Source organism: Haemophilus sp. THUN1692 (assembly GCF_059704395.1).
The window spans coordinates 804,466-862,136 of sequence record NZ_AP046579.1 but is presented as its reverse complement, the minus strand read 5'-3'; the positions used below and the strand labels follow the sequence as shown (position 1 = coordinate 862,136).

Below are 57,671 nucleotides of genomic sequence, written 5' to 3'. Positions count from 1 at the left end.
CGTTGTGAAATCCAACTTTCTTATGCAATTGGTGTGGCTGATCCAACATCTATTATGGTCGAAACCTTTGGAACTGGAAAAGTTGCGAATGAATTATTAGTGTCATTAGTTCGTGAATTCTTTGATTTACGTCCTTATGGCTTGATTAAAATGTTAGATTTAATTCAACCAATCTATCGTGAAACGGCAGCTTATGGTCATTTCGGTCGTGAGCAATTCCCTTGGGAAAAAGTGGATCGTGCAGCAGAATTACGTGTTGCAGCAGGATTAAAATAATCTTATTTTTTAATTTAGTAAATTATATAAAAGCCGCTTATCTAGCGGTTTTTTCTTTTCAATCATGACATCAATAGAGCAAATTCCATTTCGTCATTTAAAAATGCAAGTGCAACGTAAATTGAATCAATCTTTGCAGCTTGCTGAGGCTTATTTTAAGCGAAAATTTACAATGCCTGAGGTAAATTATGAGTTGCGTGGAATAAAAGCAGGCGTGGCTTACCTACAAAAAAATGAAATAAAATTTAACCGCACTTTGTTATTAGAAAATTCGGATGAATTTATTCGACAAGTCGTGCCACATGAGCTTGCGCATTTGATTGTGTATCAAATGTTTGGTCGTGTAAAACCTCATGGGAAAGAGTGGCAGCTTGTAATGAATGAAATTTTTAAGCTTCCTGCGGATACTTGCCATCAATTTGATATAAAAAATGTGCAGGGTAAAACCTTTGAATATCGTTGTGCGTGCCAACCACATTTTCTAAGTATTCGCCGACATAATAGAATAGTAAGAGAAAAGATTGAATATTTATGTAGAAAATGTAAGGGAAAATTAGTTTTTGTCGATGAAACAGAATAATTTTTGTGATATATTTTCCCAGTTTATTCAATAAATAAAGGAGTTATCCAATGAAAAAATCTTTATTAGCAGTTATTGTTGGTGCATTTGCCTTTGCTTCTGTTGCAAATGCGAATATCTATGCTGAAGGCGATATCGGTTTATCTCAAACTAAAGCAAACGGTAGTAATAATACTCGAATTGAACCTCGTGTAGCGGTTGGTTATAAATTAGGAAATACGCGTGTTGCGGGTGATTATACTCATCATGGAAAAGTTGATGGTGCGACAATTCACGGTTTAGGTGCATCAGTATTATATGATTTTGATACAAATTCTAAAGTTGAACCTTATGTAGGTGCTCGTGTTGCAGCTAACCAATTCAAATATGATAATAGAGCTAACCAAGTATATAAAAGTTCTTCTGAAACTAAAATTGGCTATGGTGTTGTAGCGGGTGCTAAATATAAATTAGATGGTAACTGGTATGCAAATGGCGGTGTTGAATACAATCGTCTAGGTAGTTTTGATAATACCAAAGTTAATAACTATGGTGCGAAAGTTGGTGTGGGTTACGGATTCTAATTTTTACAATACGTAAAATCCTTTTATTAAACACTTTAATTTAACGGTGATCGTCTAAGGCGATCACCGTTATTCGTTTTAGGGCGGAGTAGAAAATAGTTGACCAAAAGTGCGGTTAAAAATTCTCGAGAAATCTTATTTTTCAATAGTTGTTTGAGAAAACTATCACATTAAAATATAAAAAATCCCAACCTAGGTTGGGATTTAAAAATGACTAAAGATTTTACCGCACTTTATGCTTTTCTTACTTCAAAACGTTCAAATGCCAACACTTTTTTCTCTAATTTACGTAGCAATAAAGTTGCAATACCCGTAATAATTAAATAGATACCGCCCGTAATGCCGTAAATTGTCAGTGCATCATATTCTGTGCCATAAAGTTGGCGAGCGTAACCCATAATATCCATAATCGTAATAGTAGATGCTAATGCCGTGCCTTTAAATACCAAAATGATTTCGTTACTGTAAGACGGCAATGCACGTTTTAAGGCATAAGGAATTAAAACTTTTAAAGTTTGTATGCGGTTTAGTCCTAATGCGACACAACTTTCCCATTGTCCTTTTGGAATAGCTTTCACAGCACCATGAAATAATTGGGTAGAGTAGGCTGCACTGTTTAGCGCTAAAGCTAATGCAGCACAGAACCAGGCATTGGATAAGACATACCATAATGGGCTGTCAATAATCCATTGGAATTGGCCTGGTCCTGCATAAATTAAAAAGAACTGTACTAACAGTGGCGTACCAGTGAATAAAGTAAGGTATAAATTAACCGCTATTTTTACCCATTTGTTTTCCATTGAAAGCAAAAAGGTGAGAAATAATGCCAAACAGAAGGCAATCAGCAACGATACGACTGTCAGCAACAAACTCGTTGGAATCCCTTGTGCGATCACGCTTAAATATTCTTGAAACATTATTTCACACCCCTTTCAAAACGAGTAAAACGTAGCTCTAATTTTCGAATACCAACTTGGCTAATTAATGTTACCGCTAAATAAATTAACGCAGCAATACTGTACCAAGTAAAAGGCTGATGAGTGTTGGTATTAATCAGATCCGCTTGGCGCATTAAATCATCTACGCCAATTAATGAAACCAATGCCGTATCTTTTAGTAATACAAGCCATTGATTGCTTAAACCCGGTAAAGCGTGACGCCATACTTGTGGCATAACAATGTGAATAAAGGTATAGCTTTTGCTTAACCCTAGGGCTGCACCTGATTCCCATTGACCTTTCGGGATAGCTTGAATTGCACCACGTAATGTTTGTGAAGCATAAGCTGCAAAAATAAGAGAAAGTGCAAATACACCGCAGCCAAATGCCTCAAATTCAATGTATTCTCCTGTTAGCATTTCTACTAATTCAGTAGAACCAAAATACACGAGTAAGACAACGAGAATTTCAGGTAAGCCACGCAACAAGGCAATGAGTACTGCCGTTGGTTTACCAACAAAACGATTTGCTTCAAGTACGGCAAAAATTAGGCTTAAAAATAATCCTAGGATTAATGAACAGACCGCAAGCCCTAAAGTCATTAGGGCTGCGGTAAGCATCAAAGAAAGAAAATCATAACTCATAGATTATTTTGTCATCCATTTATCATAGATTTTTTGGTATTCACCATTTGCTTTAATTGCAGCTAAACCTTTGTTTAATTGCTCTGCTAATTCTTTATTTGATTTATGCATCGCAATGCCTAAACCATTACCAAAATATTTTTTATTTGCTACTTTTTCGCCAATAAATTGCATTTCTGGTTCTTTGCTAATCATATCTGCAAGTACTGCGGTATCACCAAAAATCATATCAATTCTACCGCTCTTTAAGTCTAAAATTGCGCTTTGTAAACTTGCATAGGATTTTGGACTATATTGCTTGGTTTCCGCTACGGTATATTGTTGGAATGTGGTGCCATTTTGAACACCTACATTTTTTGCACTTTTTAATGTCGCTTTGCCTTTAAGAGCAACATAGCTTGCTGTGCTGTCGTAATACGCATCAGAGAATAAAACCTGTTTTGCACGAGCATCAGTAATATCAATAGCGGAAATTGAAGCATCAAAACGTTTTGCTTTTAAATTTGGAATTAACGCATCAAAGGCTTCCCCTTTGAATTTACAGGTTGCTTGAATTTCTTGACAAATTGCATTCGCCACATCAACATCAAACCCGATAATTTCGCCTTGTTCATTTGTGGTTTCAAATGGTGGATAGCTAGGTTCCATCGCAAAAGTAAGCTCTTGTGCGCTTGCAGCAATAGATGATCCCAATAAAATGGTAGTTAATAATGTTTTTTTCATCGTAAGCTCCTTATTTTCTAGTGAGAAAGATAGTGTTTAAATTGTTCCGTTTTTGGATTTTCAAAGCAATCTGCCGAGCCCATTTCGACGATTTTACCTTGTTCCATATAGACGACTTTTGTCGCCACTTTTTGCGCCACATTGACTTCGTGGGTTACAATCACTTGCGTAATGCCAGTTTCTTGTAATTCTTTAATAATATCTACAACTTGCGCCGTAATTTCTGGATCTAATGCAGCCGTTGGTTCATCAAATAACAGAACTTGTGGTTTCATCATCAGTGCGCGGGCTATTGCAACACGTTGTTGCTGACCGCCTGATAAATGTAATGGAAAGCGATCGGCAAGTTGTTCTAAACGTAAACGTTTTAACAATTCCATTGCATCGGCTTTAGCTTCATTTTCACTCACACCACGTACTTTCATTGGTGCTTCAATTAAGTTTTCAATTACCGTTAAGTGCGGCCAAAGATGATATTGTTGAAACACCATTCCTACATCTTGACGTAGTTGTCTGATTGCTTTGGGATTTGCCATTGCGTTAGATAAATTAAATTCATTGTTTGCAATGCTTAATTCGCCAGATTTTGGCACTTCTAACAAATTTAATGTACGAATTAATGTACTTTTGCCTGCGCCACTTGGACCCAGCAACACAACGGTATCGCCTTCTTCTGCTTCAAGGTTAATATCAAATAACGCTTGTGATGAACCGTAAAAGAAATTGAGATTTTTAACACGAATAGCCATTTTTCTTCTCTATGCTTTATAAGATGAAAAAATATTACATTTTTATGCATAATTATGCAAGTGCAATTAATAAAAAATCCCAAAAAATTTTGGGATTTTAAAAACTCGCTTGAAATCAACCGCACTTTAGGCTTGTTTTGCCATTTCAAACTCAATTAACATCATTAAAATATGAATAACTTTGATATGGATTTCTTGAATACGATCTGCATAACTGAAATGGGGTACGCGAATTTCAACATCTGCTAATCCTGCCATTTTTCCGCCATCTTTGCCTGTCATTGCAATGACTTTCATGCCTTTTGCTTTTGCCGCTTCAATGGCGTTTAAAATGTTTTTTGAATTGCCAGAGGTTGATAAACCGAATAACACGTCACCTTTTTGACCTACTGCTTCAACATAGCGTGAAAAGACATATTCATAGCCAAAGTCATTACTTACACAGCTTAAATGACTTACATCTGAAATTGCAATGGCAGGGTAGCCAGGACGATTTTCACGATAACGACCTGTTAATTCTTCTGCAAAATGCATCGCATCACAGTGCGAACCGCCATTACCACAAGAAAGCACTTTGCCTCCTTGTTTGAAGCTGTTGGAAATTAATAATGCTGCTTCTTGAATTAATTTAATGTTATTTTCGTCAGAAATAAATTTGTTTAATACATCTTGTGCTTCCACAAGTTCCGCTTTTATTTGCTCTAAATACATTGATTGCTCCTTATTGGGAATAAAATCGCGATGGCATTGTATAGCAGATAAACATTCTTCGCTAGCGTAAATAAAAATTCATCTTTTTCCGATGAAGTAATGATTTTTTGCGATTTAGATCGTAATAATGAATTTACGTGCTTTGGGATTATTCCTGATAAACGTATTCTGAGAAAAATGACCAGCACTTAAATTTACAAAAACGTCATGAAATTTTACTGCACTTTGTTACTTTTCTTCGTGAGCTCTTTCGCTTTGGCTAACACAGATTTAATGCTTCTTCATACCTACGATAATCAATCAATAGAAGGTTGGGTGATGTCTGAAAAGTTAGATGGTGTACGCGGTTATTGGGATGGAAAGCAATTATTAACTCGACAAGGGCAACGTTTATCACCGCCAGCCTATTTCACTAAGGATTTTCCGCCTTTTGCGATTGATGGTGAATTATTTAGTGAGCGAAATCATTTTGAGGAAATTTCATCAATCACAAAATCTTTTAAAGGCGATAGTTGGGAAAAACTGAAATTGTATGTTTTTGATGTGCCTGATGCAGAAGGCAATTTATTTGATCGTTTGGCTAAATTGAAAGCGTATTTACTTGAACATTCTACGACTTATATTGAAATTATTGAACAAATTCCAGTAAGAGATAAAGCGCATTTATATGAGTTTCTTAATCAAATCGAATCTTTGAAGGGGGAAGGCGTCGTTGTTCGAGATCCTCATGCACCTTATGAACGAAAACGTACCCATCGGATTTTAAAATTGAAAACAACTCAAGATGAAGAATGTACGGTTATTGCATACCATAAAAGCAAAGGACAATTTGAAAATGTGATGGGCGCTTTAACTTGTAAAAATCATCGGGGAGAATTTAAAATCGGTTCGGGTTTTAATTTAAACGAACGAGAAAATCCCCCTCCGATAGGATCCTTGATTACTTATAAATATCGAGGCCTTACGAATAGTGGAAAACCTCGATTTGCAACCTATTGGCGAGAGAAAAAATGAACCTATTTGTAAATCTGACAAAATGAATTTAATCAATATGGAAACAAGCGATTAATTTTCCATCAGTATGTTGTTCCAAGTGTGGTTGATTTTCACGACATTTTTCTGTCGCTTTCCAACAACGAGGATTAAATGCACAGCCTTTTGGCGGATTAATCGGGCTTGGTAATTCGCCTGTCAGCTTAATACGCTCACGGCGCAAGTTTGGTGACAAACGTGGTGTTGCTGAAAGTAACGCTTTGGTATAAGGATGTTGAGGATTAGAGAAGATTTGCTCTGTTGTCCCTTTTTCGACACAACGACCTAGATACATCACCATCACTTCATCGGCGATATGCTCTACCACAGAAAGATCGTGTGAAATGAACACGTAAGACAAGCCTAATTCATCTTGTAAATCCATCATTAAATTCAGTACTTGCGCACGCACGGAAACATCCAATGCAGAAACAGGCTCATCGGCAACGACAACATCAGGATCTAACATTAAACCACGAGCGATGGCAATACGCTGGCGTTGTCCGCCTGAGAACATGTGAGGATAACGATCATAAAATTCAGCGCGTAATCCTACTTTTTCCATCATTGATAAGACTTTTTCTCGACGTTCTTTGGCAGAAAGTTTTGTATTGATGATCAATGGTTCTTCCAAAATTGAACCAATTTTTTTGCGTGGATTTAATGACGCATAAGGATTTTGGAAAACAATTTGAATTTTTTTACGACGCAGCGCCTTTGTTTCAGGAGCATTTTCTAAAAAATTGTGCCCTTTGTAATACAATTTGCCTTCCGTTGGTTGTTCAATCATGGTTAGCAAACGCCCTAGCGTTGATTTTCCACAACCTGATTCCCCCACGACAGCTAAAGTTTTACCTCGTTCAAGCTGAAAAGAGACACCATCTAACGCTTTTACTTGCTGTGGTTTTGCAAATAAGCCTTTTTTTACAGGGTAATATTTTTTTAAGCCAATCGCATTTAATAATGGCGCATTTTCTTTTACTTCATTCGTCATTATTAAGCTCCTTGATATTCAACGGGATTGCCTTGCTCGTTCAGCGGAGTATGGCATTTTACTTTACGCGAACCGATATGATGCAATTGAGGTTCGACTTGTCGACAGTATTCGGTTGCATAAGGGCAGCGAGGATTTAATAAGCAGCCTGTTGGGCGATCGTATTTTCCAGGTACTACACCTTGTAATGACGCTAAGCGAGATTTTCCTTCTGCAAATTCAGGTAATGAACGTAACAAGGCCTGAGTGTAAGGATGTTTTGGCTCGCGGAAAATATCTTTTGCAGTGCCTTCTTCAACGATTTGTCCTGCATACATTACGATAATTCGATCTGTAGCTTCAGAAACAAGCGCAAGATCATGGGTAATCAAAATCAGCGACATGCATTCTTTTTTCTGCAATTCGAGTAAGAGTTCCATAATTTGTGCTTGAATAGTGACATCTAGCGCAGTAGTTGGCTCGTCAGCAATCAATAATTTAGGTTTACAAGCAATTGCCATCGCAATCATCACACGCTGACTCATTCCGCCAGAAAGCTGATGAGGATAAACATCAATTCGAGATTCAGGATCTGGGATACCGACCAATCTTAAAAGCTCTAAAGTGCGGTCTTTTCTTGCCTTTTTTGTACCGCCTTCATGAGTTTTTAACGCCTCCATAATTTGGAAACCGACGGTATAAGCAGGATTCAAGCTTGTCATCGGATCTTGGAAAATCATCGCAACATCAGCACCAATAAGCTGGCGTTTAGCTTTACTCTCTAAAGTGAGTAAATTGGTATTTTCAAATTGCAAGGATTCTGCCGATACACGTCCTGGATGATCAATTAGCCCCATAATTGCGAGAGAACTCACAGATTTCCCTGACCCCGATTCTCCCACAATGCCAAGCACTTCGCCTTGTGCGACTTGATAGCTGATGCGATCCACTGCTTTAAATAGCGTATTTTTATCGCCAAAGTGAACAGAAAGTTCTTTTACGTCTAATAATGCCATTCTGTTTTCCTATTGTTTGAGTTTTGGATCTAGTGCATCCCGCAAGCCATCACCCATTAAGTTAAAGGCGAGCACTAAAGATAAAATAACTAAGCCAGGAATTGTAACCAACCAGTTTGCTGCTTGCATAAAACCACGTGCTTCTGAAAGCATTGTGCCAAGCTCAGGTGTTGGTGGTTTTGCACCAATGCCTAAGAAACCAAGTGTCGCGAGTTCTAAGATCGCATTGGAAATTCCCATTGTCATTTGCACAATCAAGGGTGCCAAACAGTTTGGTAAAATCACAATAAACATGAGGCGAAGAACACCTGCGCCAGCGACTTTAGACGAGGTGACATAATCACGATTTTTTTCATTCATCACGGCTGCTCGAGTCAAACGCACATAGCTAGGAATCGATACAACGGCGATCGCTAAAGTGGCATTGGCGAGTGATGGCTCTAAAATAGAGACGACCACAATCGTCAAGAGCAAGTTTGGAATCGCGAGCATAATATCAATTAGGCGAATGATAATTGTATCTAGCACGCCGCCATAATAGCCAGAAATCAAGCCAAGGCTGGTACCAAAGGCACAAGATAGTAATACAATGACAAATCCCGCAAAGACGGAAATTCGCGTTCCGTAAATGATGCGAGAAAGGATATCTCGCCCAATATCATCTGTTCCGAGTAAATAGGCTGGATTGCCGCCTTCATACCAAGCGGGAGGCAGTAAAAGTGCGGTACGATTTTGTTCTGTTGGATCAAAAGGCGCAATATAAGGCGCGAGAATGCTGATTAAGGCAACAATCACAATAAAGGTTAAACCGATTAGCGCGTCTCGGTTTTGTTTGAAGTAAAACCAAAATTCTTGCAAGGGCGTTTTTGGCGCGAAAGTTGAAGGCGTGTCAGACATAATTTCTCCTACAATTAATGACGGATACGCGGATTGACCACGCCGTAAAGTAAATCGACGGTTAAATTCACCACAATAATAATCGTCGCAATAATCAGTACAGAACCCTGTAATACTGGATAATCGCGCGCTTGAATCGCATCAATAATCCATTTTCCAATTCCCGGCCATGAGAAAATGGTTTCTGTCAGTACGGCACCGGAAAGCAATTGACCAACGATTAATCCGACCACAGTGACAACAGGAATTAACGCATTACGCAATGCATGAACAATGACGATTCGAGTATAACTTAGGCCTTTTGCTTTTGCTGTGCGAATGTAATCTTCGCCTAATACTTCCAACATCGCAGATCGTGTCATACGAGTAATAATGGCGAGAGGAACAGTGCCTAGGACGATTGCAGGAAGAATTAACGATTTAATCGCATTTTCGAAGGCACCGGGCATACCAGAAAGCCAGCTATCAATGAGCATAAATCCTGTTGGTGTATCGATCCAAAATCCATTATCTAAACGTCCACCTTGCGGTAAACCGAGTTGTGGTGAAACGTATAAAATTAAAATCAATCCCCACCAGAAAATTGGCATAGAATAACCTGTGAGTGATGCAGCTGTAACTGTGTGAGAAATCCAACTGTCTTTTTTTACTGCAGCAATCGTGCCTAAAATTACTCCGCCTAATAACGACCAAAATAACGCAAAAAATGCTAATTCAGCTGTGGCAGGGAAAAGTGTAAAGAATTCAGTAAGAACTGGTTGTTGAGTGCGGAATGATGCCCCAAAATCACCTTGTAGCACTTTAGCAATATAATGAAAATATTGTTCATGCAAAGGAAGATTTAATCCTAATTGATGCATCATTTGTTGATGTATTTCAGGTGTTAAGCCACGTTCTCCCATCATTATTTCAACTGGATCGCCAGGAATAAAATGCACAAGGGCAAAAGTGATAAAAGTAATGGCAATAAAAGTTGGAATTACCATTAAGATACGTTTGAAGAAAAATTTAAACATTCAATCACTCAAATACAAAAAAGTGCAGTTAAAATTCACCGCACTTTTCAAAGAAATTAATCGGTAGAAGTAAAACTCTCTTGGATTCTACCGCACTTTTTCCAGTTTTGCCAAATGTGCAATGAGCCATTTAATGCCTTGCGCTTGGAAGGCAATTTGGAGGCGAGTATTGTTATCTGATCCTTCGACATTAATGACTGTGCCAAAACCGAATTTTTCATGTTTGACTTTTTGACCCATTTTCCATTCATTTTCGCCCGCACTTGTATTAGACAATGAACCGACTTTTGCTAGATTCATTGCGCGCATGACAGTTCCTCGTAAACGAATTTCTTGGATACATTCTCTCGGTAATTCTGCGATAAAACGTGATGGCAAATGGCGTTCTTCTTTTGCATATAACCGACGGCTTTCCGCATAAGAGATGGTCAGTTTTTTCTTCGCGCGAGTAATACCGACATAAGCTAAACGACGTTCTTCTTCTAAACGCCCTGGTTCTTCAAAAGAACGGAAACTTGGGAATAATCCTTCTTCTACGCCCACCATAAATACACGAGGAAATTCTAAGCCTTTTGCAGAGTGCAACGTCATCATTTCTACACAAGATTGATGCGGCGAGGCTTGTTCTTCACCTGCTTCTAAAGAGGCATGAGTTAAAAAGGCGGTGAGCTCTGTCACATCTTCAGCATCATCAGGCTTGATGAATTCACGGGTTGCGGTAACTAATTCTTCCAAGTTTTCAATACGCACTTCGCCTTTTTCACCTTTTTCTTGTTTATACATTTCATATAAACCCGAATGTTTAATCACAAAATCAGCTTGTGCGAAAAGCGGCATTTCTGCGGTATCAAGTTGTAGTGAATTAATTAATTCTTGGAAACGCAATAATGCTGTTGAGGCTCGCCCAGCCAACATATTTTCTTGTGTCGCAACTTGTACTGCTTGCCATAAGGTAATTTGGCGTTCGCGGGTTAAGTTGCGCAATATATCTAAAGTGCGGTCGCCAATGCCACGGGTAGGCGTATTAATTACACGCTCAAAAGCGGCATCATCTTGACGATTATTAATCAAACGAAGATAGGCCAAAGCATCTTTAATTTCTTGACGTTCGAAGAAACGCATACCGCCATAAATACGATATGGAATTTGACAACGAATTAAGGCTTCTTCAATAACGCGAGATTGACTATTACTACGATAAAGTACAGCACAATCATCAAGTTTTCCGCCATGTTCTACCCAATCCTGAATTTGTGAAGCAACAAATTTTGCTTCGTCCAATTCATTAAAAGCGGCATAGATGCCCACAGGATCGCCTTTTTCTCCCTCTGTCCATAAATTTTTACCGAGACGATCACTATTGTTTGCAATTAATTCATTTGCGCTGTTTAGGATATTGGCGGTAGAACGATAGTTTTGTTCAAGGCGAATTGTTTCTGCGTTGAAATCTTTCAAGAATTTTTGAATATTTTCGATTTGTGCGCCACGCCAACCGTATATAGATTGATCGTCATCGCCTACGATCATGACTTTGCCTGTTTCTCCCGCGAGAATTTTAATCCACTTATATTGAATTTTATTGGTATCTTGAAACTCATCCACCAAAATATGCTGAAAACGTTGTTGATAACGTTGCAAAATTAATGGTTTTTTCTCAAATAATTCATAGGCTCGAATTAATAATTCAGCAAAATCGACCAATCCTGCGCGATCGCAAGTGTCTTGATAGATCTTATAAATTTTAATCCATTCACGCTCTTGACGATCATTAAAATCTTCAATGTCGTTTGATCGCAAGCCTTCATCTTTTTTGTTATTGATGTACCAACAAGCTTGTTTCGGCGGAAAAGCTTTTTCATCAAAATTATATAGTTTTAATAACCGTTTAATTAAACGAAGTTGATCTTCTGAATCTAAAATTTGGAAATCTTGTGGCAATCCCACATCTAAATGATGGGCTCGCAACAATCGATGGGCAATGCTGTGGAAGGTTCCAATCCACATACCAAATAATTGATGTTGTGCGTGTTTGGCAAGGGTAGCTTGAATACGATGACGCATTTCTGCGGCTGCTTTATTGGTAAACGTCACCGCCATAATGCTGCCTTCAGAAATATTTTCTACCGCAATTAACCAAGCGATGCGGTGCGTCAATACACGCGTTTTGCCAGAGCCTGCACCTGCTAGCACTAAGTTATTACCAAGAGGGGCTGCTACGGCTTCGCGTTGTTTATCGTTAAGTCCGTCAAGTAATTCAGAAATATCCATGATGAAATTTTTATCTGTTCAAATTTACAGGAATTATAAGTCTAATTTTTTTATATCACAATCAAGAAAATCATAAACTTATCCGACTTTACAAAAATAGTATTACAACTTATATTGATTCGCGGTTAGTCGGGGTGCGGACATCGCTGAGAAAATACCCGTGAACCTGAAACAGTTAGCACTGGCATAGGAAACTAATCTCTCCTCCTTAAAGGGCTGACTTACTTTTTTCTGTATTCATATAAGTAAGGATGCATCATGAAACTCTCTTTTTCTTTAAAAAATTCTTTTAAATTGACCGCACTTTCCAGCGTGCTTGGTTGCGGCTTATTAGGATTAAGTTTATCAACCCCTGCTCAAGCGGAAGGCAAATTAGTGCTTTATTGCAGCGTCCAAAACACGACTTGTGAAAAAGTCGCTCACGCTTTTAGCAAAAAATATAATGTGGACACTCAGTTTGTGCGTAATAGCACAGGGACTGTATTAGGCAAAATCAAAGCCGAAAAAGAAAATCCACAAGCAGATGTGTGGTATGGCGGTACATTGGAACCGCACTTTCAGGCTCGAGATGCTGGTTTGTTAGAAACTTATCGTTCACCTCTGCAAAAAGAAATTATGCCTCAATTCAAAAAGCTGACTGAACAACGTGGCGATACCACATCGATTATTTATCTTATGGAACTTGGCATTGGGATGAACGAAAAACTGCTAGCTGAAAAAAATATCGCGAAGCCTCAATGTTATGCTGATTTATTAAAACCAGAATTTAAAGGGTTAATTCAATATCCAGATCCTCGAGTATCGGGCACAGGCTACACCATTCTTACAACTTTAATTGAAATTATGGGCGAAGATAAAGCCTTTGCTTATTTGAAAGAACTTGATAAAAACATTGCTCAATACACGAAAACTGGATTAGCAACGGCTAATATTTCTACGGGTGCAGCCGCAGTTGATATTGGTTTTATGCATACTTATGTGCGTGAAAAGGATAAAGGCGCACCGGTTATTGGTGCTTTACCTTGCGAAGGCACAGGCTATACGTTAGGGGCGGTCAGTATCATTAAAAATGGGCGCAATTTAGATAATGCTAAGCGCTTTGTCGATTTTGTTCTTTCTGCTGAAGCTCAAGAAATTCCTTGGCGTGAGGCTGATTCTTACCAACTGCCAACAAATATTCATGCTAAAGCGCATCCGCATCTTTCAGAGCCGGCAAAACTTAAATTACTTGATATTGATTTCATCAAATTTGGTTCGGATCAAGAGGCGAAACGATTAATAGAACGCTGGGTTGAAAATGTGAAGGAAAGAAAAGAGTAATTGATGCTAGCTTGATAAAAGTGCGGTGAAAATTCACCGCACTTTGCTTTTCCCCTTGAAATCTTTTTTTTTATTCTTATATCTGTGACGTTCAATTTTTATCTTTATGAAGGAAAAAATTATGTCACAAAATCAAGAAACTCGCGGCTTCCAATCAGAAGTCAAACAACTTCTCCAATTAATGATTCATTCTTTGTATTCCAACAAAGAAATTTTCTTACGTGAATTAATTTCTAATGCCTCTGATGCAGCAGATAAATTACGCTTTAAAGCACTTTCCAACCCTGCTTTATATGAAGGTGATGGCGACTTACGTGTGCGTGTTAGCTTTGATGCGGATAAAGGAACTATCACGATTAGTGATAACGGCATTGGTATGACTCGTGAGCAAGTCATCGATCATTTGGGGACGATTGCAAAATCAGGAACAAAAGAATTTTTAACCGCACTTGGCCAAGACCAAGCAAAAAATAGCCAACTTATTGGGCAATTTGGTGTAGGTTTTTATTCAGCTTTTATTGTGGCAGATAAAGTGACTGTAAAAACTAGAGCGGCTGGTGAAGAGGCGAATAAAGCCGTACTTTGGGAATCTGCGGGCGAAGGCGAATATTCTGTTGCGGATATTGAGAAAAAATCCCGTGGTACAGATGTGATTTTACATTTACGTGAAGATGAAAAAGAATTTTTAAACGAATGGCATTTACGTGAAATTATCGGTAAATATTCTGACCATATTGGCTTGCCAGTGGAAATGCTGACGAAAGAATACGATGATGAAGGCAAAGAGTGCGGTGAGAAATGGGAGAAAATTAATAAATCCGATGCACTTTGGACGCGTTCTAAAGATGATGTTTCCGATGAGGAATACAAAGAGTTTTATAAACACTTAAGCCATGATTTTGCTGATCCTGTCACTTGGGCGCATAACAAAGTTGAAGGAAATCAAGCATATACTAGTTTGCTTTATGTGCCAGTTAAAGCACCTTGGGATTTATTTAATCGCGAGCATAAACACGGCTTAAAACTTTATGTTCAACGTGTATTTATTATGGATGATGCTGAGCAATTTATGCCGAATTATCTACGTTTTATGCGTGGTTTAATCGATAGCAATGACTTGCCATTAAATGTATCTCGTGAAATTTTACAGGATAACAAAATTACTGCTGCATTACGCAAAGCATTAACTAAGCGTTCATTACAAATGCTAGAAAAATTAGCAAAAGATGATGCAGAAAAATATCTTCAATTCTGGAAAGAGTTTGGTTTAGTCTTGAAAGAAGGCCCTGCAGAAGATTTTGCTAACAAAGAAACTGTAGCGAAGTTATTGCGTTTTGCTTCAACGCATAATGATAGCAGCGAGCAAACTGTCTCTTTAGAAGATTATATCTCGCGTATGAAAGAGGGGCAAAAAGCTATCTATTACATTACAGCGGATAGTTATGTTGCAGCGAAAAATAGTCCGCACTTGGAATTATTCAATAAAAAAGGCATTGAGGTTTTATTGCTTTCCGATCGCATTGATGAATGGATGTTAAGCTATTTAACTGAATTTGACGGTAAACCATTACAAAGTATCACGAAAGCAGATTTGGATTTAGGCGATTTAGCGGATAAAGAATCTGAAACGCAAAAACAACAAGATGAAGCCTTTGGTAGTTTTATTGAGCGTGTGAAAAACTTGCTTGGCGAACGTGTGAAAACGGTGCGTTTAACTCACAATTTAACGGATACACCAGCGGTAGTTTCTACAGATAATGATCAAATGACGACCCAAATGGCGAAATTGTTTGCCGCCGCAGGGCAACCTGTACCAGAAGTAAAATATACTTTTGAACTTAATCCAGAACACCATTTAGTGAAAAAAGTAGCGGATATTGCCGATGAAACAGAATTTGCTGATTGGGTGGAATTATTACTTGAACAAGCTATGTTAGCAGAGCGTGGATCTTTGGAAAATCCAGCTGCGTTTATTAAACGCATAAATAAATTATTAGGCTAACTAAAAATAAATAAGCCCGATTTAATCGGGCTTATTTACTAGGATAATATTTAGAATAATCCCCAATCCATTTTTTCATTGTTTTTTGTTGCTTGAGTGTATTCGCAAAATTAAATGTTTTTCGTTTATTATTAAATTTAGTACCTAAAATAATGACTTTTCTTTCGTCTTCGGCCACTTCATATAAAAAATAGATATTATTTATTGTAATGTATTTATAGCCTGTCTTTCCCCAGAATGGTCTAAGTTGCGGGATATTCGTTAAAATCATTTTTAGTTTATCAAGATCATCTTGAGTTAGATAAGTCACGATAAATTGTTTTAGAAGATCTTTTTCAAGGCAATCTCCTGATGTTTCAGCAATATAAACATCGTATGTTGGCAGCATAATCGACTCTATTTTTTAAAATCGAATGGCTCAATTTTATGATTTAAAATAGCTTGCCAAGCTTCCGAACTTGCTTTTGCAGCTAATTGTCGTTCTTCCAAACTAAAAGCGTATTCTTCCTTGTCTTTTTTTTGCGTTTTGAGTAAATCAGAAATTTGTTCAAAAGTGAGTTCCATTTGAGACTCCTTACTGTGAATATTGACAATATTATGCCTGACTAAGCGACTTTTTTCATCTGTTTTTTCATCGAATTATTGGTCGTTTTTCAGGTATAATGTTGTAATTAAATGGCGAGAAAAGAGAGAAAAATATGATTACAGTTTACGGCATTAAAAATTGCGATACGGTGAAGAAAGCGTTGAAATGGCTGACGGATCACAACATTGAACACAAACTTCATGATTACCGTGTTGATGGGTTAGATTTGAACTTTTTAACCCAAGCGGAAGCTCAATTTGGCTGGGATGTGTTAGTGAATAAACGCAGTACAACTTGGCGTAATTTGGATGAACAAGTTAAAAATTCCCTTGATAAAACGACCGCACTTTCCGTGTTGGCTGAGAATTCAACCTTAATTAAACGCCCAATTATTTTACAAGATGGAAAGGCATTAATTGGATTTAATGAAAAGGAATATCAGGCTGCTTTTGCTTAAAGTGCGGTTATTTTCTTAGGAGTTTTTATGAGAGAAAAAGTGGTTTCGTTGGCGCAAGATTTAATTCGTCGCCCATCTATTAGCCCGAATGACGAAGGCTGTCAGCAAATTATTGCCGAACGTTTAGAAAAATTAGGTTTTCAAATTGAATGGATGCCTTTTAATGATACGCTGAATTTGTGGGCAAAATACGGAGCGGGTGAACCTGTTATTGCTTTTGCAGGTCATACGGATGTTGTGCCTACTGGTGATGAAAATCAATGGTCGTATTCTCCGTTTTCTGCTGAGATTATTGATGGCATGCTTTATGGTCGTGGTGCGGCGGATATGAAAGGCTCCCTTGCTGCAATGATTGTGGCGGCAGAAGAATATGTAAAAGCAAATCCTAATCATAATCATAAAGGCACCATTGCATTATTGATTACCTCTGATGAAGAGGCCGCCGCAAAAGATGGTACCGTGCGTGTGGTTGAGACTTTAATGGCGCGTAATGAAAAAATTACTTATTGTATGATTGGCGAGCCATCGAGTGCTAAAAACTTAGGCGATGTTGTCAAAAATGGTCGTAGAGGCTCAATTACAGGAAACCTTTATATTCAGGGGATTCAAGGACACGTGGCATATCCGCATTTAGCTGAAAATCCAATCCATAAAGCCGCCCCATTCTTGCAAGAATTGACGACCTATCAATGGGATGAAGGTAATGAGTTTTTCCCTCCAACAAGCCTACAAATTGCTAATATTCACGCAGGTACGGGAAGTAATAATGTGATTCCAGGTGAGTTATATATTCAGTTCAATTTGCGTTATTGCACAGAAGTCACGGATGAAATCATCAAGCAAAAAGTAGCTGAAATGCTAAAAAAACATAATTTGAAATATCGTATTGAATGGAATTTATCAGGTAAACCGTTTTTAACAAAACCAGGTAAATTATTAGATTCGATAACCTCCGCTATTGAGGAAACCACAGGCATAACGCCAAAGGCTGAAACAGGTGGTGGCACCTCAGACGGTCGTTTTATTGCATTGATGGGCGCAGAAGTAGTGGAATTTGGGCCACTTAACGCAACAATTCATAAAGTCAACGAATGTGTCAGTGTAGAAGATCTTGGCAAGTGCAGTGAGATTTATCACAAAATGTTAGTGAATTTATTGGATAGCTAAAATGAAATTAACGCCAGAAATGTTTACAGGAAAGTCCCGTGAGCATTTAGTCAATTTACCCGCAACTCATTCATCAAATCATTTTTTGCAAACACAAGCTGTGCAAGCATTTCAATGTTTGCAACAAAGAGCGGCGAAAAATGGCTTTAATTTACAGCCTGCGAGCAGTTTTCGTGATTTTGAACGCCAACAGATTATTTGGAACAGCAAATTTAAAGGCGAGAGAAAAGTCCATGATGACGCAGGCAAAGCATTAGATTTGAGCCAATTAGATGACTGGCAAAAATGTCAGGCAATTTTACGTTGGTCTGCATTGCCAGGGGCTAGCCGTCATCATTGGGGAACGGAAGTAGATATTTTCGATCTTAATCTTTTGCCACAGGGGCAATCTTTACAACTGGAGCCTTGGGAATATGAAAAAGGCGGCTATTTCTTTGAATTGAGTGAATTTCTTACCGAGAATTTATCGCACTTTGATTTTGCTTTGCCTTTTATAAATATGCAGTCCAATAAGAAAGTGGGGCGGGAGCCTTGGCATATCAGTTATTTGCCGTTAGCTGAATTGGCAAGCCAGCAATTTTCACCAGACATTTTGCAACAGGCATGGAAAGGGGAAAATATTTTAGGCGCAGACTGTTTAATATCAAATCTTGAACAAATTTTTTCTGAATATATTGTTTAAAAATAAAGCCTTATCGTGAAGATAAGGCTTTATTTTTAGGCGTAAAAAAGCCCTTTTCCATGCAAATAAATAGGCAGCTCATCGCCAATAGATAAATCAGGGAAAATGATGTTCTCAATCCATATTGCGTAGCCATTAATTTCAATTTGAATAGCGGTAATTTTCCCTTTAAATTCAATTTGTTTTACTTGCCCTTTTAAAAGTGCGGTTGGATTTTCCGATGTTTTAAACAGGCTAAATTGTTCTGGGCGAAGTAAAATCTTACCTTGTTTCAGCGAGATTGATTTGTTTTTTACAGGAATATTACCTAATTGGCATTGAACTGTGTTTTCATCAATCAGATTCGCCGATAGCACGATGTTGTCACCAATAAAACTTGCGGTTTCAATATGATTAGGCGACCAATAAAGTGTACGAGGCGTGTCGATTTGTAAAATTTTTCCTTGTTGGATAACTGCGATTTTATCCGCATAACGTAATGCTTCATCACGATCATGGGTGACGAAAATCGCTGATGCACCGCTTTGGCGTAGTGCTTTCAGCATATCATGACGAATTTGCTGGCGAAGATGTTCATCTAAGGCACTAAAAGGTTCGTCTAATAAAATCAGTTCTGGATTCGGCGCCAGTGCTCGAGCTAGCGCCACACGTTGTTGTTGTCCGCCTGAGAGTTGGTGAGGAAAACGTTCTGCCAGTTCACTAATTCCCGTGAGTTGCATTGCTTGCTCAATTCGCATTTTCTCTTCATCCGTTTTCCCTTTGCCATTCCCCAATCCGTAAGCAATGTTGCGATAGACATTTAAGTGAGGGAAAAGTACACCTTCTTGTACCACATAACCTAGATGGCGCTGTTGCGTTGGCACATTAGCATTCTCGCCAAAAATTAACTGCTCTTTTAGCCAAATTTCGCCCGTATTAGGTTGTTCAAATCCGGCGATTGTGCGTAATAACGTTGTTTTTCCACAACCAGAGGCACCTAGCAAAAAGAGGATTTCACCTCGTTGCAAGGTAAAGGAAATATCGTGTAGAACTTGTTGTTCATTAAAAAATTTATTGAGATTTTTAACGGCTAATAACGGAGTATTTATCATTTTATTTAAATGCATATTTTTTCAATAAAAACACAGGAATCCCTGAAAAGAGAACGAGCATGAGTGCATAAGGCGTTGCCGCAGCGTATTGCGCATCACTGGTATATTCCCAAACGGCAATAGAAAGGGTTTTTATGTCGTTTGGCGTGAGCAAAAGTGTTGCAGTAAGCTCTTTCATTAAATTCAAGAATACTAGAGCGAATGCCGCCGCAATGCCTGGTAACATTGCTGGCAATGTTAAAGTTCGGAAAATATAGAATGGACTTCGTCCTAGGCTTTGTCCGACTTTCTCAATATTATCAGATAGTTGCTCAAGTGAGGCTCTAAGTGTGGTTTGTGCCATTGGTAAATAGAGCATAAAGTAAGCCACGATGATAACTAAAAAGGTTTGATATAAGCTGTTGGCATAGTTGATTGTAAAGTAGATCAGCGATAATGCGATAACTAAGCCGGGTACGGCGTGTAATAGATAAGGTAATCGATCGATCCAAATGGTTAATTTGCTACGATAGCGTACAGCTGCCCAAACCAATGGCAAAGCACAAATTACAGTAAGCAGTGCGCCTAAGCCTGAAATAATAAATGAATTGCTGAATGCTGATAAAAATTCTGAAAAATCACCCGCACTTTCGAGTGAAGTTCCCACAATAAGCCAGTAAATTAACATAATCACAGGCACACCAATGCTTAAGATGAATATGCTAGAGAAAAATCCGAAGGTTAAACATTGTTTGCCAAAAGAAAGTGTTTTTATTGGATAAGGACGAGTGACACCTTTGCCACTGTTGTAAAGTGTTTGTTTACCGCGGAAGAATGTTTCTCCCAGCACAATAATGCTACAAATTGCCATTAATACAGCGGAAAGTAGTGCTGCGGTGCTGTTATTAAAAGACATTTCATATTCTTGGAAAATCGCAGTAGTGAATGTTTGGTAATTCAAAATCGAAACCGCACCGAAATCTACCAGCATATGTAATGCTATTAGCAATAAACTACTACCGATTGCTGGTTTTAATTGCGGGAAAATAGCGTGCCAAAAGGTGTAAGTTTGGCTTTTTCCTAATGAAAGGCTTACTTCTTCACGGGATCGGTCAAGTCGTTTAAGTGTGGCTGAAATAGGCAAGTAAGCGAGCGGGAAAGAACTTAATGTCATGATGCCAATCGTTCCCCAAAAACCTTCTACTCGAAAGGTGAGACTGATCCAAGTAAAACAGCTCACAAAGGCTGGAATACAAAGTGGTAAACTCATCGCCACTTCAAAAAATGATTTGCCGAAAAAACGATAGCGTTCAAGTAAAAATGCACAAAGTGTACCGAGGAAAATGGAACCAATGGTTACACAGACCATTAGAAGCATTGTGTTGCTCAGTAATTCCGCCATTCTAGGGCGAATAAAAAGCTCAAGGCTACGATCTAATCCGACTTCAATCGCACGGAAAAGAATATACAGAAATGGTAATAAGAGCGGTAAACCAATAAGTAAAATAATGATGGTGAGCCAAAGTGGGGGAGTTCGGGTCAAAAGATAGTCCTTTATATGTTACAACTGTATTTTCACTTTTGGTGAAAATACAGTTGCGACGTTAGCGGGCTTATTTTAAACCAGCTTCTTCAATTAATTTATTTGCTTGTTCTTTGTCTTGAGCAGTAGTTGCTGAAACTACTGGCGCTTGCAATTTAGCATAAGGTTCCATATTGAATGGAGAAGTCACATCTGTACGTAATGGATATTCTGCACGTACAGCAACTAAGGCTTCTTGACCTTTTTTGCTTGCTAAGAAGTCCACGAATTTTTTCGCTTCTTCTTTATTTTTAGATGATTTTAAGATTGCAGCACCTGAGTAAGTAACTAACGCACCAGGGTCTTTATGACGAATAAAGTACAAGCGAGTTTTTAAGTTTTCTGCGCCTTTTTCTTTTGCTAATGCATACCAGTAGTAGTTATTAATTAAGGCTGCAGGTACTTCGCCATTTTCAACAGCTTGCAATGCAACACTGTTTTTCGCGTAAAGTTTACCATTTTCTTTTAAGCCTTTTAACCAATTAAGCGCAACTTTCTCGCCTTTTAGTTTAACAATAGCTACAACTTGTTCTAAGAATGCACCAGAGGTTGGTACATAACCGATTTTATCTTTCCATTTTGGTGTCGCGTAATCAAGTACTGATTTTTCCATATCTTTTTCAGATAATTTAGTGTGATCATAAACGACAACACGAGAACGACCGCTTAATGCAATCCAGTCTTTTTTAGGCGCAACAGGTACACCTTGGTGAGAAGTTTGTTTGATCGTATTGGCTGAAAGTGGTTCTAATAAACCCGCTTCAGAAAGTGCGGCAAATGGAGATGTTTGTTCTGAATAGAATACATCGGCTGGGCTTTTATCGCCTTCTTCTTTAAGTTGACCTGCTAACTGTTCGCTTTTAGCACTATTTAAAGTAACTTTGATGCCGGTTTCTTGCGTAAATGCATCAGCTACGGCTTTTGCTGCTTCTTTATGTTGGCCATTGTAAACGGTAATGTCGGCAAAGCTACTTGCTGAGAATGTAAGTGCAGCAGCGAGTGTCGCAATTTTGAAAGATTTGAATGTCATTGAAAACTCCTTGTTTTATGAGAATGAATGTTTTAATTAAGCCTGAATGAACCTTATTCTATTTCCAAATGCATACAAATGCAAATAATTCTCAATTTTTATTTGTGGCAAAATAAAAGGAGAGCACTTATCTCTCCCTTGTGAGTTGATTATTTTTTAGCTTTTGTTTTTCTTGGTTTTCTAGTTTTTGTTATTGCAGGTTGAATATAGCCAAGATGTGTTAGGTCATTACAAATGGAATCGAAGAGTTTTGAACAATCATATTCTTCATCAATAAGTTTTTCATTATTGGTCATATCTTTGTACTCATTCTGAATTAGATATTCTTTGAGTGTTGTTTCAAGTACGGCTCTGGTTGTAGGTTTTTCCATTTGAGACATTATATGAACAGAAAGCTCTGGGTTGACTAACTTTTCAATACCTAAATTATACATATTCCCTAATCCTATATATTGATTTGCCCCGTTTAACATAGTTTTGAGATATTGTGTAAAACGTTTCGGTACATAGGTTTTGTTATCTTCAAATGAATATATTTGATATGGTGTTAGATAAATATTTACATATCCTAAAGTCACGGACAATAATACTGCATTGTAAATATCATTTTCAGTTATATTTTTAAATTCTTTGTTTTTGGCTATGTAATCTGTTAAAGATTTGATTGTGAATGAGCCAACTTGATAGATAAATTTTTCAAGCAAACTTACTATGCTTTGATTGTTAAATTGCACACTAAGCTCATTTTCTTTGAAGTGATTAACGAAGGTTAATTTATCTAAGAAACTCTTATCTATGTTCTCAGTACGGTTAATTTTGTTTTGTAAATTATCATGGCATAATAAACTTCTTCTAAATGCTACATCGTAAAGATAATCGAGGCATTGCTCACGTGCAACATAATCTGTTTCGGATAATTGATTGATCATGTCACGTAAATGTTGTGGCATCCAAGAAATATATGAAAGTTGAAAATCTGTATCACCAATATAAGCCAATTGATGTTGATGTAGGCTATCAATAAATTGATTTAAATAGAGAGGGTGGTTGTGATATTCGAGATATTCATGGGCAACATAATGGTCGCCTTTTGTTTGAATTTCATCAAAGTTCTCAATTCTACTTTGATTTTTAGATTTTTCAGACTCAATCGATTTAATTGCATCTGAGAATAATTGAACAATGGCTTTGCCACGACGAGTTTGTTCAGAGAGCGGTAAATCCTGAGTGTATTTATTCGCATAAAGCATAATATCTCGTGCAACTTCTCGGTTTTTCCAACCTGGATAGGTGTTGTAAGAAATATAAGCAATACCGTTTGGCGTTAAATTTTCTCGGCAAATTTCAAGAATTTTATCTTTAACATTATTTGGTACCCAAGAATAAATGCCATGTACAATAATGTAGTCAAACACGCCAAATTCAGGCGTAATATCGAGAATATTTTTTGCTTCTAAACGAACATTTGTTAATCCCATTGATTTAATGATTTCATTACCTTGAGTAATTTGACTATCTGATAAATCAATGCCTACAAATTCTGTATCTGGATAATAAACCGCTTGAGAAATTAAGTTTCCGCCAAAAGAAGAACCTAATTCTAATACTTTAGCACCTTTGAGTGCTGGCGGTGTTAATCCCCATAATGTTGCATTTCCTTCCAAAAGCGCAATGCTCGTATAAGAAAAGGGTTTTGAGTAGTATCTAAGTTCGTCATAAGGGTTATTTTGTTCAGTCATAATATATCCAGCTTGTCACATAATTAAGAGTGCATATTATAGAGGGGATATGGGTGAAAACAAAGTGATGATTATTTCCCATGAAGTGGTAATTACGCTAGAATAACCGCAATTTTCATCAGCTTAGTATTCCCATGCTTTCATTTATTCTCGAACCTCAAGATAACGCACGTTTGCAATCTTTATGTGGTGCATTTGATGATCATCTAAAACTTATCGAAAAAGAATTTAATCTTGTCATTGCTCGTCATAATTTCACTTTTAATATTGATACTGTGGAAGAGGATCCAAAACCTTATCATGCAAAATTGATAAAAAGTGCGGTGAAATTAATCCAAGATTTATATGTTGAAACTGCGCCCGTAAAAGGTAAAGTGAAAGAGTTAGATTTGGAAGATGTTCATATGGCTTTACAAGAAAGTCGCATGCTATCTCAAGTTGAGCCGAACCGCGCTGAAAATAATGTTTTCAGTACAACGATTAAAACTAAACGAGGTGTGATTAAACCTCGAGGCGAAAATCAAGTTCAATATTTGCATAATATTTTAACTCACGATATTAGTTTTGGTATTGGCCCAGCAGGAACGGGGAAAACATTCTTAGCGGTTGCTGCAGCAGTTGAAGCCTTAGAACGTCAAGAAATTCGTCGCGTTTTACTTACTCGCCCTGCGGTGGAAGCAGGAGAAAAGCTAGGTTTTTTACCAGGGGATTTAGGTCAGAAAATCGAACCTTATCTACGTCCGCTTTATGATGCTTTATTTGAAATGCTAGGTTTTGAGCGAGTGCAAAAATTAATAGAACGTAATGTTATTGAAATTGCGCCTTTGGCTTATATGCGTGGGCGTACGCTCAATGATAGTTTTATTATTTTAGATGAAAGCCAAAACACGACAGTTGAGCAAATGAAAATGTTTTTAACCCGAATTGGTTTTAATTCTAAAGCCGTGATTACGGGCGATATTACGCAAATTGACTTACCTCGTAGCACAAAATCTGGTTTACGCCATGCGATTGAAGTATTGGAAAAAGTACCAGAATTAAGTTTTAACTATTTTAATAGCAAAGATATTGTGCGTCATCCGGTGGTGGCTAAAGTCGTGCAAGCATACGAAGAATGGGAAGTACAAGATGAAATTCGTCGCAAAGAATTAGCGGAGCTTCGTAAAGCCGAACGTGAAAAAGAGTGGTCAGAAATTGAAAAGAATTTAGGAATTTAGGAGAGTGAAATGGGACGTATATTCGTTGATCTGCAACTTGCCACAGAAAATATAGAGGATTTACCAACAGAAGAGCAAATTGTGCAGTGGGCAACAGCCGCTGTTCAACCTGAAGGGGATGAGGTTGAAATGACGGTTCGTATTGTGGATGAAGCCGAAAGCCATGAATTAAATTTAACTTATCGTGGCAAGGATCGCCCGACTAACGTACTTTCATTTCCATTTGAATGCCCCGATCAGGTGGAGTTGCCATTGTTAGGGGATCTCGTGATTTGTCGTCAAGTCGTGGAACGAGAAGCCGCAGAACAAGAGAAACCATTAATGGCGCATTGGGCGCATATGGTCGTGCATGGTAGTTTACATTTACTTGGTTATGATCATATTGAAGACGATGAAGCTGAAGAAATGGAAAGTTTAGAAACCCAAATTATGCAAGGATTAGGTTTTGATGATCCTTATCTAGCAGAGAAATAATCTTTATTCGGAGTAATGATGTATAAAGCGGTATTTAGTGATTTTGATGGCACCTTATTAACCTCTCAACATACCATTTCCCCTCGAACTGTTGCCGCAATTAAGCGTTTAACGGCGAATGGTATTCCTTTTGTGCCAATTTCGGCGCGTTCTCCTTTAGGTATTTTGCCTTATTGGAAACAGCTTGAAACGAATAATGTGCTTGTTGCATTTAGTGGCGCGCTTATTTTAAATCAACATCTTGAACCAATTTATAGCGTACAAATTGATCCAAAGGATATTTTAGACATTAATACCGTTTTGGCGGATCATCCTTTGCTTGGTGTGAATTATTATACGAATAATGATTGCTATGCTCGTGACGTAGAAAATAAATGGGTGATTTTTGAACGCAGCGTGACCAAAATTGAGATTCATCCTTTTGATGAAGTGGCAACCCGTTCGCCACATAAAATTCAAATTATTGGGGAAGCACAAGAAATCATTGACATTGAAATTCTTTTAAAGGAAAAATTTCCACATCTGAGTATTTGTCGTTCCCATGCTAACTTTTTAGAGGTGATGCACAAGAGTGCAACCAAAGGAAGTGCGGTGCGTTTTTTGGAAGATTATTTTGGTGTACAAACCAATGAGGTGATTGCGTTTGGTGATAACTTTAATGATCTGGATATGCTAGAACATGCGGGGCTTGGGGTGGCAATGGGAAATGCACCTGATGAAATTAAACAAGCTGCAAATGTAGTCACCGCGACCAATAATGAAGATGGGCTAGCATTAATTTTGGAAGAAAAATTTCCTGAATAATTGGCAAGAAAAAGGCTCTCAAACGAGAGCCTTTTAGTTAAGAATTTTTGAATTATACATATCTTCAATTTGCTTACGATAACGCTCTAAAATTACTTTTCTACGTAATTTTAATGTAGGTGTAATTTCACCCAATTTAATGCTAAATGCTTGAGAAAGTAGTGTGAATTTTTTTACTTGCTCGAAATGAGCCAGTTCTTTTTGTATTGCATTAATACGCTGCTCAAACATTTTTAGAATTTCAGAATTTTTTAGTAATTCTAAACGGTCATGATATTTAATATTGAGCTGTTTAGCGTACTCTTCCAAACTATCAAAGCAAGGCACAATAAGTGCAGACACATATTTTTTCGCATCAGCGATAATCGCAATTTGTTCGATAAATTTATCTTTACCGATTTTGCTTTCGATATATTGTGGTGCAATATATTTACCGTTTGATGTTTTCATTAATTCTTTGATACGATCGGTAATAAATAAATTGCCTTGTTCGTCAAATTCTCCCGCATCGCCAGTTTTTAAGAAACCATCTTCTGTGAAGGCTTGAGCCGTTTCTTCTGGCTTCTTGTAATAGCCTTTCATCACCATTCCGCCACGCACGAGGATTTCATTATTTTCCCTAATTTTAACTTCCGCTTTTGGCATGAGTGTGCCGATTGAATTTGGGTTAAATTGGAAATCATGCCAGCAAGAAACGGTCGCAGTTGTTTCTGTCATGCCATAGCCTAATTTGATGTTGATACCAATAGCATGGAAAAATAGACCAATAGCCGGTTCTAATTTTGCTCCTCCGCAAGGCATCATTTTTATACGACCACCCAATAATTGGCGAAGTTTTGAGAGCACTAATTTATCTGCCAAAGCAAATTGTTTTTTCAATAAGAACGGAATAGCTTTATTATTCGCACGTAAATCAAAATGTTTTTGTCCTACGGAAATTGCCCAATGGAACATTATTTGGCGAAGTTTTGGTGCTTTTTGAACTTTATCCAATACGGCGGCATAAATTTTTTCGTAAAAACGTGGTACGGCACACATTAAGGTTGGGCGAATTTCCGTTAAAGCTGACCGCACTTGATTGGTGTCTTCTAAATAGCAAAGTATTGCACCTCTATGAAGAATATAAGCCGCCCAGGCTCGTTCAAAAATATGAGAGAATGGTAAAAAAGAAAGTGAAATATCCTGATCTGTCACATTAAGTGCAAGATCATGCGTTTCTAATTGGTGAGCGAGATTAGCGTAATCTAACATGACACCTTTAGGTTCTCCCGTTGTGCCTGATGTATAAATAATCGTAAATAAATCCGATAATTGTTTTTGGTTTAAGCGTTGGGTTAGTTCATCTTGTTGGGCGTTTGAACCTGTTTCAATAAAATTTTCCCAAGTGCAAGAAAGAGGGGCTTGTTGTAGTTGAATGGTAGATTTCATTGCCACGATTTTTTGTAATTCTGGACAATGATGAGCGATTTCTAATGCTTGATCGTATTGCTCTTGATCGCCGACGAATAGAATTTTTACATCGGCGTGATTTAGGATAAATTCGGCTTGCTGGGCTGTATTGGTTGCGTAAATAGGTACTGTAATTGCTCGAATTTGTAAGGTCGCAATGTCAGCGATTGTCCAACGTTCCATATTATGGGCAAAAATGGCGATTTTATCTTGCACGTCAATATTGTGAGCAAGCAATGCACGAGAAAGTTGATTGAGTTGTTCTTGAAAATTTTTCCAAGAGATGTCTCTCCACAAGCCGTGTTCTTTATAGCGAAGTGCGGTCATATTTGCACGAGTTTTGGCTTGTTGTTGAATACGATGAACAAAATGGAGATCGAGATTCATATTAACCCTATTTTTTGAATTCATTGAGCGAACAGTTGTGCGCTAATATAATCTTAAATAGGAATAAAAGCTAGAAGAATATTGATTATTTTAAATTATTTTTAGTGATCCCTTGTTCATTTTTAGATTGTAAACTAAATTATTAGATAATAAAAAACCGCTCCAAAGAGCGGTTAATTTTTTCAAAGTTTTAATTAGCCTTTGTAGTTGTAAATGTGAGCTACTAAGTCTAATACTTTGTTTGAGTAACCAGTTTCGTTATCGTACCAAGATACTAATTTAACGAAAGAATCAGTTAATGCGATACCAGCGTCTGCATCAAATACAGAAGTTAAAGTACAGCCGTTGAAGTCAGTAGAAACAACAGCATCTTCAGTGTAACCTAATACGCCTTTTAATTCGCCATTGAAAGTTTTACCTTCAGCAGCGTCTTTGATTGCTTGTTTGATTGCATCGTAAGAAGCTGGTTTTTCAAGGTTAACAGTTAAGTCAACAACAGATACGTTTGGAGTTGGAACACGGAAAGCCATACCGGTTAATTTACCGTTTAATGCAGGTAATACTTTACCTACTGCTTTCGCTGCACCTGTTGAAGATGGAATGATGTTTTGTGATGCACCGCGGCCGCCGCGCCAGTCTTTAGCTGATGGACCATCCACAGTTTTTTGAGTTGCAGTTGTTGCGTGAACAGTGGTCATTAAACCATCTTTGATGCCAAAAGTTTCATGAACAACACGTGCTAAAGGAGCTAAACAGTTTGTTGTACAAGATGCGTTAGAAACGATATCTTGACCTGCGTATGCGTTGAAGTTTACACCACGAACGAACATTGGGGTTGCATCTTTAGATGGGCCAGTTAATACAACTTTTTTCGCGCCTGCAGTGATGTGTTTACGAGCAGTTTCATCAGTTAAGAATAAACCAGTCGCTTCAACAGCGATATCAACACCGATTGCACCCCAGTTTAAGTTTGCTGGATCACGTTCTGCAGTTACACGGATAGTTTTACCGTTAACCACTAAGTTACCATCTTTCACTTCAACAGTGCCGTCGAAACGACCGTGAGTTGAATCATATTTCAACATATAAGCCATGTATTCAATGTCGATTAAGTCGTTAATACCTACAACTTCGATGTCATCACGGTGTTGTGCTGCACGGAATACGATACGACCGATACGGCCGAAACCATTGATACCAATTTTAATTGCCATAAGATTTTCACCTTTTATTTAAGTTAAACAAATCTGTTTGCTTTGAGTAATACTGCTCACTCAGTAAGACAGCGCACAGAGTATAGCACGAGCATTTTTATAAAACTATAAACCCTACTACTTTTTTGTGATCTATATCAAATCATGATTAGAATGAAAAAGTACCGTAAAAAATCACCGCACTTTTGATGATTTTTTATAGAGAAATCTGCATAATAGACTGAAATTGTTAGAGAAGGTTAAATGTTCTATGTCTCAAGGTAATCTTTATATTTTGTCTGCACCAAGTGGTGCGGGAAAATCTTCATTAATTTCGGCGTTATTGGCATCAGATAGCTCAACTCAAAAAATGGTGTCTGTGTCACATACGACTCGTGCTCCACGCCCGGGTGAAGTTGAAGGCGTACACTATTATTTTGTATCAAAAGAAGAGTTTGAATCGCTCATTGAGCAAGATTTATTTCTAGAATATGCCAAAGTTTTTGGTGGAAATTATTATGGAACCTCTTTACCTGCGATTGAAGAAAATTTAGCAAAAGGTATTGATGTGTTTTTAGATATTGATTGGCAAGGCGCTCAACAAATCCGTAAAAAAGTGTCTTCGGTAAAAAGTATTTTTATTTTACCGCCTTCATTGCCAGAGTTAGAACGTCGTTTAATTGGTCGTGGGCAAGATAGTGAAGAGGTTATCGCTGAACGAATGTCAAAAGCGATAAGTGAAATTTCGCATTATGACGAATATGATTATGTGATTGTGAATGATGATTTTGAGAAAGCATTAAAAGATTTGCAAAGTATTTTGCAATCGGAACGCTTAACAAAAGATTATCAACAAAAACAAAATGCAATGTTAATTCAACAGCTACTAGCAAAATAGGGCGAAATTGAGTATTATAACGCCCTTTCAATAGAGTAATTTTTGACAAATCGGAGTAAATTATGGCTCGTGTTACTGTGCAAGATGCGGTAGAAAAAATTGGTAACCGTTTTGATTTAATTTTAACGGCTGCGCGTCGTGCAAGACAATTACAACTTAACCAAAGTGCGCCGTTAGTGCCAGAAGATAATGACAAACCAACAGTAATCGCATTGCGTGAAATCGAAAAAGGTTTGATTAATCAAGATATTATGGATGCACAAGAATTCCAAGAAATGGCGAAAGTGCAAGAAACGGAAGAAGCAGCTGTTGCATTAATTACAGAATAATCTTTTAAAAGTGCGGTAAAAAATCACGATATTTTAACCGCACTTTCTCTTTCAATAATAAGTAGGTCTCCTTTGGAACTGTTTGCGGATTTAGATCGAATTATTCAAGGGTATTTGCCCGCAGATAAAATTGAACTCATCAAGCGTGCGTTTGTGATTGCAAGAGATGCGCATGAAGGACAATTTCGCTCCAGCGGCGAACCTTACATTACCCATCCAGTGGCGGTAGCCTCCATTATTGCTCAACTACATTTAGATCACGAAGCGGTAATGGCTGCGCTTTTGCACGATGTTATTGAAGATACGCCTTATACGGAAGAACAACTGAAAGAAGAGTTTGGTGCTAGTGTGGCTGAAATTGTGGACGGTGTATCAAAACTCGATAAGTTGAAATTTCGTACTCGCCAAGAAGCACAAGTCGAGAATTTTCGCAAAATGATTTTGGCGATGACGCGTGATATTCGTGTTGTGTTAATCAAGCTTGCTGATCGCACGCATAATATGCGCACGCTTGGTTCGTTACGACCAGATAAACGCCGCCGTATTGCGAAAGAAACGCTTGAAATCTATTGTCCGCTTGCTCATCGTTTAGGTATTGAGCATATCAAAAATGAATTAGAAGACTTATCTTTTCAAGCAATGCATCCACATCGTTATGAGGTGTTAAAAAAACTCATTGATGTAGCGCGGAGTAACCGACAAGATTTAATCGAACGTATTTCACAAGAGATTAAAGTGCGGTTAGAAAACGCAGGCATTTTTGCCCGAGTGTGGGGGCGTGAAAAACACCTTTACAAAATCTATCAAAAAATGCGCATAAAGGATCAAGAATTCCACTCTATTATGGATATTTATGCGTTCCGTGTGATTGTAAAAAATGTTGATGATTGTTATCGCGTTTTGGGGCAAATGCATAATCTTTATAAGCCACGTCCTGGCCGAGTAAAGGATTATATCGCGGTACCTAAAGCAAATGGCTATCAATCTTTGCAAACTTCAATGATTGGGCCGAAAGGTGTCCCCGTAGAAGTTCATATCCATACTGAGGATATGGAGCAAGTCGCCGAAATGGGCATTACTGCACATTGGGTTTATAAAGAAAATGGTAAAAACGATAGTACAACAGCACAAATCCGTGCACAACGCTGGCTGCAAAGTTTGGTTGAAATTCAACAAAGTGTAGGTAATTCGTTTGAGTTTATTGAAAATGTAAAATCAGAGTTTTTCCCGAAAGAAATTTATGTTTTTACGCCAAAAGGTCGAATTGTTGAATTGCCAATGGGCGCAACGGCAGTAGATTTTGCTTATGCCGTGCATTCAGATGTGGGAAATACTTGTGTTGGTGTGACTGTTGAGCATAAACCTTATCCTCTTTCGCAAGCCCTTGAGTCTGGTCAAACGGTCAATATTATCACCGATCCAAATGCGCATCCTGAAGCCGTATGGTTAAATTTCGTGGTAACGGCTCGTGCGAAAACACGGATTCGCCATTATCTCAAACAGCGTTGTGAAGAGGATGCAGTGAAATTAGGTGAAGTTGAGCTTAATGCAGCATTACAGCCTCATAATTTAGGTGATTTTTCTATTCAACAAATTAGTACTGTACTAGATGCTTTAGCGCTTTCTTCTTTAGATGAATTATTACGAGAAATCGGTTTAGGCAATCAGTCCGCCTCCATAATTGCGCATCAATTTGTGGGCGTGCCGTTAGAATCTTCTAATACCCAGAATTTTGAATCAAAAATACTCACTATTGCACCAATGCAAGTGGGTAAAACACAATTTGCTCAATGTTGTCATCCAATCCCTGGTGATCCTATTGTGGGATGTTGTACACAAGAAAATACAGTTGTGGTACACCATCAACATTGTGCAAGTTTGAACAATGCTTGTCGCCAATCGTTGGCTAAATGGGATAATGTTCAAAGTGCGGTGAATTTTGAGGCTGAATTACAAATAGAAATATTGAATGAGCAGAATGCCTTGCTTAGTTTAATGACTGCAATTTCTGCGAGCGAAAGCAGTCTTCAAAATATTTGGACGGAAGAATTAGAGAACAATTTATTGCTTGTGATTTTGCAGGTTTGTGTAAAAGATATCAAACACCTTGCCAATATCGTTCATCGCATTAAAGGCATCACTGGCGTCGTTAATGTCAAACGCAATATTAATGAGTTATGAGCCTTGAACTTCTCGATGCCGTACCTTTGACAAGCCTCTCTGGTGTTGGTGCGGCCATTTCTAATAAACTGGCTAAAATCGGCATTCATAACCTGCAAGATCTACTCTTTCATCTACCTATTCGCTATGAAGATCGTACGCGAATTACGCCAATCGCTAATCTTCGTCCCGAACAATATTTTACCATTGAAGGAATTGTACAAACTTGTGAAGTCGCTTTTGGCCGTCGCCCGATTTTATCAGTCAGTTTGTCAGACGGCACATCGAAAATTATGTTACGTTTTTTCAATTTTAATGCGGGAATGCGTAATAGTTTTCAAGCAGGTGTGCGGGTAAAGGCCTTTGGCGAAGTAAGACGTGGGCGTCATATGCCAGAAATTCATCATCCAGAATATCAAATTGTGCGCGATAATGCGCCCATAGTATTGGAAGAAACCCTAACGCCGATTTATTCCACGACGGAAGGGCTAAAACAAAATTCATTACGAAAATTAACGGATCAGGCTTTGGCATTACTCGACAAAGTTCAGATTGCAGAAATTTTGCCTAATGAATTTAATCCACATCAATATAGTTTAAAAGAGGCATTGCGATTATTGCACCGTCCGCTACCAGATATTTCATTAGAAATGTTAGAGCAAGGTAAGCATCCTGCACAACAGCGTTTAATTTTTGAAGAGCTGCTGGCGCATAATTTAGCTATGCAAAAAGTGCGGTTAGGAACGCAGCAATTTTCTGCCTTACCGCTACATTATCAAACAGATTTGAAACAGCGATTTTTAGCCACCTTACCATTTCAACCCACTAATGCGCAAAAGCGAGTCGTGTCGGATATTGAACAAGATCTTATCAAAGATTATCCGATGATGCGCTTAGTGCAAGGGGATGTCGGCTCGGGAAAAACATTGGTTGCCGCACTGGCTGCTTTAAATGCAATTGATAATGGCAAACAAGTCGCCTTAATGGCGCCAACAGAAATTCTTGCAGAACAGCACGCGAATAATTTTCGACGTTGGTTTGAGTCTTTCGGTATTGAAGTTGGCTGGTTAGCCGGTAAAGTAAAAGGAAAATCAAGACAAGCAGAGCTTGAAAAAATCAAAACTGGTGCCGTGCAAATGGTGGTGGGGACGCATGCTTTATTCCAAGAAGAAGTCGAGTTTTCCGATCTAGCATTGGTGATTATTGATGAACAACACCGTTTTGGTGTGCATCAACGATTAATGTTACGAGAGAAGGGCGAAAAAGCAGGATTTTATCCTCATCAGTTAATTATGACGGCCACGCCGATACCAAGAACGTTGGCAATGACCGTCTATGCCGATTTGGATACATCAATTATTGATGAATTGCCTCCAGGTCGTACGCCGATAACAACCGTAGTGGTTTCTGAAGAGCGTCGAGCTGAAATTGTGATGCGTGTAAAAAATGCTTGTGTTAATGAAAAACGCCAAGCCTATTGGGTGTGTACGTTAATTGATGAATCAGAGGTTTTAGAAGCTCAAGCAGCTGAAGCGATTTGGGAAGATCTAACTAAGGCATTGCCTATGTTAAATATTGGGTTAGTGCACGGTCGGATGAAACCACAAGAAAAACAAGATGTCATGATGCGTTTTAAAAATGCAGAATTGGATTTATTGGTGGCAACGACAGTGATCGAAGTGGGTGTTGATGTACCGAATGCTAGTTTGATGATTATCGAAAATGCAGAGCGTTTAGGTTTATCGCAACTTCATCAGTTAAGAGGGCGCGTCGGTCGAGGCAGCACGGCTTCTTTTTGTGTACTAATGTATAAACCTCCGCTAGGTAAAGTTTCGCAAAAACGTCTGCAAGTGCTGAGAGATAGCCAAGATGGGTTTGTTATTTCTGAAAAAGACTTAGAAATTCGTGGACCTGGCGAAGTGCTTGGAACGAAACAAACGGGCATTGCTGAATTGCGAGTAGCAAATTTAATGCGAGATAGAAAAATGATACCAACGGTGCAACATTATGCCAAATTATTGATTCAAAAATACCCTGATGTGGCAGAAAGCCTAATCCGTCGCTGGCTCAATAATAAAGAAATCTACTCGAACGCTTAAAAGTGCGGTCAATTTTCAAAGAGTTTTAAATGGATAAAAAAGAAAAACGCCCAACTTTACTTTTTTTTGATTCTGGCGTTGGTGGATTTAGCGTATATCGTGAAGCCAAAAGATTATTACCAAATTGGCATTATCTCTATTGTTTTGATAATGCTGGCTTCCCTTATTCAGAACGCGAAGAAGAAAGTATTATTCACCGCACTTTAGCGGTTTGCCAACTTATTAATCAACGTTATCCATTAGATGCAATCGTGATAGCTTGCAATACAGCGAGTACAGTTGTGCTTCCGCCTTTGCGAGTTGCGTTTGATATTCCTATTATTGGGACTGTACCTGCTATTAAACCTGCATCAGAAATCACAAAGACAAAACATATTGCTTTATTAGCTACAAAGGGTACCGTAAAACGTCATTATGTCGATGAGTTGATTGATAAATTTGCGCAGGATTGTATTGTTGAGAGACTGGGAACGACAAAATTAGTCGAAATTGCGGAGCAAAAAATTCGCGGTCATTCCGTTGATCTAATTGGTTTAAAAGATGAGTTATCTCCGTGGACAGACATGACAGATTTGGATACTTTAGTTTTAGGTTGTACTCATTTCCCACTCATCAAAGATGAAATTCAGTTGTGCTTGCCACAAATTAAATATTTTATGGATCCAGGAGCGGCGATTGCTAAGCGGATAAAATATTTACTCAATGGCAAAGGTGTACGCGCTCAAGGTGAAAAACATAATCAAATGTTTTGCACCGAACATTTTTCTGAAGAATCTCAATTTAAAAAAACTTTACATCTATGGGGATTTGAATTTTTGGAAGTAATCAAAATAGATTAAAAGTTAATAGATTAATGGTGTGATATTGATAAATTCACAATTTTTCCTAATTTCATAGGTAATTTTCTATCCAGATCTTTTCTATATGTCACTTTTTTTAAAATAAATTGTGATCTAGTTCATCAAAATAAGTATGATTTTTATTTAATTTGTTAAAATAGTGTTACAATACCTATCGGGTTTCTCACTATTTTATTTAATAAGAGGTAAAATGATTATTTCATCAGCTAGCGATTATCGTGAAGCGGCACGCCGCCGTGTTCCTCCCTTTATGTTCCACTATGCCGATGGCGGCTCTTATACTGAGCAAACACTTGCGCGTAATGTGGGTGATTTGGAAAATATTGCTTTAAGACAACGTGTCTTAAAAGATATGTCTGAATTGGATACTAGTATAGAATTATTTGGTGAAAAACTTTCAATACCAACTATTCTTGCACCCGTTGGGGCGTGTGGAATGTATGCGCGCCGAGGGGAAGTGCAAGCAGCGCAAGCGGCAGATAACAAAGGCGTGCCATTTACCCTTTCAACCGTGTCAATCTGCCCGATTGAGGAAGTTGCGCCAGCGATTAAACGCCCGATGTGGTTCCAGCTTTATGTATTAAAAGATCGTGGCTTTATGAAAAATGCTCTTGAGCGTGCGAAGGCTGCGGGCTGTTCAACCTTGGTGTTCACCGTAGATATGCCAACGCCAGGTGCGCGTTATCGTGATATGCACTCAGGAATGAGTGGTCATTACAAAGAAATTCGCCGTGTTTTGCAAGGCTTTACGCATCCATTCTGGGCATACGATGTAGGTATTAAAGGAAAACCACACACTTTGGGTAATGTTTCTAATTATATGGGTAGACAAATTGGCTTAGATGACTATATTGGTTGGCTCACAGAGAATTTCGATCCGTCGATTTCGTGGAAAGATTTAGAATGGATTCGCGAGTTTTGGGAAGGTCCGATGGTGATCAAAGGGATTCTTGACCCTGAAGATGCAAAAGATGCGGTGCGTTTCGGGGCTGATGGTATTGTGGTGTCAAACCACGGTGGTCGTCAGTTAGATGGCGTGCTTTCAAGTGCAAGAGCGTTACCACCGATTGCTGATGCTGTGAAAGGGGATATTAAAATTATTGCCGATTCAGGCATTCGCAATGGTTTAGATGTAGTCCGTATGTTGGCATTAGGAGCAGACGCAACAATGTTAGGTCGAGCATTTGTTTATGCTTTAGGGGCAGCAGGTCGCCAAGGTGTTGAAAATATGCTAGACATTTTCAAAAAAGAGATGCGTGTAGCGATGACATTAACTAGCAATCGTACCATTGCCGATATTAAACCAGAGGCTTTAGTTGATCTAAGTAAACTTTAATTTATAAATTGAGATCAAAAATCAACCGTTTGTTGGCGGAATTATGTATTTTGCGTATGTATTTTCAACAAACGGTCAAGTTTTTCAAAAATTGTTGTAAAAAGTACTTGCAAGGGATTTGAAAATCCTTATAATGCACCGCACACGACGACGCACTGTTGTGAAGTATTTAAGTTTACAAGTGCGTCGTTGTTTTTTGCTCTTTAACAATGTATCAGACAATCTGTGTGGGCACTTGTTGATTGACTTGTTTTAAAAATATTTTTTAATTTTGAAGTCTTAATAGGTGCTTAACTGAAAATTCATAATTACTTTTTAAGTAGTATTTTTATTTATAGCTAAGCAATATATTGAGCGATTGAACTTGAATTGAAGAGTTTGATCATGGCTCAGATTGAACGCTGGCGGCAGGCTTAACACATGCAAGTCGAACGGTAGCAGGAGGAAGCTTGCTTTCTTGCTGACGAGTGGCGGACGGGTGAGTAATGCTTGGGAATCTGGCTTATGGAGGGGGATAACTACGGGAAACTGTAGCTAATACCGCGTAATATCGAAAGATTAAAGTGTGGGACCTTCGGGCCACATGCCATAAGATGAGCCCAAGTGGGATTAGGTAGTTGGTGAGGTAAAGGCTCACCAAGCCTGCGATCTCTAGCTGGTCTGAGAGGATGGCCAGCCACACTGGAACTGAGACACGGTCCAGACTCCTACGGGAGGCAGCAGTGGGGAATATTGCGCAATGGGGGGAACCCTGACGCAGCCATGCCGCGTGAATGAAGAAGGCCTTCGGGTTGTAAAGTTCTTTCGGTATTGAGGAAGGGATGTGTGCTAATAGTACACGTCATTGACGTTAAATACAGAAGAAGCACCGGCTAACTCCGTGCCAGCAGCCGCGGTAATACGGAGGGTGCGAGCGTTAATCGGAATAACTGGGCGTAAAGGGCACGCAGGCGGTTATTTAAGTGAGGTGTGAAAGCCCTGGGCTTAACCTGGGAATTGCATTTCAGACTGGGTAACTAGAGTACTTTAGGGAGGGGTAGAATTCCACGTGTAGCGGTGAAATGCGTAGAGATGTGGAGGAATACCGAAGGCGAAGGCAGCCCCTTGGGAATGTACTGACGCTCATGTGCGAAAGCGTGGGGAGCAAACAGGATTAGATACCCTGGTAGTCCACGCTGTAAACGCTGTCGATTTGGGGATTGGGCTTAGAGCTTGGTGCCCGTAGCTAACGTGATAAATCGACCGCCTGGGGAGTACGGCCGCAAGGTTAAAACTCAAATGAATTGACGGGGGCCCGCACAAGCGGTGGAGCATGTGGTTTAATTCGATGCAACGCGAAGAACCTTACCTACTCTTGACATCCATGGAATCCTGTAGAGATACGGGAGTGCCTTCGGGAACCATGAGACAGGTGCTGCATGGCTGTCGTCAGCTCGTGTTGTGAAATGTTGGGTTAAGTCCCGCAACGAGCGCAACCCTTATCCTTTGTTGCCAGCGATTCGGTCGGGAACTCAAAGGAGACTGCCAGTGATAAACTGGAGGAAGGTGGGGATGACGTCAAGTCATCATGGCCCTTACGAGTAGGGCTACACACGTGCTACAATGGCGTATACAGAGGGTGGCGAAACTGCGAGGTGGAGCGAATCTCAGAAAGTACGTCTAAGTCCGGATTGGAGTCTGCAACTCGACTCCATGAAGTCGGAATCGCTAGTAATCGCGAATCAGAATGTCGCGGTGAATACGTTCCCGGGCCTTGTACACACCGCCCGTCACACCATGGGAGTGGGTTGTACCAGAAGTAGATAGCTTAACCTTCGGGAGGGCGTTTACCACGGTATGATTCATGACTGGGGTGAAGTCGTAACAAGGTAACCGTAGGGGAACCTGCGGTTGGATCACCTCCTTACCCAAGACGAGAGACAGCGAGTGCTCACACAGATTGATTGATATATTGTAGACAATATCGAGCAGAAAGCCGTTATTCCCTTGGGTCTGTAGCTCAGGTGGTTAGAGCGCACCCCTGATAAGGGTGAGGTCGGTGGTTCAAGTCCACTCAGACCCACCACTCAAACTGAGTGAGTGATGAAGGTGAATAAGGTAATAAATAAACGATGACATGGGGATATAGCTCAGCTGGGAGAGCGCCTGCCTTGCACGCAGGAGGTCAGCGGTTCGATCCCGCTTATCTCCACCACTTATCATCGTTAAGTAAATTAAGAGAGAATAGAGAAGAAAGTCATGAGCACTAGTTTAAACTAATATAGTGTTTAAGATTTTATTGATATTCATTTAGTTTATTTAGCGATGATAACTGAAAGGTTTTATCAACTGTTCTTTAAAAAATTGGAAACAAGCTGAAAACAAGAGATTTTCGAGAGAAAGTCTGAGTAGGCAAGGCAGTAAACAGTAAACTGAAAAGAAAACTGAAATAAAACTGTTTTGCATAAAATCTTGATTGAACAAAAGCAATCAAGTGTTTAGTTGAATGAAAATACGCATCAAATTGACCGCACTTTCAAGTGAAAACTTAAAGTGGTTGAAAGCATTTGAGGTTGTATAGTTAAGTGACTAAGCGTACAAGGTGGATGCCTTGGCAATCAGAGGCGAAGAAGGACGTGCTAATCTGCGAAAAGCTTGGATGAGTCGATAAGAGGCGTTTAATCCAAGATATCCGAATGGGGAAACCCAGTAGATGAAGAATCTACTATCACTAACTGAATCCATAGGTAAGTGAGGCAAACCGGGAGAACTGAAACATCTAAGTACCCCGAGGAAAAGAAATCAACCGAGATTTCGTCAGTAGCGGCGAGCGAAAGCGAAAGAGCCAGTTAATGATAGCAGCAGAGATAGAGGAATAAGCTGGGAAGCTTAGCGACACAGGGTGATAGCCCCGTACTCGACATCCAGGCTGTGGTACTAAGTTAACGAGAAGTAGGGCGGGACACGTGATATCCTGTTTGAAGATGGGGGGACCATCCTCCAAGGCTAAATACTCCTGATTGACCGATAGTGAACCAGTACTGTGAAGGAAAGGCGAAAAGAACCCCGGTGAGGGGAGTGAAATAGAACCTGAAACCTTGTACGTACAAGCAGTGGGAGCCTGAAAGGGTGACTGCGTACCTTTTGTATAATGGGTCAGCGACTTATATTTTGTAGCGAGGTTAACCGAATAGGGGAGCCGAAGGGAAACCGAGTCTTAACTGGGCGTCTAGTTGCAAGGTATAGACCCGAAACCCGGTGATCTAGCCATGGGCAGGTTGAAGGTTGGGTAACACTAACTGGAGGACCGAACCGACTAATGTTGAAAAATTAGCGGATGACTTGTGGCTGGGGGTGAAAGGCCAATCAAACCGGGAGATAGCTGGTTCTCCCCGAAATCTATTTAGGTAGAGCCTTGAGCGGACACCTTTGGGGGTAGAGCACTGTTTCGGCTAGGGGTCCATCCCGGATTACCAACCCGATGCAAACTACGAATACCAAAGAGTGATACTCAGGAGACACACGGCGGGTGCTAACGTCCGTCGTGGAGAGGGAAACAACCCAGACCGCCAGCTAAGGTCCCAAAGTCTATATTAAGTGGGAAACGAAGTGGGAAGGCTTAGACAGCTAGGATGTTGGCTTAGAAGCAGCCATCATTTAAAGAAAGCGTAATAGCTCACTAGTCGAGTCGGCCTGCGCGGAAGATGTAACGGGGCTGAAATATAGCACCGAAGCTGCGGCATCAGACGAAAGTCTGTTGGGTAGGGGAGCGTTGTGTAAGCGGAAGAAGGTGTGTTGAGAAGCATGCTGGACGTATCACAAGTGCGAATGCTGACATAAGTAACGATAAAACGGGTGAAAAACCCGTTCGCCGGAAGACCAAGGGTTCCTGTCCAACGTTAATCGGGGCAGGGTGAGTCGGCCCCTAAGGCGAGGCTGAAGAGCGTAGTCGATGGGAAACAGGTTAATATTCCTGTACTTGGTAAAGCTGCGATGTGGGGACGGAGTAGGTTAGGTTATCGCACTGTTGGATATGTGCGTTTAAGTTGGTAGGTGGGAAGTTTAGGCAAATCCGGACTTCCTTAACACTGAGAGATGATGACGAGGCTCTACGGAGCTGAAGTAACTGATACCACACTTCCAGGAAAAGCCACTAAGCGAAAGGCTTTACTAAACCGTACTGAAAACCGACACAGGTGGTCAGGTAGAGAATACTCAGGCGCTTGAGAGAACTCGGGTGAAGGAACTAGGCAAAATAGCACCGTAACTTCGGGAGAAGGTGCGCCGGCGTAGATTGTAGTCCCTCGCGGGCGAAGGTTGAACCGGTCGAAGATACCAGCTGGCTGCAACTGTTTATTAAAAACACAGCACTCTGCAAACACGAAAGTGGACGTATAGGGTGTGATGCCTGCCCGGTGCTGGAAGGTTAATTGATGGTGTAATCGAAAGAGAAGCTCCTGATCGAAGCCCCAGTAAACGGCGGCCGTAACTATAACGGTCCTAAGGTAGCGAAATTCCTTGTCGGGTAAGTTCCGACCTGCACGAATGGCATAATGATGGCCAGGCTGTCTCCACCCGAGACTCAGTGAAATTGAAATCGCCGTGAAGATGCGGTGTACCCGCGGCTAGACGGAAAGACCCCGTGAACCTTTACTATAGCTTGACACTGAACATTGAATTTTGATGTGTAGGATAGGTGGGAGCCTTTGAAGCAGTCACGCCAGTGATTGTGGAGGCGTCCTTGAAATACCACCCTTTAACGTTTGATGTTCTAACGAAGATTACGAAACGTGGTCTCGGACAGTGTCTGGTGGGTAGTTTGACTGGGGCGGTCTCCTCCCAAAGAGTAACGGAGGAGCACGAAGGTTTGCTAATCACGGTCGGACATCGTGAGGTTAGTGCAATGGTATAAGCAAGCTTAACTGCGAGACAGACAAGTCGAGCAGGTACGAAAGTAGGTCATAGTGATCCGGTGGTTCTGAATGGAAGGGCCATCGCTCAACGGATAAAAGGTACTCCGGGGATAACAGGCTGATACCGCCCAAGAGTTCATATCGACGGCGGTGTTTGGCACCTCGATGTCGGCTCATCACATCCTGGGGCTGAAGTAGGTCCCAAGGGTATGGCTGTTCGCCATTTAAAGTGGTACGCGAGCTGGGTTTAGAACGTCGTGAGACAGTTCGGTCCCTATCTGCCGTGGGCGTAGGAGAATTGGTTGGGGCTGCTCCTAGTACGAGAGGACCGGAGTGGACGCACCACTGGTGTTCCGGTTGTGTCGCCAGACGCATTGCCGGGTAGCTAAGTGCGGAAGAGATAAGTGCTGAAAGCATCTAAGCACGAAACTTGCCAAGAGATGAGTTCTCCCAGATTATAAATCTGTAAGGGTTGTTTAAGACTAAGACGTAGATAGGCAGGGTGTGTAAGTGATGTGAGTCATTGAGCTAACCTGTACTAATTGCCCGAGGGACTTAACTATACAACGCTCAAGTGTTTTTGGAAAAGAGCGAAAAAGAGAAGACTAGACAAACAAATTAAATATAGAAGACGTAATAGAAAGAAAATTGAGTTCAGCTTGTGGCCAATAAGAACGAGTGAAAGGTAGAGTAAGAGCTGAGTAGCGAAAGATAAAAGAGAAAAGACGAGTTATCAAAGGATTATCCTGGCGGCGATAGTGCGGTGGAACCACCTGACACCATACCGAACTCAGAAGTGAAACGCTGTAATGCCGATGGTAGTGTGGGGCTTCCCCATGTGAGAGTAGGACACCGCCAGGTTACCAAATACATAAATAGAATGAAGCAGAGTAGAATAAAAGATAAGAACCCCGTGTCGAAAGATATGGGGTTTTTGTTTTCTCTGTGGAATATTAATTCGAATATTTCGTATTTTAAGGTATTATATCTATCATCTAATTTTCTATTTTGTATGAATATTTTTAATGAAACCAACCTTTCTAGAATTTAGACATCTTAAAACTTTGCTAGCTTTAAAAGAGACTGGTAGTGTTTCTTTAGCAGCAAAACGAGTATATCTAACCCAATCAGCCCTTTCTCACCAAATTAAATTAATAGAAGAACAGTTTGGTTTGCCTTTGTTTGAGCGTAAAAGTAATCCCCTTCGTTTTACTTCTGCGGGAGAGCGTTTAATTCGTCTTGCTAATGACGTGATGCCAAAAGTCGTTGATGCTGAACGTGATCTTGCTCGAGTTAAACATGGAGATGCAGGTCAGCTTCGCATAGCTGTGGAATGTCATACTTGTTTTGATTGGTTAATGCCTGCTATGGACGAATTTCGTCTGCATTGGGGGCTAGTTGAGTTGGATATTGTATCTGGTTTTCATACGGATCCTGTTGGTTTATTGCTTTCTCATCGAGCAGATTGGGCGATAGTATCAGAAATAGAGCATAATGATGATGTAATTTTTAAACCGCTCTTTTCTTATGAGATGGTTGGCATTTGCTCAAAAGATCACCCTTTAGCAGAAAAAGAAATTTGGGATGCGGAAGATTTTTCAGATGAAACCTGGGTAACTTACCCTGTTCCTGATGATATGTTAGATCTATTGCGTAAAGTGCTTAAACCAAAAGGCATTAATCCTACTCGCCGCACAACTGAATTGACTATTGCTATGATTCAATTAGTTGCAAGTCGTCGTGGCATTGCGACTATCCCTTATTGGGCTGCGTTGCCTTATTTGGAAAAGGGTTATGTCGTGGCAAGAAAAATCACAAAAGAAGGTTTACATAGCAATCTATATGCGGCTATTCGCAAAGAAGATGAATCCCTTTCTTATTTAGAAGATTTTTATCAAACCGTAAAAGCTCAAAGTTTTTCAACTTTACCAGGACTATCTGTTTTAGATTTATAGAAGTAATAAATGAATTTTTCTCAACAAAATCAGCAGCCCCACCTGATTAGTGTGGCGGCTAAAGCTGCTTTTCCTTATAGTGCGCCAATGATTGCAGGATTTTTATTTCTTGGTGTGGCATACGGTATTTATATGAAGTCACTAGGTTTCGGATTTTTATATCCTACTTTGATGGCTTTACTTATTTATGCCGGTTCTGTTGAGTTTATTGCTGCTGGAGCACTTATCGCACCTTTTTCTCCAATCAGTGTGTTATTAATTACCTTGATGATCAGTACTCGTCAGATTTTCTATGGCATATCAATGTTAGAAAAATATGGGGTACACATCGGTCATAAACGTTGGTATTTAATTACTACCCTTGTAGATGAATCCTTTTCTCTAAATTATATGGCCAAAATTCCACCTCACTTAGATAAAGGTTGGTATATGTTTTTTGTCAGCTTATATTTGCATATTTATTGGGTGGTTGGTGCTGCAATTGGTAACTTATTTGGCTCTGTTTTACCTTTTGATTTAAAAGGCGTGGAATTCTCGATGACAGCTCTTTTTTTAGTCATTTTTGCAGAAAATTGGATAAAGGAAAAATCCCATGAAAGCTCTCTCTTAGGTTTAGGGATTGCATTGGCTTTTTTACTGATTGTAGGCAAAGAATATTTCTTAATTCCAACATTAATTGGTATTTGGTTAATTCTAACTATGCGTGGACCTAAATTAGACACAAAATTGGAGTCGCTAAAATGACACTTACAGAACAAATTATGACGATTGGAATTTGTGTGCTTACTGTACAATTTACGCGCTTATTGCCATTTTTTGTCTTCCCAGCTAATCGTCCGATTCCACAATATATTCGCTATCTTGGAAAAGTTTTACCTCCAGCCATGTTTGGTATGCTTGTAGTTTATTGCTATAAGAATATTGATGTTTTAACTGGTTATCATGGTATTCCTGATTTTCTTGCAGGCATAGTGGTGCTAGGGTTGCATTTTTGGAAGAAAAATATGTTTCTATCTATTGCTGTTGGTACGCTTTTCTATATGCTTTTAGTTCAACTTGTCTTTATTTAGAATAAAATCATAACTTTCATTTCTCTAGAATCCTCTTGAATCTAAAGTTACTTCATAGTTTATAATCAATCCAATTTCTAGAATAATAGAAATTGGAATTCTAGTTATTACAAAAGATAGAAGCTCGTTTTATTAAATTCCTTTATTGTTCATTGTTAGATCATCTAGATCTCTAAAAGAATTTAGCCGGTGACAAAGTGCGTGTTGAGCGAGCTAATGTTATCTAATTCCCCCAAATTGGATAAGCTCCCAAAATTTAGATGTGCGCACTCGTCCCGGCTTTTTATGCGCTAATGATGATGAAAATACCTTTATTTTTCATAAGAAAAAATAATTTCATCTTGCAATCGGTTGCTTTTTTTTCTGATCTTTTCCTTATTTTAAAAATCTTTTATCATGGCGCCCGTTTTTATTTTTAATCGAAGAGAACAGAATTATGGAATTGAATTTAGTTGAATTATTGGGTTATATCGCAACCTTTTTTGTTGCAGTATCGTTTTTGTTTAAATCTATCGTACATCTACGCATTGTGAACAGCATTGGTGCAATTTTATTTGTCATCTATAGCGTAATTATCGCCGCTTATCCTGTAGCATTATTAAATGCATTTTTAGCCGTGGTGAATGTTTATCAACTTTGGCGATTAAGACAAGAAAAAGTCTCTAAATAAAAGAAAAGCGTTGAATTAAATTCCAACGCTTTTTTCTGGAAAAGTGCGGTGAAATTTGACCGCACTTTATCGTTTTAATGTTCACGAGTTTTGTAAAAAACGACACCAGGATAACGTTCTTGAGCTAAATTCAGATTTACCATTGTTGGCGCAATATAGGTTAAGTTATCTCCACCATCTAAAGCTAAATTTTGCTCGTTTTTGCGTTTAAATTCTTCGAATTTTTTCGCATCGGCACATTCCACCCAGCGTGCAGTTGCAACGTTCACATTTTCATAAATTGCTTCTACGTTATATTCAGTTTTTAGACGAGAAACTACCACATCAAACTGTAAGACACCTACCGCTCCCACGATTAAATCGTTGTTCATTAATGGGCGGAATACCTGAACGGCACCTTCTTCTGAAAGTTGTACTAAACCTTTAAGTAATTGCTTTTGTTTGAGAGGATCTCTTAAGCGAATACGGCGGAATAGTTCTGGCGCAAAGTTTGGAATCCCAGTAAATTTCAAGGTTTCACCTTGCGTAAAGGTATCGCCAATTTGGATCGTACCGTGATTATGTAAACCGATAATATCACCTGCGTAAGCTTCTTCGGCGTGAGCACGGTCGCCAGCCATAAAGGTGAGTGCATCAGAAATCACCACATCTTTACCAATTCGAACATGTTTTAATTTCATGCCTTTTTCATATTTGCCCGAAACCACACGCATAAAGGCAACACGGTCGCGGTGTTTTGGATCCATATTAGCTTGAATTTTAAATACGAAACCACTGAATTTTTCTTCTGAACTTTCGACTGTTCTTGTATCAGCTTGACGAGATTGTGGTTTTGGCGCCCATTGTGTCAAACCATCAAGGAAATGATCCACACCAAAGTTACCTAATGCTGTCCCGAAAAATACCGGCGTAAGTTCACCTTTAATGAAGGCATCATGTTCAAATTCGTTACTTGCGCCTTGCACTAATTCCAATTCATCGCGAAGTTGTTGTGCTAAATCATCGCCAACCGCAGCATCTAATTCAGAACTATTTAAACCCTTCACAATGCGAACTTCTTGAATAGTTGATCCTTGACCAGATTGATAAAGATAGGTTTCATCTTTAGCGATATGATAAACGCCTTTAAATAATTTCCCGCAACCAATCGGCCATGTAATTGGCGCACAACGAATTTTAAGAATATTTTCCACTTCATCTAACAATTCCATCGGATCGCGAATATCGCGGTCGAGTTTGTTCATGAAGGTGATGATTGGCGTATCACGTAAGCGAGTTACTTCCATTAGTTTAATTGTACGTTCCTCAACCCCTTTTGCTGAGTCGATAACCATTAAACAGCTATCCACAGCGGTTAAAGTGCGGTAAGTATCTTCAGAGAAATCTTCGTGCCCCGGAGTATCAAGTAAGTTCACCAAGCAATCGTTATAAGGAAATTGCATCACAGAAGTGGTAATCGAAATCCCACGTTGTTTTTCCATTTCCATCCAGTCGGATTTGGCATGTGCAGTTGAGCCTTTGCCTTTTACAGAACCTGCTGTTTGAATCGCATTTCCGTATAAAAGTACCTTTTCGGTGATGGTTGTTTTACCTGCATCGGGGTGGGAAATAATTGCAAAAGTGCGACGTTTATTAACTTCTTCTAATGGATAAATCATTGTTTCTTCTTCGTTCAATTAAAAATGTGGGCTATTTTCGCTGATTTTAGGTTTTTGCTCAAACGAATTTGTAAATAAAGTGCGGTTGGTTTTCTTAGAAAAATTGGTCTGCTTTGTACAAAGACAAATTTTCGCTTATACTACGCAAGTTTTTTACGCTAACAATATAGGAAAAATTATGGGTTTCTTAACAGGTAAATGCATTTTAGTAACCGGTCTTGCAAGCAATCGTTCTATCGCTTACGGGATCGCAAAATCAATGAAAGAACAAGGTGCAGAACTTGCTTTCACTTATTTAAACGATAAATTACAACCGCGCGTAGAAGAATTTGCCAAAGAATTTGGTTCTGATATCGTGCTTCCTTTAGATGTGGCAACCGATGAAAGCATCCAAAACTGCTTTGCAGAATTAAGCAAACGTTGGGAAAAATTTGATGGTTTTGTTCACGCAATTGCATTTGCGCCGGGCGATCAATTAGATGGAGATTATGTCAATGCTGCAACACGTGAAGGTTACCGTATTGCTCACGACATCAGTGCATTCAGTTTCGTTGCTATGGCACAAGCAGCACGTCCTTACTTAAATCCAAATGCAGCGTTATTAACGCTTTCTTATTTAGGTGCAGAACGCGCAATTCCTAACTACAACGTCATGTGTTTAGCGAAAGCGTCTCTTGAAGCAGCAACGCGCGTGATGGCTGCTGATTTAGGTAAAGAAGGTATTCGTGTGAATGCGATCTCTGCTGGTCCAATCCGCACTTTAGCAGCATCAGGCATTAAAAACTTCAAGAAAATGCTTTCTACCTTTGAGAAAACCGCTGCATTACGTCGCACTGTCACTATCGAAGATGTAGGTAACTCAGCTGCATTTTTATGCTCTGATTTAGCATCGGGTATTACTGGTGAAATCGTTCACGTAGATGCAGGTTTCAGCATCACCGCAATGGGCGAATTAGGCGAAGAATAATTTTTCTTACATTCTTTTTTAGGCAGGCTTTTCAGTCTGCCTTTTCTCTCTTTTAAAATATAACTATGTTTCAAGATAATCCTTTACTCGCACAGCTTAAACAACAAATCCACGACAGCAAAGAGCATGTAGAAGGCGTGGTAAAAAGCACCGATAAAGCCTATGGTTTTTTAGAGTGCGATAAGAAAACCTATTTTATCGCGCCGCCTTCAATGAAAAAGGTGATGCACGGTGACAAAATCAAAGCCACCATTGAAAAGCAAGGTGATAAAGAACAGGCCGAGCCGGAATCCTTAATTGAGCCAATGTTGACACGTTTCATTGCAAAAGTGCGGTTCAATAAAGATAAGAAATTGCAAGTTTTGGTGGATCATCCAAGTATCAATCAACCAATCGGCGCACAACAAACTAAATCCGTAAAAGAAGAATTACAGGAAGGCGATTGGGTGGTTGCTAATTTAAAAACTCACCCATTACGTGATGATCGCTTTTTCTATGCCACTATTAATCAGTTTATTTGCCGAGCTGACGATGAATTTGCCCCTTGGTGGGTAACATTAGCACGTCATGAGCAATCTCGTTATCCTGTGCAAGGCGCTGAAAGTTATGAAATGTTAGATCAACAAACCCGTGAAGATCTGACCGCACTTCATTTTGTGACTATCGACTCTGAAAGTACAATGGATATGGACGATGCCTTATATATCGAGCCTATCGAACAAAATAGTGAACAAACAGGTTGGAAATTAGTTGTCGCGATTGCCGATCCAACTGCTTATATCGCGTTAGATTCTCAAATTGAAAAAGATGCGAAACAGCGTTGTTTCACCAATTATTTGCCGGGCTTTAACATCCCAATGTTGCCACGCGAATTATCTGATGAATTATGTTCGTTAATCGCAAATGAAACGCGTCCAGCGCTTGTTTGTTATATCGAAACGGATCTTGAAGGCAATATTACGATCAAACCGCATTTTGTTTCGGCTTATGTTCAATCTAAAGCGAAATTGGCTTATAACAAAGTGTCGGATTATTTAGAACAGACAGACAATGCATGGCAACCCGAAACATCAGAAATTGCACAGCAAATTGATTGGTTACATCAATTTACTAAAGCTCGTATTCAATGGCGTAAGACTCATTCTTTGTTATTTAAAGAAAAACCGGATTATTCTTTTGTGCTAGCGGAAAATGGCAAAGTGGCAGAAATCAAAGCAGAATATCGTCGTATAGCCAATCAAATTGTCGAAGAATCGATGATTATTGCTAACATTTGTGCCGCGCAATTTTTAGCAGAGCATGCACAAACTGGTATTTTCAATACGCATAGCGGTTTTGATAAAAAATTCTTAGAGAATGCGCACAATTTCTTAATGGCAAATTTAGCCAATGAACAAAATCAAGCTGAACTTGCTGAGCGTTATTTGGTAGAAAATTTGGCAACATTAAACGGTTATTGCCAAATGCGCCACGATATTGAACCGATTGAAGGCGACTATTTAGAATTCCGTTTACGTCGTTATTTAACTTTCGCCGAATTTAAATCAGAATTAGCACCGCACTTTGGCTTAGGCTTGGAAGGCTATGCAACTTGGACTTCGCCCATCCGTAAATATTCTGATATGGTGAACCATCGTTTAATTAAAGCAGTATTGACACAACAAGTTTGTAATAAGCCACAAGATGAAGTGCTGACCCGTTTACAAGAGGCTCGTCGCCAAAATCGCTTAGTAGAACGTGATATTGCAGATTGGTTATATTGCTGTTATCTTGCTGATAAAGTTGCATCAAATGCTGAATTTGAGGCGGAAGTACAAGATGTGATGCGTGGTGGATTACGTGTGCAATTATTAGAAAATGGTGCCTCAATGTTTATACCTGCTTCAACTTTACATAATAATAAAGAAGAAATGCAGGTGAATTCTGATGAGATTGCCCTTTATATTAAAGGTGAGCGTATTTACAAAATAGGTGATATTGTGAAAGTGAAACTTACGGAAGTGAAAGAGGCAACTCGCAGTATTGTCGGCGAAATCGTTCAATAAAATTGTTCTTCTTTAAACCGATTTTCAGTGATTGAAAATCGGTTTTTTCTTGTAGCCAGACGAAAGTCTGACTATAAAAACTATACGCTATACGTATGGAGGCAAATAGCTTAAGCGATGAACAGAAAAAATCCTCGCTATAAAAATGTGGAGATAGTAGAGGAGCATGTAATGTTAGACTATATCCACATGCTCTTAAAGATTCTACATAAAAACCGCACGTTTTACGTGCGGATTGTTATTTTATAATAGGTTATTCTTCAGAACCACTTTCTTCCAAAGAATCTTCTTCATCTGCATCACAAACACGTTCTAAACTTACTACGTGTTCATCATCTGCAGTACGAATTAAACGGACACCTTGAGTGTTACGGCCTACGATGCTCACTTCGCTTACGCGTGTGCGAACAAGGGTTCCTGCATCAGTGATCAACATAATTTGGTCGGTTTCTTCTACTTGAGTTGCGGCAACGACTTTACCATTGCGTTCACTCACTTTAATCGAAATCACACCTTTTGTATTACGTGATTTAGTTGGGTATTCACTTAATTGTGTGCGTTTTCCATAGCCGTTTTGCGTTGCGGTTAAAATTGCACTTTCACCTTTTGGCACAACAAGAGAAACCACTTTATCGATATTTAAGTCTAATGATGCTTCTGCGTTGTCATCAGAAATATCTTCAATTTCTACTGCACTTTCATCGTCAGAAATATCATTTGTTAAAGCCAGTTTGATACCACGAACTCCAGTTGCTAAACGCCCCATTGCACGCACAGCATTTTCAGCAAAACGTACCACGCGACCTTGTGATGAGAACAACATAATTTCGTTGCTACCATCAGTAATATCCACGCCGATTAATTCATCTTCGTCACGTAAATTCAATGCGATGATACCGTTTGAACGAGGACGGCTAAATTCGGTTAAGGCGATTTTCTTCACAATACCGCCTGCAGTTGCCATGACTACGAATTTATCTTCTTCGTAAGCAGAAACTGGTAAAATTGCAGTAATACGTTCGTTTTCTTGTAACGGAAGAATATTCACAATTGGACGACCACGTGCGCCACGGCTTGCTTGTGGAAGTTGATATACTTTCAACCAATATAAACGACCACGGCTAGAGAAGCAGAGGATCGTATCGTGAGTGTTTGCCACCAGTAATTTTTCGATGAAATCTTCTTCTTTCATCTTCGTTGCAGATTTGCCTTTACCGCCTCGACGTTGTGCTTCGTAGTCGGTAAGCGGTTGATATTTCACATAACCTTCGTGAGAAAGGGTAACCACCACATCTTCTTGTGCGATTAAATCTTCTAAATCTATATCGCCAGAGGCTGCAGTAATTTCAGTTAAACGATCATCACCGAATTGTGCTTTCACTTCTTCCAATTCTTCATGAATCACTTCCATTAAGCGTTCTGCGCTACTTAAAATATGAAGAAGATCGGCTATTTTAACTAATAATTCTTCATATTCTTTTACAACTTCTTCAAAGGCAATGCCAGTTAAACGGTGTAAGCGAAGTTCTAGAATTGCGTTTACTTGCGCTGGTGATAAGTAATATTGTTCGCCTTGAATACCAAGATTTTCTTCTAAATCATCAGGACGAGCAGAAACATCAAGAAGATTAATAATATCGCTATGTAACGTCCAAGAGCGCGAACTGATTGCTGTTGCCGCTTCCTCACGGTTTTTAGAGTTACGAATGATCGCAATCATTTCATCGATATTAGAACGAGCAACTGCTAAACCTTCCAAAATGTGCGTACGTTCACGCGCTTTGCGAAGCTCAAAGATGGAACGACGTGTAACCACTTCACGGCGGTGTAAAACGAAGGATTCAATGATTTCTTTAAGATTAAATAAACGTGGCTGACCGTGATCCAATGCTACCATATTGATACCAAAGGTCACTTGCATTTGAGTAAGCGAGTAAAGATGGTTTAATACCACTTCACCTACTGCATCACGTTTAATATCAATTTCAATACGAATCCCTTCTTTGTTTGAAAGGTCAGTAATATTGCTGATGCCTTCGATTTTTTTCTCGCGAATTAATTCAGCGATTTTCTCGACTAATTTTGCTTTATTTACTTGGTATGGCAATTCAGACACGATAATTTGCTCGCGTCCTTTTTCGTTGGTTTCTACCGTTGCACGAGCACGAACATACACTTTACCACGACCAGTGCGATAGGCTTCTTCAATCCCTTTACGACCATTAATTAACGCAGCAGTAGGGAAGTCAGGCCCTGGAATATGTTGCATTAATTCATCAATGGTAATTTCATTGTTGTCGATATAAGCCAAACAACCATTTAATACTTCATTTAAGTTGTGTGGAGGAATGTTAGTTGCCATCCCTACGGCAATACCGGAAGAACCATTTGCTAAAAGTGCTGGAATACGAGTAGGCAATACATCTGGAATCATTAATTCGCCATCATAGTTTGGCGAGAAATTGACGGTTTCTTTATCCAAATCCGTGAGCAATGCTTGCGTGATTTTTTGCATACGTACTTCGGTATAACGCATTGCAGCTGGCGCATCACCATCAATTGAACCAAAGTTACCTTGTCCATCAACCAACATATAGCGAAGTGAGAATGGTTGTGCCATACGAACGATTGTATCGTACACAGCCGAGTCACCATGCGGGTGATATTTACCGATTACATCACCCACAACACGCGCTGATTTTACGTATTTTTTATTGGCGGTATTGCCTTCGCGATCCATTGAGAACAACACGCGGCGGTGAACAGGTTTTAAACCATCTCGAACGTCAGGTAATGCACGCCCAACGATAACCGACATCGCGTAGTCAAGGTAGGAAGATTTGAGTTCTTCTTCGATATTGACAGGGGTGATAGATGATTGGATTGAATCCGTCATTGGTATTCCTTTTTTGATCAAAAATTGTGGCGGATTATAGCATAAAATTGTGGATATGTGGTTTTTGATATCAGGATTTCGCCTGATGGCGACCTACTTTTTCTTTGCGTTGCCAAAGAAAAAGTAGGCAAAAAGAAAGGCAACCCTGCTTTTCCTTATTTCCTTTGTTCCATTGAATTTGTTTCACGGAAATTTTCTAAACTCGCTGCGCTCAAACAGACGAAAATTTCCTACAAATTCAATTACACAAAGGCGGAAAAGAAGGGATTATTTTTAAGTGCGTGTAAAATATTTAAATATTTTTATAATGCTTAGATAAACTAAATTCCCCATATAAATCGCCTTTGCGCTTTCAATTTTTAGGCAATTTTCGTCTGTTTGAGCGCAGCGAGTTTAGAAAATTGTCGTTAAGAAAATTGAAATAAAGCAAAGATTAGCGATTTAATTGGGGCGTGTTTTCTTTGCTTACTTTCTTTTACACGAGTAAAAGAAAGTAGGTCGTCGTCAGGCGAAATCCTGACCTAATTATTTCCAATTTTCACGCTTTGCTTTCTGCAACTTCCCATACGCTCCCAACAACGCCTGATGTTCCTTAAAGTTTTCCAAATTTTCATCACTTGCTGGAAGATTGTAGAATGGATTGCCACCTTCAGAGACAGCTGCCCAGGCTTGTTTAACTGCATCTTTGCCATACATTTTCTCAAACACTGAACGATATTGCTCTGGTTCGCGAGTTTGATCTAAATGTAATTCAATGATGGAAATTAATGCGCGGTAATAATTCACACGCTCTGTGGTGAATACGGAGCTGTTCATATTCAGTGTCCAATTTGCCCAATCTAATGCTTGTTCTAATTCGCCTAATGCAAGGTAGAGCATTGATTTTAATTCACCGACGCGTAAGGTTGTCCAGCCACTATTTTTAGGTGCAACGATACCGATAAATTCACGCACGCGAGTCGCGTCGTCAATATCTTGTCCGTCTAATTCTTCTAATAACTCTTGATAAGTTTCCGCATCGTGATGCCAGTTTGGTAAATCGAGTAAAATTTCGCGCCAATCCATTCCCATATTGTTGTTGGCGTAAATTAAATCGTCTGCAGGATAAATATCAGACATGCCTGGCACAATAATACGGCACGCATAGACATCTAAATGGTTGTAATCCATCACGTAAACTTCTTTTTCATCCGCACGGAAAATCGCCATTAAATTATTGTATTCTTCTTGCGTTGTACCGCTGAAATCCCAATCAGAAAATTCATAATCAGGTGTTTCTTTGAATAAATCCCAAGAAATTAAACCGCTTGAGTCAATAAAGTGGGTTTCTAAATTAGCGTGTTCAGCCACATCATCGTTATTGAAAGATGGCGGAGAGAAAACATCTAAATCTTTTAAACTGCGACCTTGTAAGAGTTCAGTCACCGTACGTTCTAACGCTACTTGGAAATTTGGATGTGCGCCGAAAGAGGCAAAGCACGTGCCGTTATTCGGATTTAATAATACGACGCAAATAACAGGGTATTTTCCGCCAAGTGAAGCATCAAAAGCATAAATTGGGAAACCTTCTTCCTCTAATTTTGCAATGGAAGCCTGAATAGATGGATAGCGATCCATCACTGATTTTGGAATTTCTGGCAGACTGATCGCTTCGGCGATAATTTTGTTTTTCACATAACGCTCAAATACTTCTGACAAGCCTTGCACGCGAGCTTCAAATTTCGTATTGCCCGCAGACATGCCATTTGAGACATAAAGGTTCGCAATAATACTTTGTGGAATGTAAACGGTTTGTTCATCTGATTGACGAACATAAGGCATCGCTACGATCCCACGATCATAATTGCCAGATTGTAAATCTACCAATAATTCAGGCGTAAGCTCGGCATTAGGATCAAAATAATCCAATAAATAATCATCTAAAATGCCATTAGGCAGCAAAGCATCATCTTCAATCGGGAACCATTTTTCATTGGGATAATGCACAAAATCGCCGTTTGAAATTTCTTGCCCTAAATAGAAATCGGCAAAGAAATAATTAGTGGAAAGACGCTCAAAATATTCACCAAGGGCAGAGGCTAAAGCCGCTTTTTTGCTTGCCCCTTTACCATTAGAAAAACACTGTGGGCAGTCTTTATCGCGAATATGTACAGACCACACATTTGGCACAGGATTAAGCCAAGATGCATCTTCAATATTAAAACCAAGTGCGGTCAATTTTTGCTGAAATTTTGCAATACTATCTTCCAATGCGGCATCTTTGCCGGGGATAAACGTTTGTTCTGTCATTTTTGTTCCTAAATGAGAAAAAAGTGCGGTGAATAATAGGGGAGTTTTAATAGCGGGGCAAGATTTTTTCGGAAAAAATAAACCCCGAAAAATTTCGGGATTTTCTACTGACTTTTAATGTATATTTGATTGTAGTTAAAGTAACGTTGGATTGAACCGCATTTTCAAGGCAATCGTAATGGCGGCGAAAATTTTTTCATCGTTGAGAGGAAAGTTTTCGCGTAAAGTGCGGTAGGAATCGGTAATGTTTATTTGAGCTTGTGATAATTCATTTAATAAAATCGGGAGAGAAAGATTGAGTTGCTCAGCGATTTGTTGAATAGAAAAATGTTCGAAAGTCATCATCAAGCGATCTAAATTGCAGTAAGAGGGCATGCGATTATGTGTGATAAGATCGGCAAATTGCGTGTTGATTTTTACCCATTTCTTCTTGCGGCTATAAAAATGCAGTAACAAACCAAATACGACCAATCCTGCAAAGAAAAGATGAATGTCTAAGGCTTGAGTAAAAGGAAATCCTAGCCACATTGAAATACCACTTGCAACAACGAAAAGCAAACTTAAGGCTAATCCCCACACTAAGAAAAATTTATAAATCACTTCAAATTTCATTGAATTGTCCTTTTCTACAAAATAACCATAGGAAAATATAGAACACCTAATATTATAGAGTCCTTTTATCTCATTTTACTACGTTATATTTGAATTAATATATCGATGCTGTAGAATTCGTTGCAATGTCTGGTTTTTAAAAAGTTAAAATGAAAAAATACTTATCATTTTAACCGCACTTCACCCGAACTTTTACATCAACATTTGAATAACTACATTGAAAAATCACTATGACTATTTACGACATCAATTTTGCTGAACTTTATCAACAACACTTAATCGCTTGTAATCATTACAACTTACCTCCGACAAAATGGGATAAAAAAGCCGTGAAAATGGCAGAAAATTTGGTCGGCAAGCCTTCAGCATATAATCAGCAATTATTGCAAGCTATGAATGTGCAAACCGATGAAACTGTGTTGGATATTGGCTGTGGGCCGGGTACTTTTGCTGTGCCACTCGCACAACAAGGTTCAACGGTATATGCCTTGGATTATAGCAATGGAATGTTGGATTGCTTGGCGCAATTCAAACAGAAATTTGGTTTGCATAATCTGACTACATTTCATAAATCTTGGGCGGATAATTGGGATGATGTGCCGCAAGCTGATGTGGTGTTGGCATCTCGTTCAACGTTAGTGGACGATTTGGACGATATGATCGAAAAACTCTGTGCCAAAGCGAAAAAACGTGTGTTTTTGACTTCTGTCACGCAACGTCATTTTTTAGATGAGGGCGTATTTGAGGCGATTGGTCGTGAAGATATTGGTTTCCCGACTTATATTTATTTACTCAATCGGTTGTATCAAAAAGGAATTCAGGCAAATTTGAATTTTATTGAAACCGAATCGGGTTGTTTTCAAGGTGAAAGCTATGAGGATTTATTAGCCTCGGTGGAATTTTCTTTAGGCAAACTTTCCGAAAAAGAAAAACAAGGTTTAAAAGCCTTTTACGATCGTAAACAAGCCAACAACGAACCAATTTCTCACGGACAAAAAAAATGGGCGTTGATTTGGTGGAATGCGGAACGAGCCTAACTTTTAAGTTTGAATGCATTTACCGGCTCTAAAAATACTGGTATTTTTGACCGCACTTTTTCTGGGTTGAGAGTCAGAGGATAAGTCCGTTTTTGCGCAATGATTAACGTGATCGGCGAAAAAATTGTTGCGCGTTTATTTTGGGTTGCAATAGGGCATTTTTCAATCACTTCAAAATTGAGCAATGAAAGCCAATCAATCACACGCCAAGCAGGGTAGTGACGCAGCGGATAATCTCCCATTTTTCTTTTGAAAATCAGTGGACTTAATGGATTAAATAAAGCAATAAAAATCCAGCCATCGTCAGCCAGTACACGATGAGATTCACGCAGAATTTGATGCGGATCTTGCGC

48 protein-coding genes, 2 tRNA genes and 3 rRNA genes (2 of these 53 only partly in view) are annotated in these 57,671 nt (G+C 39.2%); 30 read left to right on the top strand and 23 right to left on the bottom strand.

Going from position 1 to position 57,671, the window contains the following annotated elements; all coding sequences use genetic code 11:
- The 3 genes from metK to AC6H0A_RS04125 form a co-directional block, all read left to right on the top strand.
- Positions 1-276, top strand: partial view of a methionine adenosyltransferase gene (gene metK / locus AC6H0A_RS04135; RefSeq protein ID WP_005643633.1) — the 3' portion only. Its footprint begins 879 nt before the window's first position; 276 of the gene's 1,155 nt are visible here — the last part of the coding sequence; its start codon lies beyond the left edge, outside the window; it ends in the stop codon at positions 274-276.
- Positions 277-340: 64 nt separating this feature from the next.
- Entirely contained in the window at positions 341-856 is a 516-nt protein-coding gene (locus AC6H0A_RS04130) for a SprT family zinc-dependent metalloprotease (protein WP_005643635.1), read from the top strand.
- 50 nt (positions 857-906) lie between these two features.
- Entirely contained in the window at positions 907-1,419 is a 513-nt protein-coding gene (locus tag AC6H0A_RS04125; protein ID WP_005643636.1) for an opacity family porin, read from the top strand.
- A gap of 233 nt (positions 1,420-1,652) precedes the next feature.
- On the opposite strand, the gene artM is transcribed toward AC6H0A_RS04125, so the two are convergent.
- From artM to lpcA, 5 genes are all read right to left on the bottom strand, one after another.
- Positions 1,653-2,336 carry an arginine ABC transporter permease ArtM gene (artM, locus tag AC6H0A_RS04120; RefSeq protein ID WP_005643637.1) on the bottom strand — a complete coding sequence of 228 codons (684 nt, stop codon included), beginning with the start codon at positions 2,334-2,336 and terminating at the stop codon, positions 1,653-1,655.
- Complete coding sequence (gene artQ / locus AC6H0A_RS04115; protein ID WP_179230814.1) at positions 2,336-3,001, bottom strand: arginine ABC transporter permease ArtQ; 666 nt, start codon at positions 2,999-3,001, stop codon at positions 2,336-2,338. Before artQ ends, artM begins: the two co-directional genes overlap by 1 nt.
- Before the next feature lie 3 nt (positions 3,002-3,004).
- Entirely contained in the window at positions 3,005-3,724 is a 720-nt protein-coding gene (locus AC6H0A_RS04110) for a lysine/arginine/ornithine ABC transporter substrate-binding protein (protein WP_005643640.1), read from the bottom strand.
- A gap of 17 nt (positions 3,725-3,741) precedes the next feature.
- Complete coding sequence (gene artP / locus AC6H0A_RS04105; RefSeq protein WP_179230813.1) at positions 3,742-4,473, bottom strand: arginine ABC transporter ATP-binding protein ArtP; 732 nt, start codon at positions 4,471-4,473, stop codon at positions 3,742-3,744.
- Positions 4,474-4,599: 126 nt separating this feature from the next.
- Positions 4,600-5,184 (bottom strand): D-sedoheptulose 7-phosphate isomerase, encoded by a 585-nt coding sequence (gene lpcA / locus AC6H0A_RS04100; RefSeq protein WP_005643645.1) that lies wholly within the window; start codon positions 5,182-5,184, stop codon positions 4,600-4,602.
- A gap of 207 nt (positions 5,185-5,391) precedes the next feature.
- On the opposite strand from lpcA, the gene AC6H0A_RS04095 reads away from it, so the two are divergent.
- Entirely contained in the window at positions 5,392-6,198 is an 807-nt protein-coding gene (locus AC6H0A_RS04095) for a DNA ligase (protein ID WP_497512477.1), read from the top strand.
- Positions 6,199-6,226: 28 nt separating this feature from the next.
- Here the strand turns inward: AC6H0A_RS04095 and AC6H0A_RS04090 are convergent, their stop codons facing one another.
- The 5 genes from AC6H0A_RS04090 to uvrD form a co-directional block, all read right to left on the bottom strand.
- The gene (locus AC6H0A_RS04090; RefSeq protein WP_005643649.1) at positions 6,227-7,210 is read right to left on the bottom strand and encodes a peptide ABC transporter ATP-binding protein; all 984 of its coding nucleotides are present in this window, start codon (positions 7,208-7,210) and stop codon (positions 6,227-6,229) included.
- 2 nt (positions 7,211-7,212) lie between these two features.
- Positions 7,213-8,205, bottom strand: coding sequence for a dipeptide ABC transporter ATP-binding protein (gene dppD, locus AC6H0A_RS04085; RefSeq protein ID WP_179230812.1), 993 nt, complete (start codon positions 8,203-8,205; stop codon positions 7,213-7,215).
- A gap of 9 nt (positions 8,206-8,214) precedes the next feature.
- The gene (locus AC6H0A_RS04080) at positions 8,215-9,102 is read right to left on the bottom strand and encodes an ABC transporter permease subunit (protein WP_005643654.1); all 888 of its coding nucleotides are present in this window, start codon (positions 9,100-9,102) and stop codon (positions 8,215-8,217) included.
- A gap of 14 nt (positions 9,103-9,116) precedes the next feature.
- On the bottom strand, positions 9,117-10,118 hold the full coding sequence (locus AC6H0A_RS04075; RefSeq protein WP_005643656.1) for an ABC transporter permease subunit: 1,002 nt from the start codon (positions 10,116-10,118) through the stop codon (positions 9,117-9,119).
- A gap of 87 nt (positions 10,119-10,205) precedes the next feature.
- Positions 10,206-12,386, bottom strand: coding sequence for a DNA helicase II (uvrD, locus tag AC6H0A_RS04070; protein ID WP_005643658.1), 2,181 nt, complete (start codon positions 12,384-12,386; stop codon positions 10,206-10,208).
- A 258-nt stretch (positions 12,387-12,644) separates the two neighbouring features.
- On the opposite strand from uvrD, the gene AC6H0A_RS04065 reads away from it, so the two are divergent.
- Together AC6H0A_RS04065 and htpG are read left to right on the top strand one after the other, a co-directional pair.
- On the top strand, positions 12,645-13,706 hold the full coding sequence (locus tag AC6H0A_RS04065) for an ABC transporter substrate-binding protein (RefSeq protein WP_005643660.1): 1,062 nt from the start codon (positions 12,645-12,647) through the stop codon (positions 13,704-13,706).
- Positions 13,707-13,827: 121 nt separating this feature from the next.
- Positions 13,828-15,708, top strand: a complete 1,881-nt coding sequence (gene htpG, locus AC6H0A_RS04060; protein WP_497512475.1) for a molecular chaperone HtpG — start codon at positions 13,828-13,830, stop codon at positions 15,706-15,708.
- 31 nt (positions 15,709-15,739) lie between these two features.
- Here htpG and AC6H0A_RS04055 read toward each other — a convergent pair whose 3' ends face one another.
- Both AC6H0A_RS04055 and AC6H0A_RS04050 read right to left on the bottom strand, forming a co-directional pair.
- Positions 15,740-16,096 (bottom strand): hypothetical protein, encoded by a 357-nt coding sequence (locus tag AC6H0A_RS04055; protein WP_005643663.1) that lies wholly within the window; start codon positions 16,094-16,096, stop codon positions 15,740-15,742.
- An 8-nt stretch (positions 16,097-16,104) separates the two neighbouring features.
- On the bottom strand, positions 16,105-16,272 hold the full coding sequence (locus tag AC6H0A_RS04050) for a hypothetical protein (RefSeq protein WP_005643664.1): 168 nt from the start codon (positions 16,270-16,272) through the stop codon (positions 16,105-16,107).
- 134 nt (positions 16,273-16,406) lie between these two features.
- Here AC6H0A_RS04050 and AC6H0A_RS04045 point away from each other — a divergent pair, with 134 nt between their 5' ends.
- The 3 genes from AC6H0A_RS04045 to AC6H0A_RS04035 are packed head-to-tail and all read left to right on the top strand — an operon-like array spanning position 16,407 to position 18,600.
- Complete coding sequence (locus tag AC6H0A_RS04045) at positions 16,407-16,751, top strand: ArsC family reductase (RefSeq protein WP_005643665.1); 345 nt, start codon at positions 16,407-16,409, stop codon at positions 16,749-16,751.
- A 27-nt stretch (positions 16,752-16,778) separates the two neighbouring features.
- On the top strand, positions 16,779-17,918 hold the full coding sequence (gene dapE, locus AC6H0A_RS04040; protein ID WP_005643666.1) for a succinyl-diaminopimelate desuccinylase: 1,140 nt from the start codon (positions 16,779-16,781) through the stop codon (positions 17,916-17,918).
- Position 17,919: 1 nt separating this feature from the next.
- Entirely contained in the window at positions 17,920-18,600 is a 681-nt protein-coding gene (locus tag AC6H0A_RS04035; protein ID WP_005643667.1) for a M15 family metallopeptidase, read from the top strand.
- A gap of 35 nt (positions 18,601-18,635) precedes the next feature.
- Here the strand turns inward: AC6H0A_RS04035 and fbpC are convergent, their stop codons facing one another.
- The 4 genes from fbpC to AC6H0A_RS04015 all read right to left on the bottom strand — a co-directional run bounded on the left by fbpC (position 18,636) and on the right by AC6H0A_RS04015 (position 24,021).
- Complete coding sequence (fbpC, locus tag AC6H0A_RS04030; RefSeq protein ID WP_005643668.1) at positions 18,636-19,706, bottom strand: Fe(3+) ABC transporter ATP-binding protein FbpC; 1,071 nt, start codon at positions 19,704-19,706, stop codon at positions 18,636-18,638.
- Positions 19,693-21,213, bottom strand: a complete 1,521-nt coding sequence (locus tag AC6H0A_RS04025) for an ABC transporter permease (RefSeq protein WP_005643669.1) — start codon at positions 21,211-21,213, stop codon at positions 19,693-19,695. The genes fbpC and AC6H0A_RS04025 overlap by 14 nt, the downstream gene beginning before the upstream one ends.
- 70 nt (positions 21,214-21,283) lie before the next feature.
- Positions 21,284-22,282 carry an iron ABC transporter substrate-binding protein gene (locus AC6H0A_RS04020; protein WP_005643670.1) on the bottom strand — a complete coding sequence of 333 codons (999 nt, stop codon included), beginning with the start codon at positions 22,280-22,282 and terminating at the stop codon, positions 21,284-21,286.
- 149 nt (positions 22,283-22,431) lie between these two features.
- The gene (locus AC6H0A_RS04015) at positions 22,432-24,021 is read right to left on the bottom strand and encodes a methyltransferase regulatory domain-containing protein (RefSeq protein WP_497512471.1); all 1,590 of its coding nucleotides are present in this window, start codon (positions 24,019-24,021) and stop codon (positions 22,432-22,434) included.
- A 134-nt stretch (positions 24,022-24,155) separates the two neighbouring features.
- Here AC6H0A_RS04015 and AC6H0A_RS04010 point away from each other — a divergent pair, with 134 nt between their 5' ends.
- From AC6H0A_RS04010 to AC6H0A_RS04000, 3 genes are read left to right on the top strand one after another with little or no spacing between them, the layout of a single operon-like run.
- Complete coding sequence (locus AC6H0A_RS04010; protein ID WP_005643673.1) at positions 24,156-25,238, top strand: PhoH family protein; 1,083 nt, start codon at positions 24,156-24,158, stop codon at positions 25,236-25,238.
- 9 nt (positions 25,239-25,247) lie between these two features.
- On the top strand, positions 25,248-25,712 hold the full coding sequence (gene ybeY / locus AC6H0A_RS04005) for an rRNA maturation RNase YbeY (RefSeq protein WP_005643675.1): 465 nt from the start codon (positions 25,248-25,250) through the stop codon (positions 25,710-25,712).
- Positions 25,713-25,730: 18 nt separating this feature from the next.
- Positions 25,731-26,516, top strand: a complete 786-nt coding sequence (locus AC6H0A_RS04000) for a Cof-type HAD-IIB family hydrolase (protein WP_005643676.1) — start codon at positions 25,731-25,733, stop codon at positions 26,514-26,516.
- Between the two features lie 33 nt (positions 26,517-26,549).
- On the opposite strand, the gene AC6H0A_RS03995 is transcribed toward AC6H0A_RS04000, so the two are convergent.
- Together AC6H0A_RS03995 and gap are read right to left on the bottom strand one after the other, a co-directional pair.
- Complete coding sequence (locus tag AC6H0A_RS03995; RefSeq protein WP_044233307.1) at positions 26,550-28,352, bottom strand: AMP-dependent synthetase/ligase; 1,803 nt, start codon at positions 28,350-28,352, stop codon at positions 26,550-26,552.
- A gap of 194 nt (positions 28,353-28,546) precedes the next feature.
- Complete coding sequence (gene gap, locus AC6H0A_RS03990; protein ID WP_179231037.1) at positions 28,547-29,566, bottom strand: type I glyceraldehyde-3-phosphate dehydrogenase; 1,020 nt, start codon at positions 29,564-29,566, stop codon at positions 28,547-28,549.
- A 250-nt stretch (positions 29,567-29,816) separates the two neighbouring features.
- Between gap and gmk the strand changes: the two genes are divergently transcribed.
- The 15 genes from gmk to AC6H0A_RS03915 all read left to right on the top strand — a co-directional run bounded on the left by gmk (position 29,817) and on the right by AC6H0A_RS03915 (position 45,814).
- Complete coding sequence (gmk, locus tag AC6H0A_RS03985) at positions 29,817-30,443, top strand: guanylate kinase (RefSeq protein WP_005643682.1); 627 nt, start codon at positions 29,817-29,819, stop codon at positions 30,441-30,443.
- 62 nt (positions 30,444-30,505) lie between these two features.
- The gene (gene rpoZ, locus AC6H0A_RS03980; RefSeq protein WP_005625717.1) at positions 30,506-30,772 is read left to right on the top strand and encodes a DNA-directed RNA polymerase subunit omega; all 267 of its coding nucleotides are present in this window, start codon (positions 30,506-30,508) and stop codon (positions 30,770-30,772) included.
- Between the two features lie 72 nt (positions 30,773-30,844).
- On the top strand, positions 30,845-32,953 hold the full coding sequence (gene spoT, locus AC6H0A_RS03975) for a bifunctional GTP diphosphokinase/guanosine-3',5'-bis pyrophosphate 3'-pyrophosphohydrolase (RefSeq protein WP_005643684.1): 2,109 nt from the start codon (positions 30,845-30,847) through the stop codon (positions 32,951-32,953).
- The gene (recG, locus tag AC6H0A_RS03970) at positions 32,950-35,031 is read left to right on the top strand and encodes an ATP-dependent DNA helicase RecG (protein ID WP_005643686.1); all 2,082 of its coding nucleotides are present in this window, start codon (positions 32,950-32,952) and stop codon (positions 35,029-35,031) included. Before spoT ends, recG begins: the two co-directional genes overlap by 4 nt.
- Before the next feature lie 29 nt (positions 35,032-35,060).
- A complete protein-coding gene (gene murI, locus AC6H0A_RS03965) occupies positions 35,061-35,870 on the top strand; it encodes a glutamate racemase (protein WP_005643688.1) in 810 nt (269 codons plus the stop codon).
- Positions 35,871-36,081: 211 nt separating this feature from the next.
- Positions 36,082-37,227, top strand: coding sequence for an FMN-dependent L-lactate dehydrogenase LldD (lldD, locus tag AC6H0A_RS03960; RefSeq protein WP_005643690.1), 1,146 nt, complete (start codon positions 36,082-36,084; stop codon positions 37,225-37,227).
- Between the two features lie 366 nt (positions 37,228-37,593).
- A 16S ribosomal RNA gene (locus tag AC6H0A_RS03955) occupies positions 37,594-39,133 on the top strand.
- Between the two features lie 82 nt (positions 39,134-39,215).
- Positions 39,216-39,292, top strand: a tRNA-Ile gene (locus tag AC6H0A_RS03950).
- A gap of 53 nt (positions 39,293-39,345) precedes the next feature.
- Positions 39,346-39,421: transfer RNA gene (locus AC6H0A_RS03945), tRNA-Ala, on the top strand.
- A gap of 364 nt (positions 39,422-39,785) precedes the next feature.
- Positions 39,786-42,682, top strand: a 23S ribosomal RNA gene (locus tag AC6H0A_RS03940).
- Between the two features lie 182 nt (positions 42,683-42,864).
- Positions 42,865-42,980, top strand: a 5S ribosomal RNA gene (gene rrf, locus AC6H0A_RS03935).
- Together the 16S, 23S and 5S rRNA genes with 2 tRNA genes alongside form the textbook arrangement of a ribosomal RNA operon.
- A 164-nt stretch (positions 42,981-43,144) precedes the next feature.
- Positions 43,145-44,074 (top strand): LysR family transcriptional regulator, encoded by a 930-nt coding sequence (locus tag AC6H0A_RS03930; protein ID WP_005643711.1) that lies wholly within the window; start codon positions 43,145-43,147, stop codon positions 44,072-44,074.
- A gap of 9 nt (positions 44,075-44,083) precedes the next feature.
- Complete coding sequence (gene azlC / locus AC6H0A_RS03925; protein ID WP_005643715.1) at positions 44,084-44,818, top strand: azaleucine resistance protein AzlC; 735 nt, start codon at positions 44,084-44,086, stop codon at positions 44,816-44,818.
- Positions 44,815-45,144, top strand: coding sequence for a branched-chain amino acid transporter permease (locus tag AC6H0A_RS03920; protein ID WP_005643719.1), 330 nt, complete (start codon positions 44,815-44,817; stop codon positions 45,142-45,144). Before azlC ends, AC6H0A_RS03920 begins: the two co-directional genes overlap by 4 nt.
- A gap of 436 nt (positions 45,145-45,580) precedes the next feature.
- Complete coding sequence (locus tag AC6H0A_RS03915) at positions 45,581-45,814, top strand: YgjV family protein (protein ID WP_005628380.1); 234 nt, start codon at positions 45,581-45,583, stop codon at positions 45,812-45,814.
- Positions 45,815-45,888: 74 nt separating this feature from the next.
- On the opposite strand, the gene prfC is transcribed toward AC6H0A_RS03915, so the two are convergent.
- Entirely contained in the window at positions 45,889-47,472 is a 1,584-nt protein-coding gene (gene prfC, locus AC6H0A_RS03910; RefSeq protein ID WP_179230999.1) for a peptide chain release factor 3, read from the bottom strand.
- Positions 47,473-47,650: 178 nt separating this feature from the next.
- Here prfC and AC6H0A_RS03905 point away from each other — a divergent pair, with 178 nt between their 5' ends.
- Positions 47,651-48,439 carry an SDR family oxidoreductase gene (locus AC6H0A_RS03905; RefSeq protein WP_044233310.1) on the top strand — a complete coding sequence of 263 codons (789 nt, stop codon included), beginning with the start codon at positions 47,651-47,653 and terminating at the stop codon, positions 48,437-48,439.
- A gap of 65 nt (positions 48,440-48,504) precedes the next feature.
- On the top strand, positions 48,505-50,484 hold the full coding sequence (gene rnb / locus AC6H0A_RS03900) for an exoribonuclease II (protein WP_005643727.1): 1,980 nt from the start codon (positions 48,505-48,507) through the stop codon (positions 50,482-50,484).
- 253 nt (positions 50,485-50,737) lie between these two features.
- On the opposite strand, the gene gyrA is transcribed toward rnb, so the two are convergent.
- From gyrA to AC6H0A_RS03885, 3 genes are all read right to left on the bottom strand, one after another.
- Positions 50,738-53,380 carry a DNA topoisomerase (ATP-hydrolyzing) subunit A gene (gene gyrA, locus AC6H0A_RS03895; RefSeq protein WP_005643730.1) on the bottom strand — a complete coding sequence of 881 codons (2,643 nt, stop codon included), beginning with the start codon at positions 53,378-53,380 and terminating at the stop codon, positions 50,738-50,740.
- 525 nt (positions 53,381-53,905) lie between these two features.
- Positions 53,906-55,669, bottom strand: a complete 1,764-nt coding sequence (ycaO, locus tag AC6H0A_RS03890) for a 30S ribosomal protein S12 methylthiotransferase accessory factor YcaO (protein ID WP_497512464.1) — start codon at positions 55,667-55,669, stop codon at positions 53,906-53,908.
- A gap of 135 nt (positions 55,670-55,804) precedes the next feature.
- The gene (locus tag AC6H0A_RS03885; protein WP_005643735.1) at positions 55,805-56,281 is read right to left on the bottom strand and encodes a hypothetical protein; all 477 of its coding nucleotides are present in this window, start codon (positions 56,279-56,281) and stop codon (positions 55,805-55,807) included.
- Positions 56,282-56,511: 230 nt separating this feature from the next.
- Here AC6H0A_RS03885 and AC6H0A_RS03880 point away from each other — a divergent pair, with 230 nt between their 5' ends.
- Positions 56,512-57,318, top strand: a complete 807-nt coding sequence (locus tag AC6H0A_RS03880; protein ID WP_005643737.1) for a class I SAM-dependent methyltransferase — start codon at positions 56,512-56,514, stop codon at positions 57,316-57,318.
- Here the strand turns inward: AC6H0A_RS03880 and AC6H0A_RS03875 are convergent.
- A protein-coding gene (locus AC6H0A_RS03875) for a methyltransferase domain-containing protein (protein ID WP_005643739.1) crosses the window boundary here: on the bottom strand, positions 57,315-57,671 show its 3' portion. It continues 342 nt past the right edge of the window; only the last 357 of its 699 coding nucleotides appear in the window; the start codon falls outside the window, past its right edge; the stop codon is at positions 57,315-57,317. The genes AC6H0A_RS03880 and AC6H0A_RS03875 overlap by 4 nt on opposite strands.

What these genes read in the sequence shown, in the direction of transcription:
- azlC (WP_005643715.1), top strand. Translation starts at nt 44,084, where the DNA reads ATGAATTTTTCTCAACAAAATCAGCAGCCCCACCTGATTAGTGTGGCG.
- dapE (WP_005643666.1), top strand. Translation starts at nt 16,779, where the DNA reads ATGAGAGAAAAAGTGGTTTCGTTGGCGCAAGATTTAATTCGTCGCCCA.
- lpcA (WP_005643645.1), bottom strand. Translation starts at nt 5,184, where the DNA reads ATGTATTTAGAGCAAATAAAAGCGGAACTTGTGGAAGCACAAGATGTA.
- AC6H0A_RS04015 (WP_497512471.1), bottom strand. Translation starts at nt 24,021, where the DNA reads ATGACTGAACAAAATAACCCTTATGACGAACTTAGATACTACTCAAAA.
- artQ (WP_179230814.1), bottom strand. Translation starts at nt 3,001, where the DNA reads ATGAGTTATGATTTTCTTTCTTTGATGCTTACCGCAGCCCTAATGACT.
- artP (WP_179230813.1), bottom strand. Translation starts at nt 4,473, where the DNA reads ATGGCTATTCGTGTTAAAAATCTCAATTTCTTTTACGGTTCATCACAA.
- AC6H0A_RS04125 (WP_005643636.1), top strand. Translation starts at nt 907, where the DNA reads ATGAAAAAATCTTTATTAGCAGTTATTGTTGGTGCATTTGCCTTTGCT.
- AC6H0A_RS04075 (WP_005643656.1), bottom strand. Translation starts at nt 10,118, where the DNA reads ATGTTTAAATTTTTCTTCAAACGTATCTTAATGGTAATTCCAACTTTT.
- lldD (WP_005643690.1), top strand. Translation starts at nt 36,082, where the DNA reads ATGATTATTTCATCAGCTAGCGATTATCGTGAAGCGGCACGCCGCCGT.
- AC6H0A_RS04010 (WP_005643673.1), top strand. Translation starts at nt 24,156, where the DNA reads ATGCTTTCATTTATTCTCGAACCTCAAGATAACGCACGTTTGCAATCT.
- recG (WP_005643686.1), top strand. Translation starts at nt 32,950, where the DNA reads ATGAGCCTTGAACTTCTCGATGCCGTACCTTTGACAAGCCTCTCTGGT.
- gmk (WP_005643682.1), top strand. Translation starts at nt 29,817, where the DNA reads ATGTCTCAAGGTAATCTTTATATTTTGTCTGCACCAAGTGGTGCGGGA.
- fbpC (WP_005643668.1), bottom strand. Translation starts at nt 19,706, where the DNA reads ATGCATTTAAATAAAATGATAAATACTCCGTTATTAGCCGTTAAAAAT.
- AC6H0A_RS04045 (WP_005643665.1), top strand. Translation starts at nt 16,407, where the DNA reads ATGATTACAGTTTACGGCATTAAAAATTGCGATACGGTGAAGAAAGCG.
- AC6H0A_RS03930 (WP_005643711.1), top strand. Translation starts at nt 43,145, where the DNA reads ATGAAACCAACCTTTCTAGAATTTAGACATCTTAAAACTTTGCTAGCT.
- AC6H0A_RS03995 (WP_044233307.1), bottom strand. Translation starts at nt 28,352, where the DNA reads ATGAATCTCGATCTCCATTTTGTTCATCGTATTCAACAACAAGCCAAA.
- ycaO (WP_497512464.1), bottom strand. Translation starts at nt 55,669, where the DNA reads ATGACAGAACAAACGTTTATCCCCGGCAAAGATGCCGCATTGGAAGAT.
- AC6H0A_RS04130 (WP_005643635.1), top strand. Translation starts at nt 341, where the DNA reads ATGACATCAATAGAGCAAATTCCATTTCGTCATTTAAAAATGCAAGTG.
- rnb (WP_005643727.1), top strand. Translation starts at nt 48,505, where the DNA reads ATGTTTCAAGATAATCCTTTACTCGCACAGCTTAAACAACAAATCCAC.
- murI (WP_005643688.1), top strand. Translation starts at nt 35,061, where the DNA reads ATGGATAAAAAAGAAAAACGCCCAACTTTACTTTTTTTTGATTCTGGC.
- AC6H0A_RS04065 (WP_005643660.1), top strand. Translation starts at nt 12,645, where the DNA reads ATGAAACTCTCTTTTTCTTTAAAAAATTCTTTTAAATTGACCGCACTT.
- AC6H0A_RS03915 (WP_005628380.1), top strand. Translation starts at nt 45,581, where the DNA reads ATGGAATTGAATTTAGTTGAATTATTGGGTTATATCGCAACCTTTTTT.
- artM (WP_005643637.1), bottom strand. Translation starts at nt 2,336, where the DNA reads ATGTTTCAAGAATATTTAAGCGTGATCGCACAAGGGATTCCAACGAGT.
- AC6H0A_RS04090 (WP_005643649.1), bottom strand. Translation starts at nt 7,210, where the DNA reads ATGACGAATGAAGTAAAAGAAAATGCGCCATTATTAAATGCGATTGGC.
- AC6H0A_RS04020 (WP_005643670.1), bottom strand. Translation starts at nt 22,282, where the DNA reads ATGACATTCAAATCTTTCAAAATTGCGACACTCGCTGCTGCACTTACA.
- AC6H0A_RS04110 (WP_005643640.1), bottom strand. Translation starts at nt 3,724, where the DNA reads ATGAAAAAAACATTATTAACTACCATTTTATTGGGATCATCTATTGCT.
- AC6H0A_RS03905 (WP_044233310.1), top strand. Translation starts at nt 47,651, where the DNA reads ATGGGTTTCTTAACAGGTAAATGCATTTTAGTAACCGGTCTTGCAAGC.
- AC6H0A_RS03880 (WP_005643737.1), top strand. Translation starts at nt 56,512, where the DNA reads ATGACTATTTACGACATCAATTTTGCTGAACTTTATCAACAACACTTA.
- AC6H0A_RS04035 (WP_005643667.1), top strand. Translation starts at nt 17,920, where the DNA reads ATGAAATTAACGCCAGAAATGTTTACAGGAAAGTCCCGTGAGCATTTA.
- gap (WP_179231037.1), bottom strand. Translation starts at nt 29,566, where the DNA reads ATGGCAATTAAAATTGGTATCAATGGTTTCGGCCGTATCGGTCGTATC.
- ybeY (WP_005643675.1), top strand. Translation starts at nt 25,248, where the DNA reads ATGGGACGTATATTCGTTGATCTGCAACTTGCCACAGAAAATATAGAG.
- AC6H0A_RS04095 (WP_497512477.1), top strand. Translation starts at nt 5,392, where the DNA reads ATGAAATTTTACTGCACTTTGTTACTTTTCTTCGTGAGCTCTTTCGCT.
- rpoZ (WP_005625717.1), top strand. Translation starts at nt 30,506, where the DNA reads ATGGCTCGTGTTACTGTGCAAGATGCGGTAGAAAAAATTGGTAACCGT.
- prfC (WP_179230999.1), bottom strand. Translation starts at nt 47,472, where the DNA reads ATGATTTATCCATTAGAAGAAGTTAATAAACGTCGCACTTTTGCAATT.
- dppD (WP_179230812.1), bottom strand. Translation starts at nt 8,205, where the DNA reads ATGGCATTATTAGACGTAAAAGAACTTTCTGTTCACTTTGGCGATAAA.
- AC6H0A_RS04055 (WP_005643663.1), bottom strand. Translation starts at nt 16,096, where the DNA reads ATGCTGCCAACATACGATGTTTATATTGCTGAAACATCAGGAGATTGC.
- AC6H0A_RS03920 (WP_005643719.1), top strand. Translation starts at nt 44,815, where the DNA reads ATGACACTTACAGAACAAATTATGACGATTGGAATTTGTGTGCTTACT.
- AC6H0A_RS03885 (WP_005643735.1), bottom strand. Translation starts at nt 56,281, where the DNA reads ATGAAATTTGAAGTGATTTATAAATTTTTCTTAGTGTGGGGATTAGCC.
- AC6H0A_RS04050 (WP_005643664.1), bottom strand. Translation starts at nt 16,272, where the DNA reads ATGGAACTCACTTTTGAACAAATTTCTGATTTACTCAAAACGCAAAAA.
- AC6H0A_RS04080 (WP_005643654.1), bottom strand. Translation starts at nt 9,102, where the DNA reads ATGTCTGACACGCCTTCAACTTTCGCGCCAAAAACGCCCTTGCAAGAA.
- gyrA (WP_005643730.1), bottom strand. Translation starts at nt 53,380, where the DNA reads ATGACGGATTCAATCCAATCATCTATCACCCCTGTCAATATCGAAGAA.
- htpG (WP_497512475.1), top strand. Translation starts at nt 13,828, where the DNA reads ATGTCACAAAATCAAGAAACTCGCGGCTTCCAATCAGAAGTCAAACAA.
- uvrD (WP_005643658.1), bottom strand. Translation starts at nt 12,386, where the DNA reads ATGGATATTTCTGAATTACTTGACGGACTTAACGATAAACAACGCGAA.
- AC6H0A_RS04000 (WP_005643676.1), top strand. Translation starts at nt 25,731, where the DNA reads ATGTATAAAGCGGTATTTAGTGATTTTGATGGCACCTTATTAACCTCT.